General features: G+C 70.0%; 55 protein-coding genes, 4 pseudogenes and 1 riboswitch (1 of these 60 cut by a window edge). Of the genes and pseudogenes, 33 read left to right on the forward strand and 26 right to left on the reverse strand.

What is annotated here, in order from left to right:
• Positions 1 to 1,030: pseudogene (locus V1258_RS12645) on the reverse strand (IS3 family transposase); the annotation flags it as partial.
• A gap of 490 nt (positions 1,031 to 1,520) precedes the next feature.
• Here V1258_RS12645 and V1258_RS12650 point away from each other — a divergent pair.
• From V1258_RS12650 to V1258_RS12660, 3 genes are all read left to right on the forward strand, one after another.
• The gene (locus V1258_RS12650; RefSeq protein WP_329750020.1) at positions 1,521 to 2,132 is read left to right on the forward strand and encodes a hypothetical protein; all 612 of its coding nucleotides are present in this window, start codon (positions 1,521 to 1,523) and stop codon (positions 2,130 to 2,132) included.
• The gene (locus V1258_RS12655; RefSeq protein ID WP_329750021.1) at positions 2,129 to 3,586 is read left to right on the forward strand and encodes a hypothetical protein; all 1,458 of its coding nucleotides are present in this window, start codon (positions 2,129 to 2,131) and stop codon (positions 3,584 to 3,586) included. The genes V1258_RS12650 and V1258_RS12655 overlap by 4 nt, the downstream gene beginning before the upstream one ends.
• A 518-nt stretch (positions 3,587 to 4,104) precedes the next feature.
• The gene (locus V1258_RS12660; protein WP_329750022.1) at positions 4,105 to 7,170 is read left to right on the forward strand and encodes an N-6 DNA methylase; all 3,066 of its coding nucleotides are present in this window, start codon (positions 4,105 to 4,107) and stop codon (positions 7,168 to 7,170) included.
• Positions 7,171 to 7,349: 179 nt separating this feature from the next.
• Here V1258_RS12660 and V1258_RS12665 read toward each other — a convergent pair whose 3' ends face one another.
• The 4 genes from V1258_RS12665 to thiC form a co-directional block, all read right to left on the reverse strand.
• Positions 7,350 to 7,565, reverse strand: a complete 216-nt coding sequence (locus tag V1258_RS12665) for a helix-turn-helix domain-containing protein (RefSeq protein ID WP_329750023.1) — start codon at positions 7,563 to 7,565, stop codon at positions 7,350 to 7,352.
• Positions 7,566 to 7,597: 32 nt separating this feature from the next.
• Positions 7,598 to 8,431: a tyrosine-type recombinase/integrase gene (locus V1258_RS12670; RefSeq protein WP_329750024.1), complete on the reverse strand. Its 834-nt coding sequence runs from the start codon at positions 8,429 to 8,431 to the stop codon at positions 7,598 to 7,600.
• Positions 8,432 to 8,940: 509 nt separating this feature from the next.
• On the reverse strand, positions 8,941 to 9,681 hold the full coding sequence (locus V1258_RS12675) for a DUF429 domain-containing protein (RefSeq protein WP_329750025.1): 741 nt from the start codon (positions 9,679 to 9,681) through the stop codon (positions 8,941 to 8,943).
• Positions 9,599 to 11,338, reverse strand: coding sequence for a phosphomethylpyrimidine synthase ThiC (gene thiC, locus V1258_RS12680; RefSeq protein WP_329750026.1), 1,740 nt, complete (start codon positions 11,336 to 11,338; stop codon positions 9,599 to 9,601). The genes V1258_RS12675 and thiC overlap by 83 nt, the downstream gene beginning before the upstream one ends.
• Positions 11,338 to 11,448: riboswitch (TPP riboswitch) on the reverse strand. (Overlaps the previous gene by 1 nt.)
• 112 nt (positions 11,449 to 11,560) lie before the next feature.
• On the opposite strand from thiC, the gene V1258_RS12685 reads away from it, so the two are divergent.
• Together V1258_RS12685 and V1258_RS12690 are read left to right on the forward strand one after the other, a co-directional pair.
• Positions 11,561 to 11,743, forward strand: a complete 183-nt coding sequence (locus V1258_RS12685) for a hypothetical protein (protein ID WP_329750027.1) — start codon at positions 11,561 to 11,563, stop codon at positions 11,741 to 11,743.
• A 27-nt stretch (positions 11,744 to 11,770) separates the two neighbouring features.
• A complete protein-coding gene (locus V1258_RS12690; RefSeq protein WP_329750028.1) occupies positions 11,771 to 12,229 on the forward strand; it encodes a hypothetical protein in 459 nt (152 codons plus the stop codon).
• Here V1258_RS12690 and V1258_RS12695 read toward each other — a convergent pair.
• From V1258_RS12695 to V1258_RS12740, 10 genes are all read right to left on the reverse strand, one after another.
• A complete protein-coding gene (locus tag V1258_RS12695; protein WP_329750029.1) occupies positions 12,209 to 13,138 on the reverse strand; it encodes a carbohydrate kinase family protein in 930 nt (309 codons plus the stop codon). The genes V1258_RS12690 and V1258_RS12695 overlap by 21 nt on opposite strands.
• Positions 13,135 to 14,544 (reverse strand): glycoside hydrolase family 32 protein, encoded by a 1,410-nt coding sequence (locus tag V1258_RS12700; RefSeq protein ID WP_329750030.1) that lies wholly within the window; start codon positions 14,542 to 14,544, stop codon positions 13,135 to 13,137. Before V1258_RS12700 ends, V1258_RS12695 begins: the two co-directional genes overlap by 4 nt.
• Before the next feature lie 56 nt (positions 14,545 to 14,600).
• Entirely contained in the window at positions 14,601 to 16,187 is a 1,587-nt protein-coding gene (locus V1258_RS12705) for a sugar ABC transporter substrate-binding protein (protein ID WP_329750031.1), read from the reverse strand.
• 77 nt (positions 16,188 to 16,264) lie between these two features.
• Positions 16,265 to 17,200, reverse strand: coding sequence for a carbohydrate ABC transporter permease (locus V1258_RS12710; protein WP_329750032.1), 936 nt, complete (start codon positions 17,198 to 17,200; stop codon positions 16,265 to 16,267).
• Between the two features lie 5 nt (positions 17,201 to 17,205).
• Entirely contained in the window at positions 17,206 to 18,015 is an 810-nt protein-coding gene (locus V1258_RS12715) for an ABC transporter permease (protein WP_329750033.1), read from the reverse strand.
• Between the two features lie 203 nt (positions 18,016 to 18,218).
• Positions 18,219 to 19,232, reverse strand: a complete 1,014-nt coding sequence (locus V1258_RS12720; protein WP_329750034.1) for a LacI family DNA-binding transcriptional regulator — start codon at positions 19,230 to 19,232, stop codon at positions 18,219 to 18,221.
• Positions 19,233 to 19,555: 323 nt separating this feature from the next.
• Positions 19,556 to 19,720, reverse strand: coding sequence for a hypothetical protein (locus tag V1258_RS12725; RefSeq protein ID WP_164740364.1), 165 nt, complete (start codon positions 19,718 to 19,720; stop codon positions 19,556 to 19,558).
• Between the two features lie 137 nt (positions 19,721 to 19,857).
• Entirely contained in the window at positions 19,858 to 20,448 is a 591-nt protein-coding gene (locus V1258_RS12730) for a rhodanese-like domain-containing protein (protein ID WP_329750035.1), read from the reverse strand.
• A complete protein-coding gene (locus V1258_RS12735; protein ID WP_329750036.1) occupies positions 20,445 to 21,887 on the reverse strand; it encodes an MBL fold metallo-hydrolase in 1,443 nt (480 codons plus the stop codon). The genes V1258_RS12730 and V1258_RS12735 overlap by 4 nt, the downstream gene beginning before the upstream one ends.
• 54 nt (positions 21,888 to 21,941) lie before the next feature.
• On the reverse strand, positions 21,942 to 22,820 hold the full coding sequence (locus tag V1258_RS12740) for a sulfite exporter TauE/SafE family protein (RefSeq protein ID WP_329750037.1): 879 nt from the start codon (positions 22,818 to 22,820) through the stop codon (positions 21,942 to 21,944).
• Positions 22,821 to 22,959: 139 nt separating this feature from the next.
• Here V1258_RS12740 and V1258_RS12745 point away from each other — a divergent pair, with 139 nt between their 5' ends.
• A complete protein-coding gene (locus tag V1258_RS12745) occupies positions 22,960 to 23,217 on the forward strand; it encodes a metal-sensitive transcriptional regulator (RefSeq protein WP_329750038.1) in 258 nt (85 codons plus the stop codon).
• A 56-nt stretch (positions 23,218 to 23,273) separates the two neighbouring features.
• Here the strand turns inward: V1258_RS12745 and V1258_RS12750 are convergent, their stop codons facing one another.
• Positions 23,274 to 23,552 (reverse strand): hypothetical protein, encoded by a 279-nt coding sequence (locus V1258_RS12750; RefSeq protein WP_329750039.1) that lies wholly within the window; start codon positions 23,550 to 23,552, stop codon positions 23,274 to 23,276.
• A 104-nt stretch (positions 23,553 to 23,656) separates the two neighbouring features.
• Between V1258_RS12750 and V1258_RS12755 the strand changes: the two genes are divergently transcribed.
• A complete protein-coding gene (locus V1258_RS12755; RefSeq protein WP_329750040.1) occupies positions 23,657 to 24,304 on the forward strand; it encodes a hypothetical protein in 648 nt (215 codons plus the stop codon).
• Between the two features lie 50 nt (positions 24,305 to 24,354).
• Here the strand turns inward: V1258_RS12755 and V1258_RS12760 are convergent, their stop codons facing one another.
• Both V1258_RS12760 and V1258_RS12765 read right to left on the reverse strand, forming a co-directional pair.
• Positions 24,355 to 24,480, reverse strand: a complete 126-nt coding sequence (locus tag V1258_RS12760; protein WP_329750041.1) for a hypothetical protein — start codon at positions 24,478 to 24,480, stop codon at positions 24,355 to 24,357.
• 160 nt (positions 24,481 to 24,640) lie between these two features.
• Positions 24,641 to 24,991 carry a hypothetical protein gene (locus V1258_RS12765; RefSeq protein WP_329750042.1) on the reverse strand — a complete coding sequence of 117 codons (351 nt, stop codon included), beginning with the start codon at positions 24,989 to 24,991 and terminating at the stop codon, positions 24,641 to 24,643.
• A gap of 80 nt (positions 24,992 to 25,071) precedes the next feature.
• Between V1258_RS12765 and V1258_RS12770 the strand changes: the two genes are divergently transcribed.
• The gene (locus tag V1258_RS12770; RefSeq protein ID WP_329750043.1) at positions 25,072 to 25,734 is read left to right on the forward strand and encodes a CPBP family intramembrane glutamic endopeptidase; all 663 of its coding nucleotides are present in this window, start codon (positions 25,072 to 25,074) and stop codon (positions 25,732 to 25,734) included.
• Between the two features lie 329 nt (positions 25,735 to 26,063).
• Here the strand turns inward: V1258_RS12770 and V1258_RS12775 are convergent, their stop codons facing one another.
• A complete protein-coding gene (locus V1258_RS12775; protein ID WP_329750044.1) occupies positions 26,064 to 28,634 on the reverse strand; it encodes an AAA family ATPase in 2,571 nt (856 codons plus the stop codon).
• Positions 28,559 to 29,401: a 3'-5' exonuclease gene (locus V1258_RS12780; protein WP_329750045.1), complete on the reverse strand. Its 843-nt coding sequence runs from the start codon at positions 29,399 to 29,401 to the stop codon at positions 28,559 to 28,561. Before V1258_RS12780 ends, V1258_RS12775 begins: the two co-directional genes overlap by 76 nt.
• 155 nt (positions 29,402 to 29,556) lie before the next feature.
• Here V1258_RS12780 and V1258_RS12785 point away from each other — a divergent pair, with 155 nt between their 5' ends.
• The 5 genes from V1258_RS12785 (at position 29,557) to V1258_RS12805 (ending at position 34,160) form a co-directional block, all read left to right on the forward strand.
• Positions 29,557 to 29,934 carry a PH domain-containing protein gene (locus V1258_RS12785; protein ID WP_329750046.1) on the forward strand — a complete coding sequence of 126 codons (378 nt, stop codon included), beginning with the start codon at positions 29,557 to 29,559 and terminating at the stop codon, positions 29,932 to 29,934.
• A 262-nt stretch (positions 29,935 to 30,196) separates the two neighbouring features.
• Positions 30,197 to 31,273 carry a helix-turn-helix domain-containing protein gene (locus tag V1258_RS12790; protein ID WP_329750047.1) on the forward strand — a complete coding sequence of 359 codons (1,077 nt, stop codon included), beginning with the start codon at positions 30,197 to 30,199 and terminating at the stop codon, positions 31,271 to 31,273.
• A gap of 95 nt (positions 31,274 to 31,368) precedes the next feature.
• On the forward strand, positions 31,369 to 31,659 hold the full coding sequence (locus V1258_RS12795; protein ID WP_329750048.1) for a hypothetical protein: 291 nt from the start codon (positions 31,369 to 31,371) through the stop codon (positions 31,657 to 31,659).
• Positions 31,660 to 31,760: 101 nt separating this feature from the next.
• Positions 31,761 to 32,213 (forward strand): hypothetical protein, encoded by a 453-nt coding sequence (locus V1258_RS12800; RefSeq protein WP_329750049.1) that lies wholly within the window; start codon positions 31,761 to 31,763, stop codon positions 32,211 to 32,213.
• Between the two features lie 273 nt (positions 32,214 to 32,486).
• Positions 32,487 to 34,160 carry an ABC-ATPase domain-containing protein gene (locus V1258_RS12805; protein ID WP_329750050.1) on the forward strand — a complete coding sequence of 558 codons (1,674 nt, stop codon included), beginning with the start codon at positions 32,487 to 32,489 and terminating at the stop codon, positions 34,158 to 34,160.
• Between the two features lie 3 nt (positions 34,161 to 34,163).
• On the opposite strand, the gene V1258_RS12810 is transcribed toward V1258_RS12805, so the two are convergent.
• Complete coding sequence (locus V1258_RS12810) at positions 34,164 to 35,576, reverse strand: FAD-binding oxidoreductase (RefSeq protein ID WP_329750051.1); 1,413 nt, start codon at positions 35,574 to 35,576, stop codon at positions 34,164 to 34,166.
• A gap of 299 nt (positions 35,577 to 35,875) precedes the next feature.
• On the opposite strand from V1258_RS12810, the gene V1258_RS12815 reads away from it, so the two are divergent.
• The 3 genes from V1258_RS12815 to V1258_RS12825 all read left to right on the forward strand — a co-directional run bounded on the left by V1258_RS12815 (position 35,876) and on the right by V1258_RS12825 (position 38,170).
• Positions 35,876 to 36,526, forward strand: a complete 651-nt coding sequence (locus tag V1258_RS12815) for a VOC family protein (protein WP_329750052.1) — start codon at positions 35,876 to 35,878, stop codon at positions 36,524 to 36,526.
• A gap of 98 nt (positions 36,527 to 36,624) precedes the next feature.
• Entirely contained in the window at positions 36,625 to 37,230 is a 606-nt protein-coding gene (locus V1258_RS12820) for a Dps family protein (protein WP_442878627.1), read from the forward strand.
• Positions 37,231 to 37,285: 55 nt separating this feature from the next.
• Positions 37,286 to 38,170, forward strand: coding sequence for a hypothetical protein (locus V1258_RS12825; RefSeq protein ID WP_329750053.1), 885 nt, complete (start codon positions 37,286 to 37,288; stop codon positions 38,168 to 38,170).
• 129 nt (positions 38,171 to 38,299) lie between these two features.
• On the opposite strand, the gene V1258_RS12830 is transcribed toward V1258_RS12825, so the two are convergent.
• A complete protein-coding gene (locus tag V1258_RS12830; RefSeq protein WP_126985003.1) occupies positions 38,300 to 38,500 on the reverse strand; it encodes a CsbD family protein in 201 nt (66 codons plus the stop codon).
• Between the two features lie 332 nt (positions 38,501 to 38,832).
• Between V1258_RS12830 and V1258_RS12835 the strand changes: the two genes are divergently transcribed.
• The 3 genes from V1258_RS12835 (at position 38,833) to V1258_RS12845 (ending at position 41,095) form a co-directional block, all read left to right on the forward strand.
• A complete protein-coding gene (locus tag V1258_RS12835) occupies positions 38,833 to 39,900 on the forward strand; it encodes a 3-deoxy-7-phosphoheptulonate synthase (protein ID WP_329750054.1) in 1,068 nt (355 codons plus the stop codon).
• Positions 39,901 to 40,134: 234 nt separating this feature from the next.
• A complete protein-coding gene (locus V1258_RS12840; RefSeq protein ID WP_442878628.1) occupies positions 40,135 to 40,683 on the forward strand; it encodes a DUF5701 family protein in 549 nt (182 codons plus the stop codon).
• Positions 40,684 to 40,738: 55 nt separating this feature from the next.
• Entirely contained in the window at positions 40,739 to 41,095 is a 357-nt protein-coding gene (locus V1258_RS12845; protein WP_329750055.1) for a GNAT family N-acetyltransferase, read from the forward strand.
• Between the two features lie 3 nt (positions 41,096 to 41,098).
• Here V1258_RS12845 and V1258_RS12850 read toward each other — a convergent pair whose 3' ends face one another.
• On the reverse strand, positions 41,099 to 41,314 hold the full coding sequence (locus V1258_RS12850; protein ID WP_329750056.1) for a CsbD family protein: 216 nt from the start codon (positions 41,312 to 41,314) through the stop codon (positions 41,099 to 41,101).
• The gene (locus V1258_RS12855) at positions 41,311 to 41,823 is read right to left on the reverse strand and encodes a GyrI-like domain-containing protein (RefSeq protein WP_329750057.1); all 513 of its coding nucleotides are present in this window, start codon (positions 41,821 to 41,823) and stop codon (positions 41,311 to 41,313) included. Before V1258_RS12855 ends, V1258_RS12850 begins: the two co-directional genes overlap by 4 nt.
• A gap of 100 nt (positions 41,824 to 41,923) precedes the next feature.
• Between V1258_RS12855 and V1258_RS12860 the strand changes: the two genes are divergently transcribed.
• Together V1258_RS12860 and V1258_RS12865 are read left to right on the forward strand one after the other, a co-directional pair.
• Positions 41,924 to 42,970, forward strand: a complete 1,047-nt coding sequence (locus V1258_RS12860; RefSeq protein ID WP_329750058.1) for a LacI family DNA-binding transcriptional regulator — start codon at positions 41,924 to 41,926, stop codon at positions 42,968 to 42,970.
• Positions 42,967 to 44,253, forward strand: coding sequence for an alpha/beta fold hydrolase (locus tag V1258_RS12865; RefSeq protein ID WP_329750059.1), 1,287 nt, complete (start codon positions 42,967 to 42,969; stop codon positions 44,251 to 44,253). Before V1258_RS12860 ends, V1258_RS12865 begins: the two co-directional genes overlap by 4 nt.
• A gap of 3 nt (positions 44,254 to 44,256) precedes the next feature.
• Here the strand turns inward: V1258_RS12865 and V1258_RS12870 are convergent, their stop codons facing one another.
• A complete protein-coding gene (locus V1258_RS12870; protein ID WP_329750060.1) occupies positions 44,257 to 45,159 on the reverse strand; it encodes a ribokinase in 903 nt (300 codons plus the stop codon).
• Between the two features lie 121 nt (positions 45,160 to 45,280).
• On the opposite strand from V1258_RS12870, the pseudogene V1258_RS12875 reads away from it, so the two are divergent.
• Positions 45,281 to 45,568 (forward strand): annotated as a pseudogene (locus V1258_RS12875) (RbsD/FucU domain-containing protein); the annotation flags it as partial.
• Here V1258_RS12875 and V1258_RS12880 read toward each other — a convergent pair.
• Positions 45,491 to 46,738, reverse strand: a complete 1,248-nt coding sequence (locus tag V1258_RS12880; RefSeq protein WP_329750061.1) for an MFS transporter — start codon at positions 46,736 to 46,738, stop codon at positions 45,491 to 45,493. The pseudogene V1258_RS12875 and the gene V1258_RS12880 sit on opposite strands and share 78 nt — an antisense overlap.
• Before the next feature lie 94 nt (positions 46,739 to 46,832).
• Here V1258_RS12880 and V1258_RS12885 point away from each other — a divergent pair, with 94 nt between their 5' ends.
• The 11 genes and pseudogenes from V1258_RS12885 to V1258_RS12930 all read left to right on the forward strand — a co-directional run.
• Positions 46,833 to 47,408: an XRE family transcriptional regulator gene (locus tag V1258_RS12885; RefSeq protein ID WP_329750062.1), complete on the forward strand. Its 576-nt coding sequence runs from the start codon at positions 46,833 to 46,835 to the stop codon at positions 47,406 to 47,408.
• Positions 47,405 to 47,545: a hypothetical protein gene (locus V1258_RS12890; protein ID WP_329750063.1), complete on the forward strand. Its 141-nt coding sequence runs from the start codon at positions 47,405 to 47,407 to the stop codon at positions 47,543 to 47,545. Before V1258_RS12885 ends, V1258_RS12890 begins: the two co-directional genes overlap by 4 nt.
• Entirely contained in the window at positions 47,542 to 48,474 is a 933-nt protein-coding gene (locus V1258_RS12895; RefSeq protein ID WP_329750064.1) for an aminoglycoside phosphotransferase family protein, read from the forward strand. Before V1258_RS12890 ends, V1258_RS12895 begins: the two co-directional genes overlap by 4 nt.
• 312 nt (positions 48,475 to 48,786) lie before the next feature.
• Positions 48,787 to 49,608: pseudogene (locus V1258_RS12900) on the forward strand (glycoside hydrolase family 172 protein).
• Positions 49,609 to 49,617: 9 nt separating this feature from the next.
• A complete protein-coding gene (locus tag V1258_RS12905; protein WP_329750065.1) occupies positions 49,618 to 50,556 on the forward strand; it encodes a hypothetical protein in 939 nt (312 codons plus the stop codon).
• Positions 50,549 to 51,535, forward strand: a complete 987-nt coding sequence (locus tag V1258_RS12910) for a hypothetical protein (RefSeq protein WP_329750066.1) — start codon at positions 50,549 to 50,551, stop codon at positions 51,533 to 51,535. Before V1258_RS12905 ends, V1258_RS12910 begins: the two co-directional genes overlap by 8 nt.
• Before the next feature lie 34 nt (positions 51,536 to 51,569).
• Entirely contained in the window at positions 51,570 to 52,457 is an 888-nt protein-coding gene (locus V1258_RS12915) for an aldo/keto reductase (protein ID WP_329750067.1), read from the forward strand.
• A gap of 136 nt (positions 52,458 to 52,593) precedes the next feature.
• Entirely contained in the window at positions 52,594 to 53,109 is a 516-nt protein-coding gene (locus V1258_RS12920; RefSeq protein WP_329750068.1) for an FBP domain-containing protein, read from the forward strand.
• Positions 53,110 to 53,137: 28 nt separating this feature from the next.
• Positions 53,138 to 54,032 (forward strand): IS5 family transposase gene (locus V1258_RS12925; RefSeq protein WP_329750069.1). Its coding sequence is split into 2 segments (ribosomal slippage): positions 53,138 to 53,488 and positions 53,490 to 54,032, totalling 894 coding nucleotides; the frame shifts between segments, so codons are not numbered across the junction.
• A 267-nt stretch (positions 54,033 to 54,299) separates the two neighbouring features.
• Positions 54,300 to 54,494: pseudogene (locus tag V1258_RS15260) on the forward strand (MerR family transcriptional regulator); the annotation flags it as partial.
• A 207-nt stretch (positions 54,495 to 54,701) separates the two neighbouring features.
• Positions 54,702 to 55,048, forward strand: partial view of a hypothetical protein gene (locus tag V1258_RS12930; protein WP_329750070.1) — the 5' portion only. The gene runs 52 nt beyond the window's last position; 347 of the gene's 399 nt are visible here — the first part of the coding sequence; it begins with the start codon at positions 54,702 to 54,704; its stop codon lies beyond the right edge, outside the window.

Raw genomic sequence — 55,048 nt, forward strand, 5'->3', positions numbered from 1 at the left:
TTCCAGTCGCCGATGACGACCTGGGCGTGCAGCAGTGAGTAGAAGCTGTTGATGTTCAAGCACTCGTCGCGCAGGCGGGAGTTGAACGACTCGACGTAGCCGTTGAGCCACGGCGAGCCGGGCGGGATGTACGACAAGCCGGTGCGGGTGCCGGCCCAGTCGGCGATCGCCTGGCTGATGAACTCGGGCCCGTTGTCGCTTCTGAGGACCGCGGGCGGGCCGTGCAGCTTGACGAGGTCGTCGAGATGGTCGGTGAGACGGTCGGCGGTGATGGAGCGTTCCACGAGGCCGCCGAGGCAGACCCGGGTGTGCTCGTCCACGATCGACGCGATCTTGATCGGACGCCCGGCCTCGTCGACGTCGAACTGGAAGTCGATGGCCCACACCACGTTCGGGGCGCACGCCTTGGGGGCGTCCGCGGTCGAGGAGCCGATGCGCTTACGGCGACGTTGCTGGGGCACGCGTAGGCCTTCCTCGCGCCATAGCCGCTGGATCTTCTTGTGGTTGACCTGCCAGCCCTCGCCGCGGGCGTCGTGGTACGCGCGCCGGTAGCCCCAGCGGGGGTGCTTCTTCGCGTAACCGCGCAGCCATTCACGCAAGGCGGCGTCGGGGTCGGCGACGGTATCGGCCTTGAGGGTGCGCCGGTAGGCGGACCTGGATAGCCCGGTCAGCCGGCACGCCATCCGCTCGCTCACCCGCATCTTCGCGATGAGGTGAGCGACGGCGGCGCGCCTCCTGCCCGGGCCTAGAAGTTTCCCTCTGCCAGCTCCTTCAGCGCCGCCTTCTCCAGCTCTGCTTCAGCGAGCAGACGCTTGAGGGTGGCGTTCTGCTTCTCGAGCTCCTTGAGGCGCTTGGCGTCGTCGGCCTTGAGCCCGCCGTACTGGTTGCGCCACCGGTAGTACGTCTGTTCCGACACGCCCAGCTCGCGGCACACCGCCGCGACGTCCGCGCCATCGGCCAGCATCCGGTCGGCCTGTCCGAGCTTGCGCACGACCTGCTCAGGCGTGTGCCGCTTCCTCGTGTTCGTCATGATGAGACCAGCCTTCCTGCCCGCAGCAGCGAGCATCAAGACGACTCACACAACGACTGGACCTACATCACGGGGTCAGCCCACTTCCCTGCGGCGCTTCACAGCGCCACAGATCATGTGACACCTACCCGCGCATCAGTCCCGTCTTAATACCGTGAGTCAGAGGACTTCTGGCACAGAACATTATGGCGCACCGTTATGACACAGACCGACCTGCGGCGATCGTCGCTCGCGGCCGGACGCCGACTGTGTGCCACTACCGACCGTTTGAGGCACAGGCGCCAGCGCGGCCCGAGTAGGGCGCTTCTGTCCTCGATGGAGTGCTCCACGCATTGAGGCCAGTACGTCGAGTGGAGCACGTGGGCCGGATCGGTCAGTAGGTGCCCCAGCTGGCGCTTCCCACGTGCATACTCCAGCCAAAACCCTTGGCGCAGCACGACATGCCCCTCGCTCCCAGCTGCTACTTCGAGCATCCAGTAGTGTTCCGGCCATGAGCATTGCTGCTAAGCAGGGGGAGTCTTTGCATGATCTCGGCCGGGAGGGTGCCCGACGTGCCAAGCAGTGGCTTGAGTCAACCTCTAGGGTCGACGCATGCTGGGTTAACCCCGACAAGGGAGCCGTGGAGAAATTGACCTTCGAGTGGCCTCAGGATGGACAGTCGTTCTCCTTTGACCTCGGCGGCAAGCTTAGGTACGGAGCATTCGACGGAAAGCTCTTCTACGCGGAGGTAAAGAAGTACTCCAAGGCTCTTGACCTCGGCACTCATTACAAGGACTTCCTCGCCAAGTGCTATGTCGCCTACCTAGGGGCTCCCCGGTTCGCCGACAACTTTATGTGGGTTTCGTGGGCTCCGCACGCGGCAACAAGCTGGGACGAGCTGACAACCGCCGCGAAAGTCCGAGAATCCGTTGTAGCTAACGCCCACCGAATCTTCCCACCCGCCGCGAAGGTCGACGCACTCGTCGACGACGACACCTGTGCTGCGGTGGCCGAACGACTCTGGATCCTAATCCTCAGCGATAAGCAAGAGGACCTCGTCCCGGCCGTCGAGCACCTCGGTCTTATTCACCAGCACGAGATGCTGAAGGCGGCTGGCCGATGACCACGCTCCAGCAGCACGTGCTCGATGCACTCCTAGATCGGGATCCTCGACAGTCGGAGCACCGGGTAAAAGAAGCGGTCGCAGGCGCCCTGTCGACATTTGACCCAAGTGCGACATTGAAGATCACCACTTACTTTAACCACACATACGCGCCGGACATGATGTTGTCCTGGGGCGAAGTGGAACGACCAGTATTTCTTCGCTTCACCGACAATATCCCCGAGCTCGGCCAGGATATTGCCATGCTCGACAGGCTCGACCCGTTAGTATTCGGGCTCTCGACCCCCAACCTCTCCAATGTCGACGAGAATCGGCTTGACGAGAAAAGCCGTTCGGCCGATGTCCTGCTGACGACTCCCGCTGCAGTCGAGGAACTTACAGAACGCAGAGTTCCCGCTGCGACCGACCGAATGCTACGCAACTCCCTCGCGCACGCTGGCCGCGGTGCGTTGGTAGCCACCTCGGACGCGCGCGCCCTGGCCGACACCTTTACCCGTGGATTCACATCAGCTGCGAGCGGCCAAGTTGCCGAGACGCGCGAGACCCTGAGCACAATCGAACACTACTTTGCCGCCGGCCAGGCACGCCGACTTAATCGCGTCGTCCAGGCGGTGTGGGAGGGTGGCGGATCGCGCCTCGACCAATACCCCGGGGATGCGGAGCTCTCGACCGATGTGGGCAGCCTGCCCCTGCTGTACCTCGTGCAGCTTATGGACACTGAGGATAAGAGCTTCTGGCGAGGAGTGGGGCGCAACCTGACCATCGAGCAACTCTTTGACCTCGCTCGCGCCGACCTCGCCATGACGGACAACTTCCAGCACCTCGTCAATGCCAACCTGGACGTACTTAGGGCACGCGCATGCCAAGTTCTTGACATGCGCCTTCTTGATGCCGACGAACCGCCAGAGTTTAGATGGGGCGTCGACCTCCCCGTCTCCGAGATCCCGCCCGCGCTGATGCTTCGGGGTCCAGGCTTCCATGCCTTCGCTACTCGGAACCGCAAGGAGATAGGACCTCGTTTGAAGAAGGCTGAGCGCGGAGTTTCGGTCCACGATTACATTGAGCGTTCGCAGAGCGCCTCCGTGGCTGCGGTTAATGTCAGCGTGGGCGGTAAGCGCATCGCGCTGAGCGACGACAGTGGCACCACGGACTCCGAGTTCCTCGAGACGGCAACCACAGGCTTGCCGAGTGCGGTTGTGGACAGGGCGACGGTATCCACGCCCACCGGCCGCATCACGGTCGATTTTCCATATGGCACCGGCATTGGTGTCACGAGGAGCGACACGCTCCTAGCACACATCCTGCAGACTACGACCACACTGGTTGTTCCCATGGAGCCCGATGCAAAGGAAAGGCTTGACGCGTTCCTAGCCGTTGCGCCACAGGAGGGAACGCTGGATGAGGACGAGTTCGGCCAGTTCCCGATCGGCGAACTGGACGACGACGAGGACTAATAGTTGCATCAGCCCTGACCGCTCCGATTGATGAACCTATCGCGGCAAGGCACATCCGGCGGGGACGCGGTCGTCTCACACTGAGAATCCCCAAGGCGTGACGCGCTCGATCGACTTTGGGCTACCTGGTAGATCTCGAGACATGCGGGCACTTCTGGAGCGAGCGTCTGCTGGAGCGACTAGGCAAGTACGAGAGCAGCGAGACGTGCAGCCAGTGATGGCGCGGAGAGCGTCAATCTGGGATGTTGGCTCGTGGTCCGCGGTCGAGCTGGCGACGAAGGGCTGGGTCCACTGGTCGAACATCTCCCGGTTCCACAAGGCACTCGGCCTCCGCACTCCAACAGCGGTCGGAGCGGCCTGCATCCACACCACGGCGGCCGCGCCCGCGACCTTGCAACCACGGAACGAAACCCTGGGGCGCTTCAGGAAGAGGTGGAGCATTCCTACTGGTTCCGCTCGACACCCGCATCTTGTGGGTGAGAATGAGAAGTATGACGAGAGTTGCTGCCCTTGACATGATGACCCGCCTGTCCAAGCCGTCGCATGTAGGGCGCACGGAGGCAGACATTCAGTCTGACGTGAAGATGCTGCTAGCCGGGACGAGCTTCGACTTGGACGAGCCCCGTTTGGAAGAGCAGCTTGCCGATGGCACCAAGCGCCGAATCGATGTCGCTGTCGGTGCCACGGTCATCGAGGTCAAGAAGCGTCTGGATACCGAGGTCGCTGCGCAGCCGTATATCGAGCAGCTCGCGGGCTACGTCCGCACCCGCATGGAACAGGAGCAGTCCCGTTACAACGGCATACTTACCGACGGTAAGGCGTGGTGGCTGTATGAGGTAGATCCCTCTACCGATGTGTTCACCCGTCGCTCCGTGTTCACCTTGAACCGCGCGGAGCAGGGCGAGAACCTCATCGAGTGGCTCCAAGCCGTCCTCGCTACGCAGAAGAACCGAAAGCCCACCCAGCGTGCGATCGAGGTGACCATCGGGGCCACTTCGCCCGCTTACGAGCAGGACGCAGCGTACCTCCGCTCCCTGTACGTCTCACTGAGTGATGATCCCACCATCGGGCTCAAGCGAGAACTGTGGGGCCGCCTGCTGCGCTCCGCGCTCGGCACTGGATTCGCTGACGATGACCGGTTGTTCATCGACCACACGCTGCTGGTGCTCGAGGCGATGGCCATCGGCCACGCCGTTATGGGTATCCCCCTCGAATTGGCCGCCAGCGACGTCCCTAGGTTCCTCGATGGCACCGAGTTCGGCAACGCCGGCATCCACGGTGTGATGGAAGCTGGCTTCTTCGACTGGGTGCTCGCAGCCGGTGGCGAGGGAGAGAGGTTCATTTCCCGCCTCATCCGCCGAATCGACGCGTTCGACTGGAGCTCGGTAGAGCACGACGTGTTGAAGCTCTTGTATGAGTCGATCATCAATGCTGCCGCTCGCAAAGGTCTGGGGGAGTACTACACCCCCGACTGGCTCGCTGAAGGCATCGTCGCCAAGGCCGTCACCGATCCGCTGACCCAGAAGGTCTTGGATCCCAGCTGCGGCTCAGGAACCTTCATCTTTCACGCCGTGCGGCGGGTGACCGCTGCTGGTGACGCCGCTGGGTGGGACAACCGTCAGATCGTCGAGCACGTGCAGGGCCACGTGTTCGGTCTGGACATCCACCCCGTATCAATTGTCCTGGCCCGCGTCACCTTTCTCCTTGCTCTTGGAGAGCGCCTCTCTAGCGATCGCGGGGACATCTGGGTGCCAGTGCACTTAGGGGACTCGATCCAGTGGTTCCAGCCCGCCGGCAGCGAGAGCGACGTCATTCGCATAGACACCCGAGGCAACGATCTAACAGTCTCCGAGCACGCCAGTTCTGGCACACTGTTCGACCTTGCACACGTGCTCGCATTTCCCCTATCGAGCATCGATGACGCAGGTACCTTCGACCGCCTCGTCACTGAGCTCACCGATCTCGCCCGCACTCACGTCGACTCCACCGCGAAGAAGCCATCCCCCGATCGCGTTCTGCGCAAGTACGGCATTCCTGACGGCGATGACGCGGAGACGTTGCGTGAGACCTTCCGCCTGCTGGCCGATCTCAACGCGGAAGGGCGAGACAGTATTTGGGGATTCTTCGTCCGCAATCAGGTGCGCCCCCTCTGGCTGTCAATGAAGGCTCGTCGTGCCGACGTCCTCGTCGGCAATCCGCCGTGGGTTTCCTACCGGTACATGACTGCGTCCATGCAGGCGCAGTTTCGCCGATTCAGTGAGGATCGCAATCTCTGGCACGGCAGGAAAATCGCCACCCAGCAGGACCTTGTGGCCTTGTTCATCGTGCGCGCTGCCGAGAAGTACCTCAACGATGGTGGCACCTTCGCGTTCGTCACACCCCTCGCCGTACTCTCACGTCAGCAGTACGAGGGATTTCGCGCGGGCAATTGGGGGCCGAGATTGCGCGGCTCCCTCACGGAGTTGTGGGACCTGGACAAGGTGCGCCCCAAGAATGCCTTGTTCCCCGTGCCTGCCGCTGTCATATTCGGGCACCGCAACTCTCGAGAGCTCGGCATCGACCGGCCCGATGTTCCCCACGGGACCACGGGCACCAAGCAAATCCTCAGCGGCCTGCGGGACGTCAGCGGCTGGGAAGCCACTAGGGAGAATCTCACCCTCACCCCAGCTCCTAATCAAGAGATCGGCCCTGTGGACGAAGCCGGCTCTCCCTACCGAGGGAGCGTCGTAAATGGCGCCACTATCTATCCCCGCAGCCTATTCTTTGTCACCGAGGAAGCGACCCAGAATCGGCTCGGCATGTCGGCCGGACGCGTTAGTTACCGCTCCATGCGGTCCGCTCAGGAGAAGGTGCCGTGGAAGGACCTCCCTGACCTAACTGGCGTAATCGACCGGCGGTTCATTTTTGATGTACACCTTGGATCCACTATCACTCCCTTCCGTACTCTTAACCCGTGGCGCGCAATTCTTCCGGTCGAACGCGACGCTGTGATTTCGGAGGAGAAGATTCCTCACAGCGACCGAGCATTAACGCAATGGTGGGATGCCGCCAATGCCGCGTGGACGCAGAATAGAGCAGCCGCTACGAAACTGACCCTCTGGGAACAGCTCAATTACCAGAACAAGCTCGGGAGGCAGCTCGGCGCCCCTTCGCAGCGGGTCGTGTACAGCAAGTCGGGAACCAAGCTCGCCGCCGCCCGTATCACGGATCCTCACGCAGTCATTGATCACAAGCTCTACTGGATACCCGCGCGCAACGAGGGCGAAGCCCGGTACCTCACAGCTGTGTTAAACGCGCCCGTCACCACCGAGACAGTCGAGGTGTACCAGTCCCGAGGTTTGCTGGGAGCACGCGACTTCGACACCTATGTATGGCGCCTGCCGATTCCCACTTTTGACGCGAGCAACGGCCTCCACTCCGAGCTATCAGTCCTGGCTCGCCGGGCCGAAGACTTAGCGGCGCAATTGGACCTCATGGATATGGGCTTCCAGAAAGCTCGCAAGGTTGTCCGTGCCGCCCTGATTGAGGCCGGCATTCAGGCTGAGCTAAATGCAGCAGTGAAAGAGCTCTTCGCGGAAGACTGATATCCCACACTGCGATAAGGCTGTGCGGTATATAGCACGGGCGGCGAATGTGCCAATCCCATCGGCAGCTGTCCAGGCATGCCTCACGTGTTTCACGGCAATAGTGGCAGTCAAGGCTAACCTGGTGCTAATTCTTCTACCAGGCTCAAAGTATGTGGCGGGTAGAACTAGCTAAGCGATCATGAGCTTTGACGCTGCTGATGGTACGCGCGCTGGATAAAAGCTTCGAGTTCCGAGCATTCAATGCGCCAGAGTCCTCGCCCTCCGACGCGAATCGCCCGAAGCTCGCCGGTGCGAACTAGTGAGTACGCTTGGGCGCTACTTATCGCGAGTACTTCACGCACCTCCTCAAGTGTGATGAAACGACGCTCCAAGACCTTCGGCTGATTCGCCATCGTGTGGACTCCGTTCTCCCGGTGGGCCCTGGTTAGGCAACTAGGCTGATGCCATCGACGACGGATCGCGCCTGTGCGGTATCGAGGCCAACGTAGATGGCGGTGGTCTCCGGCTTGGAATGGCCCATGAGCGTCTGCACCAACAGTAAGTCGTGCGAGTTTCTGTACGACTCAGTGGCGAAGCGGTGGCGCAAAGTGTGAGCGCTCCAGTTTCCTGGAAGAGCCTCGTTGACGAGCTCCCCTACTCGCACCGGCTGCAGGTGCGTGTCGGCGTACCGGCCTTTGGATGGGAAGAGCCAGGGGATCTCGGGAGAGACTTGGTCGAACTGGCGCGACAAGGCTGCCGCAGCAGCTGACGTGAGGGGGACTGTTCGCTCACGTCGGCCCTTTCCATGCACGATGAGGGACGTGCCGGCCCGCTCGTCGATGACGTCGGGACGGGCCACGACCGCGATCTCCGCGCGCCGTAGGCCTGCCTCGGCGGCCAGCGTGATCATGGCTCGAACTCTGGTGTCGGACGCGAACAGGGCCTTACGGATGATCGGGTCCGGGCACGGCCTGGGAAGGGGCTTGGGCGACCGGGCCGGCGGGAATAGGGCGAGAGGGTCGGCGATGATTCTTCCAGTGCGGTGGAGCCAGGTCGTCCAGATGCGCAGGGAGGTGCGCGCACTTCGACGTGTCGCGGCCTTCCAACGCGGATTCGCTAGGTAGGCAACCAGCCATTCCAGATCGAGCGGGTCTGTCTCGGCGGGCACTCCGTTGAGGTAGCGCCGGACGTGATACTCGCGGAGTCCCACAGTCGTCTCGGACCGCTCTGAGGCGCGAAGCCAAGCGGTCCAGAGAGGCAGCTGTGCGATGACGTCCATGCTGCCCACAGTGCCCAACCGTCCAAGCTCGTATCCAGGGGTTAGGCCACTATGGGGATAACTGGGGTGTGGGGAGGAGAGGAGCTGCGGGGGTGGCGCTATGGCGTCGGCTCCGTTGAGGAGCTCATCCAAGAGTCACCCAACCATGGTGCGTCGGCCTCGGCTTTTGCCGAAGTCGACCTCGATCACCGCGCCAGCTTCCCGTCCCTCGAGACTCTTAATCAGCGGTTCTGACGCCCGGCGTATTCTGCGGGCAGAAATGCGCGGCGTGCCGCATTCGTTTCTGTCGCTTGGTCGGACCGAGACACTGTTTCGTTTTCCATGCTTGTCGTTCGAGGATTCTGTGGAAGATTGACTCGAAGGAGCACACGGTGGCCGCGCCCACGTCCGAGACGATCACGACGGGGCCACCGCGCTACACTACTATCGGGGACTCAACTTCGTGCGAAACGGGATTGCCGTGGGCGGGCGACAAAGCTCAGTCGTCTGCCATCGGCGGCGCGGGATTCTCAATCCTGCGCGGGCAACCAGATCCATCCCTCGTCCGCCGCGGCTGCGGTGAGCTCGGTAGGCGGAGAGACCGCCCGGCCGTGCAACACCTCGCGCGCGACGACCGCGGCGATCACCGCGTCCAGCGCGTCGTCGCTTGTTGCGCACAGGCCCTGGTGCCCTGCCCAATCGAGCCACGGCCAGCGTGCGTCGAGCGCTTCGACGAGCTCGCCGCGCTCCTGTGATCCCTTCGCCTTCTTGTAGCGCACGGCTCCGAAACCCCATGCGGCCAGAGCGGCGCCCGGGTAGACCTCGCAGGCGACGCCGGTGCCGTCGAGCGGGGTGGGGGCGCCCTGCTCCCGCAGTCGCGCCGCGATAGCCGCCCAGCGGATGGCCGGGTAGGCGATCTTGTCCGCCGCGATGCTGAGCGGCGTCTTGCCGACGAGGCGGCGCACCTCGAGATCCGTCCTCCGGTAGAGAACGTCGCGGCGCCAGACCGGTCCGGTGTCCTCCGGGACGGCGAGGTCACCGGAGTGATGCCCGCCGACCGTGGGGAAAGCCGGCCGGCCCCGGGCCGATGACCGGCCGGCGGCCGGGTGCGACGGCGACTGTGCATGCCCCCGCCCCCGGCCGTCGAGCCCCGCGCGCGCCGCGGCGCGCTCCGCGGGCGGACGGGGATCAGAACTGCGGCGTCGGCAGGTACACGGTGCTGCCGTGCTCGCGGAACTCCCGCGACTTCTCGGCCATGCCCTCCTGGGCAATCCGCTCCTGGGAGGCGGCGTCGCCGTAGGTGTCGCGGATGTCCTGCGAGATCCTCATCGAGCAGAACTTCGGCCCGCACATGGAGCAGAAGTGCGCGGTCTTCGCGGGCTCGGCCGGCAGGGTCTCGTCGTGGTACTCCTCGGCCAGCTGCGGATCCAGCGAGAGCCCGAACTGGTCCCGCCAGCGGAACTCGAAGCGGGCCTTCGACAGGGCGTCGTCTCGCTCGCGGGCTCCGGGATGTCCCTTCGCGACATCGGCCGCGTGAGCGGCGATCTTGTACGTGATCACCCCGGTCTTCACGTCATCGCGATCCGGGAGCCCCAGGTGCTCCTTCGGCGTGACATAGCAGAGCATCGCGGTGCCGTAGCGGGCGATCTCCGTCGCGCCGATGGCGGAGGTGATGTGGTCGTAGGCCGGCGCCACGTCGGTGACCAGCGGGCCGAGCGTGTAGAACGGCGCGCCGTCGCACAGTTCCTGCTGGCGCTCCACGTTCTCGCGCACCAGGTGCAGCGGCACGTGCCCCGGGCCCTCGACCATCACCTGCACGTCGTACTCCCACGCCCGATGGGTCAGCTCGGCGAGGGTGTCGAGCTCGGCGAACTGCGCGGCGTCGTTCGCATCGGCGAGGCAGCCGGGCCGCAGCCCGTCGCCGAGGGAGAAGGAGACGTCGTAGCGGGCGAAGATCTCGCACAGCTCGTCGAAGTGCTCGTAGAGGAAGTTCTCCCGGTGCCGGGCCAGGCACCAGCCGGCCAGGATCGAGCCGCCGCGCGAGACGATCCCCGTGACCCGGTTCGCCGTCAGCGGCACGTAGCGCAGCAGCACCCCGGCATGGATCGTCATGTAGTCCACGCCCTGCTCGCACTGCTCGATCACGGTGTCCCGGAAGATCTCCCAGGTCAGCGCGTTCGCGTCCCCGTTCACCTTCTCGAGCGCCTGGTAGATCGGGACGGTCCCGATGGGCACCGGGGAGTTGCGCAGGATCCACTCGCGGGTGGTGTGGATGTCGTCCCCGGTGGAGAGGTCCATGACGGTGTCGGCGCCCCAGCGAGTGGCCCACTCGAGCTTGGAGACCTCCTCGGCGATCGAGGAGGTCACCGCCGAATTACCGATGTTCGCGTTGACCTTCACCAGGAAGCTGCGTCCGATGATCATCGGCTCCGCCTCGGGATGGTTCACGTTCGCGGGGATGATCGCGCGGCCCGCCGCGACCTCGCTGCGCACCAGCTCCACGTCGCAGCCCTCCCGCAGCGCGACATAGCGCATCTCCGGGGTGATCTCGCCGCGACGGGCGTAGTGCATCTGGGTGACGCGCCGGCCCGGGAGGGAGCGCAGAGGGGGCCGGGTCTCGCCGCGCCACTCGGCGCTGGCCTCGCCGCGGCGCACCGCCTCGCGCCCGTCGTCGGACAGATCGCGGGCCCGGCCCGCGTACTCCTCGACGTCGCCGCGGCCCCGGATCCACTCCTCGCGCAGCGGCGGCAGGCCCTCCTCCGGGACGCAGCCGGGGCCGGCGGTGCGGTACACCTCCAGCGGCGGGTTGGCCGTCCCGTCGGGGGAGGGGTCCTGGGCGATGCGGGTGACGGGCACCCGCAGGCCGTGCGCGGGGTCCTCGAGATGGCCGAGGCTGTGGGTGGGGTAGTTCTCAGGGCGTGCAGACATGCAGTCGCTCTCCTTCTTCCTTCGCCGGCATGACCCGGGGCAGGTTCGGTCGGTGCTCGAACCGCGACAGTTCGATCTCAGCCCGTTGCGACGGGCACCCGAGGGATCGGCGAAGACCGTAGCAGACGCATGCGGTCGCGTCCGAGGCGTCCGCGACGGCCGCCGGACCGCCACGCAGGGGTTCCTCGTCGACGAATACCGTGAGGTGATCCCCCGCACCGCGTGCTCGAGCTGGATCAGAACCTGTGCGTGCCCCGCAGCGGGCGGGGGACGCGCCTCGGGCAGGCCCAGCGGCGGGAGGTGTGGGCGATCGTCGAGGCGACCTGGGAGTTTAACGGTGCAGACGCAGTGATCGCGCTTCGGCTGCGGGCCGCCGCGGGGTGGGTCCCGGAGGTCGGCGTCTAGGGCGGGCGGATCCCGCAGCTTCGTGACGTGGTCTTCTTACCGCTTACCGCGATCGGTGACGGTGGCATACCGGAGGAGAGGAGCACGGCCGAGGCGCTGAGCGGCGGCGTCGAGTCGATGCTCGCGTACGACGAACTGCTGGCTCGCAGCGCGCTCGCGGGGGTGCAGTTCCCCCGAGAGTACGAGGGAGTGCTCTCGACCGCGGCGACCGAGGTGTCCGAGGGTGCACTGGCCCGCGGCGAGCTGGCTCGCTGGGAGGACCTCGACCTCTACGAGATCGTCGCTCGGCCGGAGTTGGCGACCTGGCGCACGCCTCGACGCAGCTACGTCTGGTCCTTCGCCGAGCCCTTCGACGAGGACTTCAGTCGGGCGCCCTGCTCGCCGGACGGCCGGCTCCGTTGGTGTGTCGCCGAGGTCGGCCTGCGCGTCAGGCGCGGTCACCGCCTCACCCGTCACGTCGTCCGTCTAGGGCAGGATCTGCGCTGAGCTCCCGACCAGTTCCTCGAGGAACGGCGGCTCCGCCCCGCGTCGTCCCACAGTGATCGCGGCGCTGCGCAGAGCGGTTGCGGCCCATGACTCTGCGGCCTGCTGAGGGACGGCGCCGTCGCGGATTTCCTGATCCGCGTCGGCGGTGAGGATCGCAAAGAGCAGGCCCGACATGAACGCATCGCCCGCCCCGATGGTGTCGGCGACGGTGACCGGCAGCGCCGGGATCTCGGCGGTCCAGTGCGGGGTGCTGAGCGTGCAGCCCTGGGCGCCACGGGTTACGACGAACAGCGCCACCCCCGACGCGTGCATCCGGTCCGCGACATCGACGAGGGGCTCGGCGGGATACAGCCACTCGAGGTCCTCATCGCTCATCTTCACGACGTGCGCCCGGTCGGCGAAGCGCTCCACCCGGCTGCGGATGCCGGCCACAGGCAGGCCGAGCGACGGCCGGACGTTCGGGTCGAAGCTGAGGAGCGTGCCCGGGTGTGCAGCGGAGAGTGCTGCCTCTACTGCGGCGGCGCCCGGCTCGATCGCCGTCGCCAGCGAACCGGTGTGGACGAGGCGCACCGGGTCGAGCCGGATCTCCCCGGGGTCCCATTCGATGTCGAAGCGGTAGGTCGCCGCGCCATCCGGACCGATCTGCGCCTCGGCGGTCGACGTCCTCTCCGGGGGCTCAGTGCCGGCCTCGCGCAGCCTCACGCCCGACTGCTCGAGGTGCTCGCGCAGAGCGTCGCCGTTCACGTCGGTGCCCAGGCGGGTAAGCAGCTCGGCGGGGACTCCGAGCCGCGCGAGACCCACGGCGACGTTCGCGGGACTGCCCCCGGGCCGAGACCGCACCGTGCCGTCCTCTTCGTGGACGATGTCGGTCAGAGCCTCCCCGATGACCAGAGCGGTGGGCTCGCTCATGCCGCGGGTTCGGTGAGGACGGTGACCGTGCGAGCACCTGGGAAGATCTGCTGGGAGATCAGGGCGCGGCCACCGTCGAGCTCGAGGTCCACGCACGAGCGGTCGACGACGAGATCGAAGGCGACCGTGGCCCCGGCCCGTGCCGAAGCGTAGGGCTGGGAGTGCGTGTGCTCGGGGGCGAACGGCTCCTCATGCGCGCTGCTGCGATCCAAGGAGACGTGCCCCTCGGAGTCGATGGCGAGCACCAGATCGCGATCACGCCCGCCGTCGCCGAAACGCAGCACCAGCCGGTGCGCGGAGGCGGTGGGCAGCTCTCCGCGCAGCCGGAACGGCTCCTCCGCATCAAGATCCGCCAGCACCGCGGAGGCTGCCGGCACCTCGAGATCGAGCGTCCGGATCTCCTCGGGGATGACCAGGTGCTGGATCACCTGGAGCGTGCCGTCGGCCGCCCGCTCGAGGTGGAGCGTACGGGGGAGCGTCATCGACGAGCGCCACGGACTGGTCGGGGTCTGCTCCGCGTAGGCCCAGTTGTTCATCCAGCCCAGGAGCACCGGATCCCCCTCGACACCGGAGAAGGAGACCGCGGCATAGCAGTCCGGGCCGAGGTCCAGCGGCTGCGGCGTCGTCTCGGCCGTGAAGCGGCGACCGTCGAAGCGCCCGATCAGACTGTAGGTGCCGGAGCCGCCGGCCGGGCCGCCGGGATTGGTGCTGAGCACGAGGACCCATGAGTCCTCCCCGCCGTCAGGGCTCGGCACGCGCAGCAGATCGGGGCACTCCCAGATGCCGCCATCGAGACCTGGGTGGGTGAACACGGAGATGGGCTCCCAGGCCAGCAGATCATCAGAGGCATGGAAATGGACGCTGTGGTCGAGGGCCTCGACCGCGACCATGATCCAGCGGCCGCTCTCCCGGTGGAAGAACACCTTCGGGTCGCGGAAGTTCTCCGAATCACGAGTGAGAACGGGATTGTCCGCATAGAAGGTCCAGGTCGCGCCGTCGTCCTGGGAGTAGGCGATCGACTGGGCCTGTATGCCCGGCGTCGTGGGATGGGTCTGCGTGAAGGCGCTGGTGTAGAACGCGACGAGCGGGCCCTCTCCCCCGGGGGTGCCGAGGCCGGAGGTGTTCTCGTGATCGTGGACGATGCTTCCGGAGAAGATCATCTCCGTCTCGGAGAAGGGCAGTGCGACGGGCAGGTTGGTCCAGGTCGCCAGGTCGCGCGAGATCGCGTGACCCCAGGACATGTTGCCCCACGTGCTCCCGAGAGGATTGTTCTGGAAGAACGCGTGCCACATGCCCTTGTGCCGGATGAGGCCGTTGGGGTCGTTCATCCAGGTGTCCTCCGCGGTGAGATGGAACCTCGGGCGGTGGATGTCGGTGAGCGCAACGGGCGATGAAGTCGAGTTCATGATCTCTCTCGGGAGGCGGGTAGGGCAGGAGTCGTGGCTCCGAGGCGTCGGGGGCGTCAGGAGTTCGCGGTGAAGCGGTCGTAGGCGGCCTGGTAGACCTCGATCACCTCGGGCAGGCCGATCGTCTCCAGCTGGTTGACGTAGGCGTCCCACTCCTCCTCGATGCCGCCCCGCACGATCCAGGTGGCGATCTTCTCGGTGACCAGGGTGCTGATGTCGGTCTCGATGGTGCTGATCCGATTCAGCTCATCGACCGAGAGCATCACCGGCGGGTACTTCTCGTTGGCGCGGTGGGGCTCGTAGAACTCGGCGATCTGGGCCTGGCGCTCGGCGGCGCGCGGCTCGGCCAGCACGACCGTCTCGAAATCCTGCGCCGTGATGATCTTCGGGCCGCCCGGGGCGACCTTCACGCGGCGCTCCTGCTCGGTCTCGCCCTCGCCGACGGGGATCTGCTCGAGCAGACCGTCCTCGTTGATCTGCTGCGAGACCCCGATCGGTCCCCAGTTGGCCTGTGCGCTCATCACCGGATCGAAGAGCATGTCCGCCCAGCGCAGAGTGGCCGCAGCGTACTGGTTGGTGCGAGTGATCGCGAAGGCGCCGCGGTTGATCTCCTGGTTGTTGGCGACGCAGGCACGCTGGACACCATCCGGGCCCGGGAAGATCGGCACGATCGCGTAGTTTCCCGCACGCTCGGGCCCGACCACCTCAGGGACCTCCCAGAAGTAGAACGACCCCAGGGACTGCGGCTCCGCCTTGCCCTTGGCGACGAACTTGACGTAGTCCTGAGAGAAGGCCTCCTGGTCGATGAGGCCCTCGCCGTACCAGGTGTGCAGCTCCGCGATCGCGTCGCGGAAGCCGTCAGTGTTCGCCGTGAAGAGGACCTTCCCGTCCTGCACGATGCGATGGTCGGGGTTGTCGGCCTGGCCGCCGATCGCCGCGATCAGGTCGGCGATGCCCCCGACGTCGAGGAAGGACAGCGGGAGGACCCCGCTGGGCCCGTTCTCCTTGAAGGTCAGCAGCGCCTGGTGGTACTCCTCGACCGTGGTGGGCATCTCGAGATCGTGCTCCGCGAGCCAGTCCGTGTTGATGAACAGCATGCTTGGGAACTCGACCAGCCCCATCTCCTCCACGGAGGGCAGGGTGTAGATGTGGCCGTCCGACGCCGTGATCGCGGCCTTGATGTCCGGACGCTCCGCGAGGATCCCCGCCAGGGTGGGGGCGTGCTCCTCGATCATGTCCTCCAGAGCGATCAGGGTGCCATTGGCCCCGTACTTGGCGACCTCGGCATCGGAGAGCCCGGTGTTGAAGAGGGCGTCGGGGAGCTCACCGCTGGCCAGCAGCAGGTTCTTCTTCTCGCCCCAGACCTCGTCGGGCTCGTTGTTCCAGGCGATCTCGATCCCGGAGTCAGCGCTCCAGGTCTGGACCAGCTCCATCGACTCGTAGTCCGGTGCGAGCGGAGACTTCGCGCCGCCGAAGGTGAGGGTCAGCTCCTCCGTCACGATCGGCAGGCCCGAGTCGGTCAGTCCGACCTCGGAGGAGAGGTCATCGGTGGTGCGCTCCGAGGGGCGGGAACAGCCAGCGACGCCCAGCATCGTGACTCCGAGGGCGGTGGCTGAGAGGGTGAATCGACGACGAGAAAGCATGACGGAACTCCTTTGTAACGGTGTGCATTGTGGGTGGGACGGAGCGGGAGAAGCGGAGCGAGGCAGGCGGCGACGTGTCAGCTCTTCAGGGCACCGAGCGTCGCGCCCTTGATGAAGTGGCGCTGGAGGAAGGGGAAGGCGATGAGCAGCGGGATCGTGGAGACGACGATCATCGAGTACTTGAGCAGCTCGCCCATCCTCTGCGCAGCGGCGGTGCTGTCCATCGAAGCCATGTCCATCCCGGAGGAGGAGGCCTGGGACTGGATGAGGACATTGCGCAGGATGAGCTGCAGCGGATACTTCGATTCGTCGTTCAGATAGATCATCGCGTCGAAGAACGCGTTCCAGTTCGCCACCAGATGGATCATCACCATCAGGACGATGAGCGGCTTCGACAGCGGTATCGCGATCCCGAAGAAGAAGCGGAAATCGGACGCGCCATCGAGCTGCGCGGCTTCCCGCAGCTCCGGGGAGAGGTTCTGCTCGAGGAACGTGCGCGCGATGATCAGGTTCCACACGCCCACGGCTCCGGGCAGCACCACCGCCCACAGGGTGTTGAGCATGCCCAGTTCCTTGACCACGAGGTACCGGGCGATCATGCCGCCGTCGAAGAACATCGTGATCACGAACAGGATCATGAACAGGTTGCGCCCGGGCATGTCCCTCCTGCTCAGCGCGTAGGCGCCGGTGAGGATCATCGCCACGCTGAGCGTGGTGCCCACCACGGTGTAGAGGACGGAGTTCGCGAATCCGCGCACGATCGTGGACGTGCCGAAGATCGTCAGGTACCCGTCGAAGGTGACGCCCCGGGGGAAGAGGATGACCTTGCCCTGCTGGACCAGGTTCGGGTCGGAGATCGAGGCGATCACGATGAAGTAGAGCGGGTAGATGATCGCGATGATCGACAGACCGATCAGACCGTAGGTGACCAGTACGAACAGAGGATCGGCCAGCCGTCGGTGGAAGGGCTCTCGGCGCAGCGAGTTCTTGGCGGGGGACAGAATGCTCGACATGTTCATCACCACAGGCTCGACTGGTTGGCCTTCTTCGCGACCCAGTTGAAGGTCAGGAGGAGAAGGAGATTGAGGACGGAGTTGAACAGCCCGATCGCTGCGGAATAGCTGAACTGGGCGTTCTGCAGGCCGGTCTTGTAGACGTAGGTGTTGATGACCTCGGAGGTGGGGAGATTGAGGTCCGTCTGCATGAGGTAGACCTTCTCGAAGCCGAGGTTGAAGATGTTCCCCACTGCGAGGATGAACAGAATCGTGATCACCGGGAGAATGCCCGGAATATCGATGTGCCGGATCCGCTGGAAGCGGTTCGCGCCGTCCATACGGGCGGCCTCGTGCAGTGAGGGGTCAATCGCCGTCAGCGCTGCGAGGTAGATGATCATCGAGAAGCCGGCGTTCTGCCAGATGTCCGAGCCGATGTACAGGGGTCGGAACCACTCCGGGCTGCCCATGAAGTAGATCGGATCTCCGCCCAGGAGCGAGATCGCGTGGTTGACCATGCCAGAGCTGGGCGAGAACAGCAGGTGGATCATGCCCACGACGACCACGACCGAGATGAACGAGGGCGCGTAGAGCACGGTCTGCGTGAAACGCTTGAACCGTTCGCTGGGCAGCTGGTTCACGATCAGCGCGAGGATGATGGGGACGGGGAACGCCACCAGCAGCCCGACGGTGTTGATCGTCAGGGTGTTCGCGACGAGCCGTTCGAACTGGAACGAGTTCACGAAGGCGACGAAGTGGTCCAGCCCCACCCACGGGCTCCAGAAGAACCCGTCGACCGGGTTGTAATCGCGGAACGCGATCTGGGCGCCGTACATCGGCCAGTACTTGAAGACGAAGAGGTAGATCAGCGACGGCGTCAGTAATACGTATAACTGCCAGGCGTGAAAAACGCGGACCGGGAGTCGCCGTTTCGCGCGCGGGGGAGGCGTTTTGTTTGGTGACGCGGCGACTTCGGCACCGTGGTCAGCGGTGACCGGGTGCGCGTTGTCGGCCACATCGACAGCGGGTGAAGGAGACATCATCGTCCTTTCAGAGGGGCAACGGACTGGCGATGGATGACGGGACAGTGGATCAGGTGGACCTCCGCCGGAGCGTCTGCATCGAGCACGAGAGCGGCCGCACGATCGCCCATCTCGGCGAAGGGCAGGCGAACGGTGGTCAGCGGCGGATGGAAGAAGTCGCGCAGCAGATCCTGATCGTCGAAGCCCACGATCGACACGTCCTCGGGGATCCGCAGACCGAGCTCGGCAAGGGCCTGGTACGCGCCGAGAGCGCTGCGGTCGTTGCCGCAGAAGATGGCTGTCGGGGGCTCATCGAGGCTCATCAGGTGCCGGGAGGCCTCGAACCCGGAGCGCTGCACTCCTTCGCCCCGGTAGACGAGGTCCGGGTCCGGATCGATGCCCGCCTCGCGCAGAGCTCGCTCGTACCCCTCGCGCCGCCCGCGCGCCGCAGGCAGGACATCATGGATGTTGATCATCGCGATCCGGGTGTGCCCGGCATCGAGCAGGACCTTCGTCGCCTCGTACCCACCGGTGACCTCGTCCGGCGTGACGCTCGGGACCCTGTTGTCCCGCTCTCGGGCGTTCAGGCATACCGCCCGCGTGCTGAGTGCTGCTGCCGGGATCTCCACCTCGCGGTGATACATGGCGGTGTAGATGACTCCGCGCACGCGGTGCGAGAGCATCGTCCCGATCGCTGCACTCTCGAGGGCGTCGTCGCCACCGGTGTCGATGGTCATGAGCATGTGGTCGTCCTGCCAGGCGCGGTCCTGGGCGCCCTTGATGAGCATTCCCGAGAAGGGCGCGGTGGCGACCTCGTCGCCCACCAGCCCGATGATCTCGGCCACGCCTGTCTTCAGGCTCTTCGCCTGGAGGTTGGGGTGGTAATCGAGGTCCGTCGCGGCGTCCCGCACGCGCTGCGCCGTAGTCTCCGAGGCGCGCCCTGCGTACGACCCGCTGAGGACGATGGACACCACGGCCTGGGAGACGCCGGCGGCTGCGGCGACGTCATTCATGGTCGGGCGTTGCGCCATCTCTCGCACCTCCGGATCTCGTCGATCGTCGCCTCGGACCGGTCACGTCCACGCTGGCGTTATTCGTATGACGCAGATCGTGGATCACGCAGCCCCTCCTGTCAAGCGCTGTGCGGATCTCGGTCTCCCACGCGCCGCAGGACGAGTGGTACGACTACGAGCACAACACCGTCGGCTTCGCGGGCGACGGCGAGTCCGACTGCCCGATCCTCGACCCCTTCGTCGCCGATGACGAGGTGCAGATGTGGGTCACGATCGGCGGGAGCGTCACCTACGTCACGCAGATCGGTGGCAGCACCACGGTGCCCCAGGGGCCGGCGGCCTCAGCGCCCCAGCAGGCGGGCGAAGAAGCCCTTCTCCGGGGCCACCTCGGCGTGGCCGGGGCAGCGGTCAGCGGGGCGGACGTCCTTCATGACCTGGTCGACGTGCTGGCCGCAACCGGCCCAGGTGGTCTTGCCGCAGGTGTTGCAGGTGGTGGCTCGGCACATGGAGTGCTCCTTCGATGAGAGATGAGAGAAGAGAGGGGTGTGAGCGGGGTGCGGGGCACGGTCCGGCGCGCCCCGCGGGGGTGGGGGGTAGGCCGCCCGGCAGAGGAGCTGCGGGCTCCGACGCAGGGCGGGTGGCCTCAGCGAGCCGCGACGCCGCCGGGCACCAGGGCGGTCTCGACGGTGGGGGAGTCGGCCGTGCGGTTCCACGGCATCCTGGCGAGCAGCGCGGCCATGGCGCAGGTGTCGCTGAGCGCCGAGTAGGTGAGCCCGGCGCCGATCGCGCCGGCGAACAGTCCTAGCCGGGGGTGGATCAGCTGCCCGGCCACGGTGCCCGCAAGCACCAGGGTGCCAGCGGTCATCCGCACCTGGCGGTCCATAGCCCAGCGCCCGCCGCTGCGGTTCACGCCGCCTACGGCGTCCTGGTAGGCGGCGATGCCGCCGTCGAGCACGTCGATGCCCTCCAGGCCGGACTGCAGCAGCGCTTTGCAGGCCTTCCCGGCACGGGCACCGGAGCGGCACACCAGCACCACGTGCTCGCCCATGCGGCCAGCGAGCGTGTCGGTGTGGGCGGTGAGCAGGTCCAGTGGCACGTTGTACGAGCCGGGGATGTGCACGGCCTCGAACTCGCCCGGGGTGCGCACGTCGATCACCATCAGCTCGGGGTCCGTGCTGAGCCGGTGGGCGAGCTCGGCAGGGGTGACGGTGCGGGTGGTGGCGGTGGCGGTCATCGGGCGTCCTCTCCGGTGGTCTGCAGGGCGTGCTGGGCGGCGGCCCACTGGGACCAGCCGTTGTAGCTGCCCTCCAGCTCGACCACGTCGTAGCCGGCGCGGCGCAGCGCGGCCGCGGCCACGGAGTTGCGCAGACCGGACTGGCAGAAGGTGATCAGGCGGCCGGCGTCCTTCGCGGGCAGGTCGCCGGGGTGGAACAGCACCTTGCCGGCGGAGAGCTGGTCGGCGTCGTCCACCGTGCCGGCGGCGTGCTCGGTGCGGGTGCGCACGTCCAGAAGGTTCGCGGTCGGCTCCTGCTCGCGCAGCGCGGCGAGGTCCGCCGGGGCCACGGTGGCAGGGGCGGTCAGCTCCAGCCCGTCCAGGGTGGGGGTGTAGCCGGTGAGCGCGTCCACGCCCACCCGCACGAAGTGGTCGCCGTAGGCGGCGGCGGTGGAGGCGTCGGGCGCGAGCACCACCAGCTGGGCGTCGTCGGCCTCGGGGTCGAAGGCCCAGCCGATGTGGGTGGCGGCCTTGTCGAGGGACGGGATGGACAGCGCACCGGGCACGGTGCCGGTGTGCACCTCCGCCACGGGACGGGTGTCCACCAGGGCGAGGGAGCCGTCGGCGAGGCCGCCGGATAGCGCCTGGGGGGAGACCTCGCGCGGGGCGGGGCGCTTGCCCAGCAGGGCGGGGCCGTCGGTGTTCTGCCGCTTCATGCGGGCGAAGTAGGCGTGGGCGTCGGGCTGGCCGTCCAGCAGCTCGTCGATGAAGCCCTGCTCGTCGTCGTTCTCCAGGAACGGGCCCCACCAGGCGAACTTCCGCTCGTAGCCCACCGTGGTGGAGGGCAGCGCGCCCAGCGCCTTGCCGCAGGCGGAGCCTGCGCCGTGGCCGGGGTACACCTGCACGTGATCGGGGAGGGTGAGGAAGGCGCTCTTCAGGGAGGCGAACAGCTGCTTCGCCCCGGCGAAGCGCGTGTCCTGCATGCCCACGGCCTCGTCGAGGAGGTCCGGGCGGCCCAGATCCCCGGAGAATACGAAGTCGCCGGTCAGGAAGTAGCCGGGCTCGTCCGCGAAGGCGCCGTCGGTGACGAGGTAGCTGAGGTGCTCGGGGGTGTGGCCCGGGGTGTGGCGGGCGGTGACGGTGATGTTGCCCAGCTGGATCGTCGCGCCGTCGTGCAGGCGCTCCGCCTCGAAGCCGTACTGCCAGTCCTCGCCGCCCTCGCCGGAGACGTACGCCGTGGCGCCGGTGGCGGCGGCGAGCTCGCGGGTGCCGGAGAGGAAGTCGGCGTGGATGTGGGTCTCGGTCACGGCCGTGATCGTCATGCCGTGGTGGGCGGCGAGGTCGAGGTAGACCTGGATGTCGCGCCGCGGATCGACCACCAGCGCTTCCTTCTGTGCTTGACAGCCGAGGAAGTACCCGGCCTGGGACAGGTCCTCGTCATAGATCCGTTCGAGAAGCATCGTTCCTCCAGTAGGTGTGCGGGATGGCCAGCGGATGGGATACCCCCGAGGGTATCAGGTACCCCGGGGGGTATGCGAGGCGGGCCGGGCGGTGCGCAGCGGACAGGACGACACCAGCACCCAGCATCCGGCGGCGAGCAGGGCGAGAAGCGCCACGACTCCGCCGACGACGGCGCCCGGGAGCTCCTGCACGAGGACGAGGGCCCCCATGGTGAGGACGAACACCCCGAAGCCCGTGCGCAGTGCCCGTTCGGGGAGATGGCCTGCCGCTCGCGCGCCGAGCAGGGAGCCGAGCGCGGCCGCCAGCGTCACCCCGCCCACCAGGGCCCAGTCCAGCGAGACGGAGGTGAGATAACCGGCGAGGCCTGCGAATGACTTCATTGCGATGACCACCAGCGACGTGCCCACGGCGACCGGCATCGGCAGTCCGGCCAGCAGCACCAGCGCGGGCACCACCAGGAAGCCGCCGCCCGCGCCGACGAGCCCGGTCACCAGGCCCACCGCGAGCCCCTCGAGCACGATCCTGCTCGCGGACGGCTCCCGGGCCGGTCCCTCCTCCGCGGGCGCGCCCCGTCGGCCCCGGAGCATCGCGACCGACGTCGCGATCATCATCAGTGCGAACGCGACCATCAGCACTGTGCTCGGGATGTGTCCGCCGAGGAGCCCGCCCAGGAAGGCCCCGGTCATCCCGGCGGCCCCGAAGGTCACGCCGGTGCGCCACTGCACCCGGCCGGCGCGGGCGTAGCTGACGGCGCCGACGGCCGAGGTCACGCCGACCACGACGAGCGAGGCGGCGATCGCCTCCTTGGCCGGAAGCCCCGCCACGTAGGCGAGGATCGGCACCGTCAGGATCGAGCCCCCGCCGCCGAGCAGACCCAGGGAGACTCCGATGAGTACGGCCAGCAGCAGGGTGAGCGCGAGGGTGGGTGTCACGAGGGGCCTTTCGAGAGGTGGGTCGGAGGCTCGCGGCGCGTCCGCCTCCGTCGCCAAGTCTTCCACATACCCCAGGGGGTATGCAAGACACCCCGGGGGGTATAATCTGGGGTGTGTGGACCGACCCGAGGAGAGCGCCATGGACCTGAACCCCGATGACATGACCCCTGTGGTCAACCGCCTCAAGCGCGCCCAGGGGCAGCTCGCGGCCGTCACCCGGATGATCGAGGAGGGCAAGGACTGCAAGGCCGTCGTCACGCAGCTTTCCGCCGTCTCCAAGGCGCTGGACCGCGCCGGCTTCGCGATCATCGCCAGCGGCATGGAGCAGTGCATGACCAGCCCGGAGGCGGACCTGGACCGCAAGGAGCTCGAGAAGCTGTTCCTCACGCTCGCGTGAGAGGCGGGGCGTGCCAGTGACCACGGACGTCGTCGTCTTGCCCCGGAGGGTAGCGGTCAGTCGACCGGCAGTGCCTCGTACTCCGCGTCGGTCACCGGCTCGAGCCACTCGGTGCGCACGCCCTCGCCGGGCGTGATGAGGGCGAGGTGCGAGAACCACGAGCCGGCCTTCGCGACGTGCCAGTTGTTGCGGCAGCCCGGTTCGAAGGTCACCCTGCTGACGGTGACGGCGCCGCGCGTGAGCGGGGCCAGGAAGGACCGCCCGGTGAGGTGCTGGGCGAAGGCGTCGTTCGGCTCCCCGACGGGGAAGGGCTGGGTGAAGGTCTGATCCGTCATGGGGTCAGCCAACTTCCGTCGGCCGTCCGCGAACCGGGCCCCGGCAGGGCACCCCGGACTCGCTCCGCCCTACTGACCCCACCATCGAGACGAGGGGAGCGGTCTTGACCATCACGTGGCACGGGGTGCTCGACCCCGACGTCCTGAACGACGCTCTTGTCGACCACTCCGCCCGCCTCGCGGACGCCGCGAAGGCGGGCCGCTGGGACACGGTCCTGGACCTCGTCGAGGACAGCACCTGGGGCGACGCGAATCAGTGGCGGATCGACGGCCGCTCCTGGTTCGCCCCGCTGCACCAGGTGGCATGGCTCGGCGCCCCGGCGGACGTCGCGGAACGGCTGCTCCGCGCCAGCGCGTGGCGGTCGCTGCGCACAGCCGACGGTGATCGGCCGATCGACCTCGCTCGTCGGCGCGGACACCACCACCTGCTCGAGACGCTCGGCGTGCGCGACCTCAGCACGAGCGACCAGCGTCGTCATGCGGCCTGGGACGCGCACCTCGAGGACCTGATCGCGGAGCGCACCCGGAGGCTCGACCCGGTCCGCTTCCGACCGGTGCCCACCGAGCTGCTGGTCGTGGAGCAGATGGAGACCCTGTGGGTCCCGTACCCCGGGATGTACGGCGGATTCAGCCTGTCCGTCCATCGCGGCCGGCTCGTCGTGGAGAGCTGGAGCCGCGTGGCGGGCGGCTCGGGTCAGGCCCACGTCATCACCGAGAGCGGGTGCGTGCTGGTCGAGGAGGGCTTCGTCTGATCCGTCGGCCGCGGAGATGACGACACCGCGACGTCGGGGTTCCTGTCCCGCTACCTGTCCGCGCTCATGCACCGCCCGTACATCCGCCAGATCTCGTCCTCGAGCTCGCGGACGAGGGCTCGGGCCCGGGCGTCCGCGGCGATCCGCAGGTACTGCTCGTCCTCGACGATCCTCACCAGGGTGTAGAGGTCGGCTCCGGCGTCGAACGAGGACTTCGTCTGTTTGCGGAGCTCTGTGAGCCAGGTCCGATAGACCTCCGCCGGAGGTCCTCGTCATGCGCCGGAGAGTAACCGTCGTGATGACGGGCCGGAGCCGGATGCCGGGAGCAGCCCTCCCTCACTCCTCCTCGTCCTCGTCGCTCTCCACGTTCCACCAGGCGCCGCAGTCCTCGCACGTCCGGTCGCTGAAGACCAGGAGGCATCCCTGCCACTGCACCCACGGCGGATCCTCCTCGTCGAGGCGCGGGTCCGGGCCTCCGAGCGGATGGTGGATCACCTGGCCCGATCCGCACACGGGAAAGGTGACCGTCGGGGCGGGGATGACGGAGAGCCACGATCCCACCGCCGTGACCAGGGCCTGGGGCATCACCGGGACCGGGAACCCGGGCCGATCCTGGTCCGTGAGCTCGAGGACCTTCTGGACGAGCTGCGGATAGGCGATGACCTCGCTCCCGCCGATGTCGTACACGCCGTGGGTGCTGTGTGCCGGCGCTCTCGAGCAAGACCGGACTCGCCCTGTCGCGGCGAGCGGCCTCGTACGCTACGCGCATGAGCCCCGATCGTCCCGCCTCCCGTCCCGGCGCGTGGTGGGTGGTCGGCCTCGCCGTCGTGGTGGCTGCGCCGCTCCTGGCCGCGTCGCTGCGCGCCGAGGGCGAGGGGCCGGGGACCGTCGCCGGCTGGGCACTGGGAATCGCGCTGACCTGGACCGTCGGCGGACTGCTGATCATGCGGCTGGCACCTTCGGATCTCGCCGGCCGGGCCCCGGGGCGCGCACCGAAGGTCGCGGTGGCCGCCGCAGGCGTCGGCCTGGCCGCGGCCTCGCTGGCAGGCGGTCTGGTCCTGGCCGGTATCCCGACCACTGCCCCGTGGGTGGCAGGTCCCGTCGCCGCAGCGACCGACGGGCGGTGGGGTGTGCTCGCGGTCGCGCTGGTGGCGGGCGCCGCTGAAGAGGTGTTCTTCCGCGGCGCGCTGCCTCGGCTGCTCACCGGCCCGGCCCGCTGGGTGGTCCCCACCGCGGTGTACGTCCTCGTCACGCTGTGCACCGGCAGCCCTGCTCTCGCGGTGATGGCCCTCCTGCTGGGACCGGTGGCGATGTGGGCCCGCGAGACCTCCGGCTCACTCGCCGGGGCGCTCTTCGTCCACGCCCTCTGGACGCTCACCATGGTGGGACTGTTCCCCGCCGTCATCGTCCGTGTCGGCGTCGTGGGCTGAGGCGTCCAGCTGCTCGAGCCGAGCGAGTCGATCCGCGGCCTGACGGCGGCGCTCGTCCTCGGGGCGCTCCCACCATGCGGGGCCCCGCTCTCCGAGACCTTCCTTCGCGAGCTGGACGCGGTCTCGAGCTGAGCGGACGCTCGCCGGGTCGTCGTCGCGGCCGGCGCGCCCGACCTGGGAGCGGGCTCTGCCCAGATGGCTCTTCAGCGCCCGGACCACGTCGGCCTCCAGCGCCGGGTCCGTGCGTCGCCATCTCCGTCCCCGGATGACCAGAAAACGGTCGTCGCCGTCCGTATCGTCCACGCCAGGCCTCGCCTCGTCGCTGCGGTTCATCCCACCCACTCCAGGAACTCCTCCGCCGTCAGCACGGGCTTCTCCCACCTCGCGGCGTTCTTCGCCTTGGTCGACTGAGAGCCGGCTTCGGCGACGACGAGCACGTCGGTCCGGGTCTTGGTGAGGGTCGGGACGGGGACGAGGCCGCGCGCCTCGGCCATGGCGTGCAGCTCCGCCTTCTCGAGGAATCCGTGCCGGGGTGAGTGGACGGTGCCGGAGAAGCAGACCTTCGCGCCCGGCACGAGCACGTCGGCCGCGCTGATCGGGCCTGTCGCCTCGAAGCCCGCGGGCAGGACCCGCACCCCGAAGTGCTCTTCCACTGCGTGCAGCCGCTCGATCACCTCCGCGTCCGGCGCGGGCACGCGCGCGAAGGTGCGCTCGAGCAGGCGTGCGAGCACGGCGGCGGAGTCGTCCTCGGCGCCGAGGCTCCCGCCGACGAGGAAGCCCGTCGGCGCGCTCGTCCCCTCCGCGCCCGTGGTGCGAGCGAGCAGATAGCCGTGCCCGGTGACGGCCTGGCGGAACGTGTCCCCGGTCCCGACCAGCTCCTCCCCGGCAGACCGCATTCGCGTGACCGCATCGCGCACGGCCCGGGCGCGCTCGAGCGCCGTCGGCGCCGATGCGCGGCGGCGCTCGTCGGCCGTGAGCAGCCGGGACGGCACGTCGAGCCCGAGCGGCACCTGTTCGACGATCCCGTTGCGCTTGAGCTCGAAGTCGACCTGCGCGAGTTGGGTGTCCACGCCGACGCCGACGGGCACCCGGCCCGCGAGCAGCGCGCCGAGCGCCGGCCACGCCTCCGCCAGCAGCGGGGCGAGCAGGACGTCGCGCGTGGTCAGGCAGAACTCGTCCCGCGCGGAGAACAGGTCGCTGGTGGGGTTGATGACCGTGGAGACCTCGTCCCCGTCGTCGGTGACCACCGCGATCTCCACCGGCCGCGGCCGCCATCGGTCCCCGGTCGTGCCCACCGTGAGGACCGACAGATACGCCTCGCCGAGCGACGACGCGCTCCCCGCCCCGCTGGACAGATACCGCCGCACCCGCTGATCGGTCTTCAGGTCCCGCGGCAGCACCTCGCGCTTCAGCACCAGGCCCTCGAGGCTCGTGCACCGCGACAGCGCGACGTACAGCTGCCCGTTCGCGAAGGTGCCGCCGGTGAGGTCCACGACCACGCGCTCCAGGGTCTGGCCCTGCGACTTGTGGATCGTGATCGCCCAGGCCAGCTTCATCGGCAGCTGCGTGAACGTGCCGACCACCCGGTGCACGAGCGACCCGCCCTCGACGCCCGGACGCGTGATCTCCCAGGTGTGCTCGCGCACCTGCTCCGTGCGGCCGTCGCGCAGCAGCACGGTGATCACCGGCCCGTCGGCATCCGAGGCGATCTCCGTGATGCGCCCCAGCGTGCCGTTCACCCAGCGATCCAGAGGATCGTTCGTGAGCAGCATGATCTGCGCGCCGACAGCGATCCGCAGCGCCTCGTCGGTCGGCTTCTCGAAGCCGTCGGTGTCCCCGGTGACGTGCGCCCGGAAGGTGCGCTCCGGGCTCGGGAGGCGCTCGAGCATCTGCCGGTTCCGGGCACCGACGATCCGGTTGGTCGTCGCGAGGGTCAGCCAGAACTCGTCGAGGTCCGGCTCGAAGTCCGGGTCCGTCCGACGGTTCAGCTCGGCCCGCGCCTCCTCGAGGAGGTTGCCCTCCCGCACCGCGTTCAGCAGGTCCACGAGATGGTCATCGCCCTGCTGGCGGAAGACCGTCGACAGCTCGACGACCGGGAACGTCTCCTCGTCGAAGGAGCGGGCGGAGAAGAAGAACGGCGTGCCGTAGCGCTCCTCGATCCAGCCCGCCTCGTGATCGGTCACCACCGGCGGCAGCTGGTACAGGTCGCCGACGAGCACCAGCTGCACCCCGCCGAAGGGCGTGCCGGGCCGCGGCCCGAACCGCTCGAGCGCCGCAGCGAGCGCATCGAAGAGGTCCGCCCGCACCATCGACGCCTCGTCGATGATCAGCGTGTCCAGCTCCTTCAGCGCGCTCGCGAACCGCGACGGGTAGTAGGAGCCGCCACGCACGTGCTCCTCGCTCACCCCGAGCGGGAAGGAGAACAGGCGGTGGATCGTGTACCCGTCCACGTTCAGCGCCGCGATGCCGGTGGGAGCGACCGTGATCGTGGAGCGGTCGGTCTGCTCGAGATAGTGCCTGATCAGCGTCGACTTGCCGGTGCCGGCCTTGCCCGTGAGGAACAGGTGGTGCCCGGCATGGAGGTGCTCGAGCGCGGCGGCGAACTCGTCGGTGATGACGAGCGGGGCCGTGGTGCCGCCGACGGCCCGCGGGCGATTAGGGCCAGGTTCTGAACCGCTTCCGGCCCGAATCCGGCTCAGAACCTGGCCCGGCTGCGGAGTGGGCGTGGGCGACGGTGCGGCAACAGGTGCCGGTGCTGGCGGCTCCTCCGCTTCGGTCGCCGCCAGCCCCTTCGCCGCACAGTACTGCGCGACCAGCTCGGCCTTCAGCCGCCCCCGGTCGCCGACGGGAATGCCCTGCTCCCGCGCCCACACCCGGATCGCGGTGGGGGAGAGGTCCACCCCGTCGCGCGGCTGCTCCGGCGACGGGACCTCCGGGGCCGCGTCCGGCTCGGGCGCCGACGGTGCGGGCGTCCCTTGTTCGGGCCCCGTCTCCGGCGACGGCACCGACGGGCCCGCCGTCGGCGCGACGCCCGGCCCGTCGGCCATGCTCCGCAGCGCTCGCGAGGCGGTGAGCGGGGCGTCGTAGCCCGTCTGCCGGTCCATCGCGAGATACCGCTCGAGCAGCCCCGCGCCGCATAGGCGTCGCCGAGCGCGGAGTGCGCCTGCTGATGCGGCACCCCGAGAGCCGCGCAGCACTCCGCGAGCGTGCGCCGCGACAGCTGCGGGAGGTAGACGGTGCTGCCCTGCAGCGTGCAGTAGCTGCCGATCCGCGGCATCGGCAGACCGGCCCGCTCGAGCTCCGCCCGCAGGAAGCCGAGGTCGAACTCGGCGTTGTGCGCGACGACCACGAGGCCCTGCAGTGCGCTGCCGATCGTGAGGGCGAGGTCCGCGAAACGGGGCGCGTGGGCGACGTCGGCATCGGTGATGCCGTGGATGTGCGTGGCGCGCACCAGGCCGTCCGGGTGGAGGCGCGTCACCCACTGGTCGATCGGGCGGCCCTGCTCGTCCGCGCGCAGGATCGCGAGCTCGAGGATCCGGTCCCGCGCGGGGTCCAGGCCCGTGGTCTCGACGTCGATCACCGCGAAGCGCGGCGGCCCGGGGGCCGGGGCGGGGGAGTCGCTGACGACGTCCGAGGTGCGGCCGCGAAGGCGATCGAGCAGTCCCACGACGGTCCTCTCCGGGCAGGGGCGGTGATCAGCCGATCATCGCAGGAGCGGGGGACATCGGAGGCATGGTCCGCGTCGTCCGTGGGCGCCTGCCCCTATCGTTCCTCTCATCACCGCGGCGCACGCGCGCCGCCCGAGAGCTGGAGGACTCTGAGTTGGACGCATCCGTTTCTGCCATCACGTCGTGGACCTTCGTCGAGGAGTGCCCGATCCCGGAGGACGTCACGGCGCTGCTCGTGCCCGAAGAGCGCGCGATCGCGGCGTACAAGACGTTCCGCGACTCCGCCGTGTTCACGACGAAGCGGCTGATCGTGCGCGACGCCCAGGGGCTCCGCGGCAAGAAGGTCGAGATCTACTCGCTGCCCTACTCCTCGATCAACATGTGGTCCTCGGAGAACGCCGGCACACTCGACGTCAACGCCGAGATCGAGCTGTGGACGCGGGCGGGACAGATCAAGATCTCCGTCGGCCGGCACATCGACGTGCGCCGGCTCGACCTCCTCATCGCGAACGCGGTGCTGCGCTCGCACTGACCCGCGGCGGGACGGTCGGTGGGTCGAGGCCCGGCTCGCCGCCCGTCGAAGGGAACGCCGTCGCTGGCGCGAGAGCTGCTGGGAGTGGTCGAGGTCGAGCGCACCAGGGGTTCCGGGGAGACGTACACCGTCATCGAGCACTCGGCGCAGGTGCAGGAGCTTCTTCTGGCGCTGTACCGGGACGGGAACCTCTGACCCCCCCCCGCGTGACCACGTCCACTTAGCGATTGGGATAATCCCAATCGGGGCGTACGGTAGAGGCATGACGACGATCGGCGGCCGTGTCGGTGCGGCGATGCACGGCGCAGGGATGCAGCAGAAGGAGCTCGCCCAGCGCGTCGGGATGACTCCCGACGCGCTCTCCCGTGCGCTCCGCGACCAGCGAGGCTTCGCTGCTGTCGAGCTCGCCGCCATCGCAGAGGTGCTGGATGCGGACGTGCACGAGCTGATCACCGGGGCGCCGGATCCTCATCGCCTTGTGCTCGCCGCGCGCCATTCCTTCGACCACGACACGGGGGCGCGCAGCGTCGCCGGCCTCGACGAGGACCACTCCCCGCTCGCCGACGTGCGGCTCGCCTACGCGCAAATCTCGCCGGTGCGAGCGCCTCTCGAGCTCCCGTCGGACGTCGAGGGGATCCGGCGCCTTCTCCATCCCGATTTCGTGCGGCCGTTCGTCGATCGTCTGGCGGAGATCGAGGTCGATGTGGTCCGGATCGACGGCCCCAGCACCGCCTATTCGTTCCTCGTCGAGGAGCGGCCGGTCATTCTGCTGCCTGAGAGCGGCAACTGGTTCCACGAGAACTGGTCGCTCGCCCATGAGCTGGGACATCTCGCGCTCAGGCACGAGGGCGTCGTCCCGGGCACCGCGCTCGCCGATGTGAAGGAGCGTGAGGCGAACGCCTTCGCCGCCGAGCTGCTGCTGCCTGCCGTCACACTGCAGCAGATCGACTGGGCAGAAATCCGTCCTGCAGAGGTCGCCGAGCTCGTCTGGACCTGGGGCATCTCCACCGGTGCTCTGTCACGGAGGCTGAAGAAGCTGGAGCTCACCCCGTCGGCCGAGGTTGCCGAGGTCCTGACGTGGAGCACGCAGAAGCTGCTGCGCCGACATTGGACCAGGGCGAAGGTCGGCGATCCCATCACCCGGCGCATGCGGGACGCGGGGGAGCGACGCTTCCCGACCTGGCTCCAGGAGGCGCACCTCGAGCAGATCGCGGAGGGTGCTGTCGGCAAGGGGACGCTCGCGTGGATGCTCGGCGTCCCCGTGACGTCCCTCGAGGTGGACGAACCGGCGGCCGCCGAGGAGCTCTCCGACGACGCGCTCGCCGAGCTGATCGGCTGATCACCGGTGACCGACGCGCCCCTGCTGTTCTTCCACGACACGTCGGTCCTCGTGAACTTCCATCGCCCAGGGCGATCCGACAGCTCCGCCGCCAGATGGCATCGCCGGGAGACCACCCCCAACAGCATCTGGGCGAGGCCGAGTCGATCACGCTCATCCAGAAACGGAGGCTCCGCGCGGTATTCGTGACGGACGACCGCGCGGCCATGTCCTGGGCGAAGCCGATCGAGTGCGTCGGAACATGGCGTCTGCTCCGTCTGGCTCGCAGGAGGGGCCTCGTCACGATGGAAGAGGCGAAGGCGCTCTGGCAGGAGTTCGTCGGCGCGGGCGGGACGCCACCGTCGACGATCCGTACGCTGAGTCAGTTCGTCGCCACGTACGAGTGACCACGAGCGATGCGCGGCGTTTGTACAGCCCGTCGCCGGCCTCCCGGATCCCGTCGGGCCCACGCCGTATCGTGACGCTGTACTCGACGAGGGGAGCAGCGATGGCGGCGAAGAAGAGCGCACAGGTGGAGACCAAGGGCGGCGGGCTGAAGATGGCGATCTCCTTCCTCGGCATGGCCACGCCGTTCGTGATCCGGCTGGTTCAGATGCTGAGGGACAACCCCGAGGTCTGGGACTACGTGAAGGAGCAGCTCGAGAAGCTGATGCGCCACGACAAGGCCACGCCCGAGGCGATGCTTGCGACGCTCGATGCCCTCCGCGAGCAGGTCACGCTGCTGACCGAGTCGGCCGATGACGAGCAGGAGGCCGCGAAGGCGGCCGCTTGGTCCGCGAAGCTCGACTCCGCCTCGCGCGCTGCGCAGCTCCTGGCCGCTCCGGGCTCGACCGCCAAGCAGCGCAAGACCCTGAAGAAGCAGATCGACTCGCTGCGCCAGGACATCTTCGCCGCCTACGTCACCGAACTCGACGAGGACGCCAAGTCCGCGAAGAAGTGACGGCCCCCGGGCCGGAGACGCAGCCGTCTCGAGAGGCAGCAGCGTCCCGGTCTCCTCGTGCACCAAATTCCCGCACAGGAACGGGAAGTTCAGGGTGCGCTGATAGTCCGTGAGCTGCTCGAACTCGCTGCGGAGGAACAGGTCGCCGCCGTCGAGGACGAGCACGTTCTCCTCCTCGGCCCGGACCTGGTCGGTGAGCGTCGAGTACGTCGCGACGTTGTTCTCGTGACGACGGCCGTCGGCGGGGCATGCGCACCCCTAGCATGGCCGGCGATGACCTCCGACTCCGCCCGCCTCTCCCAGCTCCTCGCCTCGCTCGACGGCCGCGGCTACGGCTCCTACAAGCAGCTGCGCGGCAGTTACGACTTGGGATCGTGCCGTCTCATGATCGACCATGTGCAGGCCGACCCCTTCGCGCCGCCGTCGCTGATGCGCCTGGTCGTGGACCGGGCCGCGGCGGGCTTCCCGGAGGACCTGCTGGCCGACCGGCGCGGACGCGTCGCGACCTCCGACTTCCTGGCGCGGGCGCTCACCGAGGCCGCCTCGCACAGCGGGGAGCGGGTCGACGTCGGCGCCCCGGGCCAGGAGGTGCTCGAGCGCACCACCATCGCCTTCACCGAGGACGGGATCGAGGCGCGCCTCGCGGCCGAGCTGCCCGCCTCCGGCCGCCGCATCCAGGGCCGACGCGCTGCGCGCCTGCTCACCGAGGACCTGCCCCGGATCGCCGAGGCCGTCCTGTTCCACGCCCGCCACGACGCCGAGGCGCTGCGCGCCCATGTCGCCCTCCACCGCGACCAGGAAGCGCTGCGCGACCGGCTCGCCGGGCGGGGGCTCGTCGCCCTCGTCGGCGACGGTGCGATCCTGCCCCGCCGCTCCGGAGACTCCGACCTGCCGCTCACCGAGGGCGCGATCCCCTTCGAGAGCCCGGCCTCGCTGCGCGTCGAGATCGATCTGCCCAGCGGCCGACGGGTCACCGGGATGGGCATCCCCGAGGGGGTGACCGTCATCGTCGGCGGCGGCTTCCACGGCAAGTCCACGCTGCTGCGCGCCCTCGAGCGCGGCATCCACCCGCACCGCGGCGGCGACGGCCGCGAGTGGGTGATCACCCGGGCCGATGCCGCGGCGATCCGCGCCGAGGACGGCCGTGCCGTGACCGGCGTCGACATCTCCCCGTTCATCAGCGGGCTGCCCTCAGGTATCGACACCCGCTCCTTCACCACCGCGAACGCCTCGGGCTCCACCTCGCAGGCGGCCTCCCTCGTCGAGGCGATCGATGCCGGCGCCTCGGCGCTGCTGATCGACGAGGACACCTCCGCCACGAACTTCATGCTCCGCGATGCGCGGATGCGCGCGCTGATCCCCGCCGGCCGCGAGCCGATCACCCCGTTCGTGGATCGCGTCCGCCCCCTGCTCACCGAGCGCGGGGTCTCCACCCTGCTGGTCGCGGGCGGCTCCGGCGCCTTCTTCGACGTCGCCGACCACGTGATCGCGATGGACTCCTACGTCCCCCGCGACGTCACCGCCGAGGCCCGCGCCCTCGCCGAGGAGGCACCGCGCGCGACCGGTCCGGTGTTCACCGCGCCGCGGCCCCGGATCCCGAACCCGGGCTCCCTCCGCCCGGCGGGCGCCCGCAAGCCCGCCTCCGCCCGCGGCCGCACGACGATCCGGCTCGGCCGCGAGCACCTCGACCTCTCCGCCGTCTCCCAGCTGCTCGACCCTGCGCAGACCCAGGCCGTCGCCCACGCCCTGGACCGCCTCGCGGACCTGCTCGCCCAAGACAGCCCGCTCCCGCTCGAGGACGCGGTCCAGCTGCTCGTCGACCGGATCGAGAACAGCGGCCTCGAGACCCTCTCGCCCCACCGCGGCCATCCCGGCCATCTCGCCCGGCCGCGCGCGCTCGAGATCCACGCCGCAGTGAACCGGTGGCGGGGGCTGCGGATCTCCTGACCGCTACGGCGCCACGTTGAGGGTGCGGCGGAACATGTTCCCCGGGTCGTAGACCTGCTTGATGCGCTGCAGGCGCCGGTAGGTCTCCGCCCCGTACGCCTCGCGGGTCACCTCGGGCACGGGCCGGGTCCGCTCGATGGAGCGGAAGTTGACGTACTCGCCGCGCTCCCGCAGCCGGGCGAGCTCGGCTGCGGCCCGCTCGGCGAAGGCGCGGAAGCGGGCGTCCTCCCCGGGGTCCTGCCAGGCGAGATGGATCGAGACCATGAGCCGCCCGCCGCGGTGCGGGAAGGCGGTCGCGCCCTCCGGCACGCGGGCGAACGCCCCGCCGAGCAGGTGCAGTTCCAGGCTCGCGCCAGGCCCGGGCAGCGCCTCGGCGACTGCGGCGAGAGCGTCGAGCACCTCCTCGTCCAGGCGGCGGAAGCTCGCGTTGCGCCAGATCCCGCGCGCCCCGGTCGGCACCGCCTCGCTGCGCGCGCCCTGCCAGGCCTCCCAGCTGACCGGCCCGCTGATCTCGCGGTCCGGAGGCAGCGCGCGGCGCAGCGCGCCGATCAGCGCCTCGCCGCGGGCGTGGTCCTCGTCGATCCAGACGCTGTGGATCGCCAGCCACGGAGCGTCCTCGAACCCGTCCCCGGGTGGCGGCGAGGCGATCGAGACCACCGCGGCGAGCTCGTCGGGCAGGTCGCGGCTCCAGCGCTCGAAGGCGCCGAGCGCGCGCCGCCACTGCGCTCGCCGGTAGTACAGGCTCACTCCGAGCACCGTCTCCGGCATCGGCACGGCCCGGTAGGTGAACGCGGTGACCACGCCGAAGTTCCCGCCCCCGCCGCGCAGGGCCCAGAACAGGTCCCGATGCTCCTCCTCGCTCGCGCGCACCCGTCGGCCGTCGGCGAGGAGCACGTCGGCGGCCTCGAGCCGGTCCAGGCTGAGCCCGGCCTTTCGCGACAGCCAGCCCACCCCGCCGCCGAGGGTCATCCCGGCGATGCCGGGGGAGGGGACGGTGCCCAGCGGCACGGCGAGCCGGTGCGGCGCAGTCGCGGCGTCGACGTCCCCGACCCGCGCCCCGGGCGCGGCCGTGACCAGGTGCGTCGCGGGGTCGACGGTGACCTCCCGCAGCGCGCCGAGATCCAGCACGATCCCGTCGTCGACGGTGCCGAGCCCCGCGACGGAGTGCCCGCCGCCGCGCACCGCGAGCGGCAGCCCCGTCTCCCGCACCGCCTCCAGCACGGGCAGCACGTCGTCCACCGTCGCGGCGCGCACCACCAGGTAGGGGAAGCGGTCCTCGCGCCCGTTCCACACGGCCCGCGCCGCGTCATAGTCCGGATGGCCGGGCTCCACGACCTCGCCCGCGACCCGGTCGCGCAGCCGGTCCAGGGCCGCGCGTGCCTCCGGGATCGGATCCTCGCCCGTCTTCCATGTCATGGCCTGGCGACCTCCTGGAATGGTGGGCGAACGGAGCGCCCATGACCAAGGAAGGGTGCCGGGACGCATTGCCCGGGCGCCCTCCGCGGACTGTGCCTGACCAGCGGGCGGGCGGCCCGTCGGCAGACGGGTGGAGCTGATCTCGACGGTACTGCGCGGCGAGGGGGAGGGCAACGGGCCCCGCTCGTGGTGCCCGGACACGTCGACGCCTATGACCGCGCCGACGCGGCCGATGCTCCTCCCGTCCGCACGAGGTGGCAGGCTGGGCACACCCGCCCCACCCCGGGCGAAGGAGCATCATGTCCGTCCCCCACCTGCTCGACCACATCGTCATCGCCGGCCCCGACCTCGCCGAGACCGTCGAGTGGTTCCGCGAGCTCACCGGCGTCACCCCCGCACCCGGCGGCAGCCACCCCACCGGCACCGCGAACGCCCTGGTCGCCCTCACCGTCGGCGGCGAGCGACGCCCGCACTACCTCGAGCTGATCGGCCCCGACCCGGAGCGCGCGGGGGAGGAGCTGCCGAAGACCTTCAGCATCAACCGGCTGAAGCGCCCCACCCTGATCACCTACGCCGTGCACCCCGAGGGCATCGACCAGGTCGCCGAGCGCTCCCGCGCCTCCGGCGTCGATCCCGGCCCCGTCGAGGACCTCTCCCGCACCGCGGCCGACGGCGAGCTCCTGCAGTGGCGGCTCACGCAGGCCCGCGCCCCGCGCAACTACGGCGTGCCCTTCCTCATCGACTGGGGCACCACCGAGCAGCCCGGCCTCACCGACCTGCCCACGATCGAGCTGGTCTCCTTCGAGCGCGTCGAGGTGAAGCCGGAGCCGCTGCAGAAGGCGCTGGCCGCGCTCGACCTCGGCGACGGCGTCGCTCCGGTCCACGAGGGTCCCGGCTCCCGCTTCGTGCTGCAGCTGCGCACCGAGGACTGGCGCGAGATCGAGATCTGAGACGGTCGACGGCCGCCCCGGCATCGTCCCGCCGCGGGTGCGTGCCGCACGTGGTCAGGTGATGGCGTGTGGCGTACCGCTACGCCCATATAGGCGTACTGGTACGCCATACGCCAGTACTCGACCATGGCTCGCGGACCGGGGGCGAGGACCGGGGGCGAGGAACGGGCCTCGAGGCCCAGGGTGCGAGGCGCCGGGCTCGCAGCCGCGGCCACGAGCCGAGGCGCGCGGCACCGGAAGCACAGGCACGCGGCTCGGAAGCATGGGGCCGGGCCTGCACGGCACTCCTGGTCGACCTCACGGCCCTGCACCTGGTGGGCAAGCAGGCGCACTGGAACATCGTGGGCCCGAACTTCCGCGATCTGCATCTGAACCTCGACGAGGTGGTCGCCATCGCCCGGGCGAGCGCCGACGACGTCGCCGAGCGCATGCGTGCCCTCCACGCCGCGCCCGATGCCCGTCCGGCGGTGGTCGCCGAGCAGAGCACGCTGCCCGAGTTCCCCCAGGGCGAGGTGCTCACGCACGATGCGATCGACCTCGTGACCGCGTCCATCGAGGGGACCGTGGGCACGATGCGCTCGGTCCACGACGAGGTGGACGAGGCGGACCCCACCTCCGCGGACATCCTGCACGGGATCATCGAGAAGCTCGAGCAGCAGGTCTGGTTCATCAGCGCGGAGACCCGCACCCCGAAGGAGCGCTGACCCCTCGCGTTCCCGGCGGTCGCCTCCGGCACGGCGCGCCGTCATCATGGACGTCATGAGGGAGACGTACAGCTCGCGAGACGACCACCCCGACCCCGTCGACCTGTCGGTCGTCTTCTCCGCCGCCCCGGCACCGGAGGCCGAGGATTCCGCGCCCGCCGGCGCCGCCGCGCGCACCGGCTGGCCCTGGTTCCTCCCCCAGGACGGGCTGCGACACGAGGACCTGGTCCATGCGGTGGACCAGGACCCGCGGGACGCGGCCGAATCCCTCGCGCGGATCCCCCTGGTGCGCAGGGCCGCGACGCTGCTCGAGCTCATCGGCCCCGGCCGTCCGCTCACCTCGACGGGCGAGCTCGACCCGGCCGATGTGCGCGCGCTCGCCGTGGCCATGGACCTCGACCTCGACGAGCAGGAGCCGGTCTCGATGCGCGAGATCGGGGCGATCGTCGGCCCCTGGAACTCCCTGATCGCCGGGAAGTGGCTCAGAGTGAGCGGCGGCGAGGTCGTGCCGGGAGAGGGGATGGTGCCCGCGGCGGCGCGGTCCGAGGATCCGGTGGCCTTCGTCCGCTTCGCCCGCGCCGTGATCGTGCTGCTGGTCCTTGAGAGCCTTCGACAGGGCGGTGAGGAGGGTGGGCTGTTCGGCGGCTCGGACACCTTCACCGCCCTGCTGCACACGGTCGCGCCCGGCGGGCTCCTGCTCCCGGCGACGATCCGCATCGCCCTCGATCAGGGCCTGGTGCCGGCCGATCCCGCCGGCGACCCGGACATGGACGAGATCAACCGGTACTGGCAGGTGGAGCGCGACCTCGGCACGCTCGCCGCCTACGGGCTGCTGCAGCGGGAGCCGCTCCCGGACGGGCAGGCGGTCCGGTATCTCGGCACCGTCGAGGTGCTGGTCGAGGCGTACGGCGCGCTGGAGATGCTCGAGGATCCTGCCTGAGCGTCGCCGTGGCCGTGAGCCCCGTGGCTCCGCGCGGCGGTGACGCCGGAACGCGCGACGAGGGCGGCCCCACCCGATGGAGCCGCCCTCATCGACGGAGACGTGCCTCGGGCCTCGGCCCGGCGGCGATCAGTCCTTCTTGTCCAGGCCGTTCAGCGCGCCCTTGACGGTGTCGCGGGCGTCCTGGAGCTTGTCCTTCGCGTCGGCCTTGCCCTGCTGGGCCTGGCCCTCGGCCTGGGTCTCCTTGTCGCCGGTCAGCTTGCCGAGGCCCTCCTTGGCTTGGCCGCCCAGCTTGTCCTTGCTGTTCTCGAACTTCTCGTCGGTGCTCATTGCGGACCACCTCGGTCGAGTGGACGCACGGCTCCCGTGCGATGCCCCGAGCCTACGCGCCGACCCTGCACGCCGTCCGACCCTCCGGTCGAACGGCTTGGCCTCACTTCTCCGCCTCGACTCCCGGGATGGCGCGGGCGCCGGAGACGTGTAGGGTCCCTCCCATGCAGAAGCGTTGGCAGTTCTATGCGATGTCGGCTCCGGAGGGGCCGGTCGCCGCGTAGCGCCAACCCTCTCCAGAGCCGACAAGGGCAGAGCATCCGCTCTGCCCTTCGCCATTCCCGGCGGGCTCTGAGCATCGGGTCCGCCTCTCCCCCCAGAGGACAGGACCCATGACCGCTCTCGCCACCCCCACCGCCGTCGACCGACACGTCGAGCGGATCACCCCATTGCCCGCCCCGGAGCAGCTGCTCGCGGAGCTCCCTGCCGATCCCGCGGGCGTGGTCGCCCACCGCGACCGGATCCGGGACGTGCTCCGCGGCGACGACGACCGGCTGCTCGTGATCGTCGGCCCCTGCTCGATCCACGACCCGGAGGCGGGCCTCGAGTACGCCCGCCGCCTCGCCGCGCTGCGGCCCGTCCTCGAGGACGACCTGCTCCTCGTGATGCGCACCTACTTCGAGAAGCCGCGCACCACCGTCGGCTGGAAGGGCTTGATCAACGACCCGCACCTCGACGGCTCGCACGACCTCGAGACCGGGCTGCGCACGGCCCGCGCCTTCCTGCGGGAGGTGGACGCCCTTGGCCTGCCCTGCGCGACCGAGTTCCTCGAGCCGATCAGCCCGCAGTACATCGCCGATCTCGTCTCTTGGGGCGCGATCGGGGCGCGCACCACGGAGTCCCAGATCCACCGTCAGCTCGCCTCGGGGCTGTCGATGCCGATCGGCTTCAAGAACGGCACCGACGGCGGCATCCAGGTCGCGCTCGACGCGATCCGGGCCGCGTCCGCCCCGCAGACCTTCCTCGGCATCGGGGCCGACGGACGGGCGAGCCTCGTGGCGACCTCCGGCAACCCGGACACCTCGCTGATCCTGCGCGGCGGGGCCGGCGGCGCGAACTGGGGCCCGGGCCCGGTGCGGGAGGCGGGGGAGGCGCTCACGGCCCACGGCCTGCCCGCCCGGCTGATCATCGACGCCTCGCACGGCAACAGCGGCAAGGACCATGTGCGCCAGGCGGAGGTGGCGACGATGCTCGCCGACCAGGTCGCGCACGACGGCGCCGCGATCGCCGGGGTGATGCTCGAGAGCAACCTCCTCGAGGGCGCGCAGTCCCTCGACGTCGCCGCGGGTCCGGCGGGCCTGGTCCGCGGCCGCTCGGTGACCGACGCCTGCATGGGCTGGGAGCGGACGGAGCAGGTGCTCCGCGATCTCGCGCGGGGGACGCGGCGACGTCGGGGATGACGACCGGTCAGCCGGCGCGCCGGAGGGTGCGGCGGATCGTCTCGCGCACCCGGCCGCGGACCTCGCATCCCGCGGGAATACGGCCGGCCGCGGAGCCGTTGAGGACTACCCCGCGCCACCCCACCCGGAGGAGCTCCCATCGCCGCACACACCGCCCTGCCCACCCTCGCTGCCCAGGCCGAGCGCCTGATCGCCCTGGACCTCCACACCCTCGCCGGCCTCCCCGCCGAGGCCCTGACCGATGCCGCCGTCCGCGCCGGCGCCGACCGCACCGACGCGCTGCTCGCCCTCGATCCCGCGCTCGCGCGGCCGTCGGCCCTCGCCCCGATGATGCGCCGTGGCGAGAGGCCCGGCTTCGTCGTCGAGGACATGACGGACGTCGACGCCTTCGCCCCGACCGGCGTCGAGCTGCCCGACGGCCCGCTGCACCTCGTCGAGGCCCCGGACCGCGGTGACGAGTTCGAGAACGCCTCCCCGGCCGAGGCGCTCGAGGCGATCACCGCCGTCGGGCGAAGCCCGATGCTGCTCACCGAGGGCCTGCTCTGGGTGCTGCAGGTGCCGGAGGTCCTCGAGCGGAACCACTGCTTCATGACGATCGGCTCCCGGATCCGGAAGGCGAGCGGTCAGCTCGACTCCCGCACCCCGGCGCTGTGGATCAGCAACGGCACCGGCCGCGACGGGACGGAGCGGAGGGACGCGCCGAAGCTCGGCTGGTGCTGGTGGAACAACCGCCACACGTGGCTCGGCATCGCCTCCGCCGGGCGCCGCCCGAGGATCGATTGACGCCCGCCCCGGCTCTGCCTACCGTGCAGGCAACCCCTCTGGAGGAGGACCCCGCATGAGCGAAGACGTGATCGTCCGCGACAAACCCGAGCACCACCGCTTCGACCTCCTCGTCGACGGCGTCCAGGCGGGGTTCTCCCTCTACACGGAGTTCGCCGAGGACCCAGAGAACCCTGCGGCCCAGCGGATCTTCCACCACACGGTGGTCGACGAGGCGTTCGGCGGGCGGGGTCTGGCGGGCGTCCTCACCCGCGAGGCGCTCACCGCGAGCGTCGCGGCGGGGCACCGGATCGTCCCCGTGTGCCCGTTCGTCGTCCGCTGGCTGCGCGATCACCACGAGGTGGACGAGTCCGTGGACCGTGTGCGCCCGGCGCACCTCGAGGCGGTGCGCCGGGCGGACGCGGCGGAGTGATCGTCAGCGGGCGGAGTCGTCCGGGGTCCCGCGGAGTCCGTCGACGGCGCCCTTGACGGTGTCCTTGGCGTCCTGGACCTTGTCGGCGAGGTCCGCCTTGCCCTGCTGGACCTTGCCCTCGGTCTCGACCTCCTTGTCGCCGGTCAGCTTGCCGACGCCCTCCTTGAGGCCGCCGCTCAGCTTGTCCTTGCTGTTCTCGAACGTGTCCTCGGTGCTCATGATGCCTCCTGGGTTCGATCGGGCCGGGGCGATCGCCCGGCTCCGTCCACCTTAGGCCTCGCGACCGGCTGCTGGAGCTCGGTCAGCCAGTCCCGCTGGTCCGTTCCCTCGGAGCGAACGTAGACCTCGCGGGAGGGCCAGACGGGCTCGCGGCCGCGCGCCGCGACGGCCTCGTGGAGGGCGCCCCAGCTCGCGCCGATGCCCTCCATCGTGCCGACGTGCACGAGGCAGAGGGACTCCTCCGCGGCGGGCAGGTCCACCGTCTCGAGCCCGTCGGGGACCTCGCCGTCGACGGTGAAGCCGACGGTGACCTGCAGTCCCGTCGCATCCATCGCGTAGGCGGCGATCGGCAGCTGCGGGGTGAGGCCCGCGACCTCGAGCGCATGCTCGACGCGGGCGAAGAGCGGGCCGACGACCTCGCCCACGGCGGCCTGCTCGCGGACCGCGACGCGGAGCGCGGCGAGGCGCACGACGGGCAGGGGACGGACCGTGATCTCGGGAGCGCTCATGCGCCCGATCCTCCTCCGCGGAGCGGCCCCGCGCCAGACCCCGTGCCCGGGTAAGGTGAGGCTCTGTCGAACGGAGGCCACGGACCTGAGAGGTGCATCGATGTCGTCTGACCAGCGTGCACCTCGCCGGGGCCCCGTGACCCTCGCGGAGGTCGCGCGCACCGCGGGCGTCTCCCCGGCCACCGCCTCCTTCGTCCTGTCCGGTCGCGGCTCGGCCCGCTCGTCCGGCTCCCGGGAGACGAAGGCGAAGGTGCGGGCCGCCGCCGAGGAGCTCGGCTACGTCCCCAACCGCAATGCGCAGGCGATGCGCACCGGCCGCGGCGGCGGGATCGTCCTCGCCCTCGGTGACCTCGCCGATCCCTGGGGCGTGCAGCTGACCAACCAGGTCGCCGCCGACGCCCTCGAGCACGACTTCTCGACCCTGGTCCTCGCCGACGAGCGCTGGTTCGAGTACCTCTCCTCCGCCTCGGCCGATGCGGCGTTCGTGACCTCGATCGACCGGTTCCCCGGGGCACCCGACCGGGTGCGCCGTCTCGCCGCCTCGGTGCAGAGCGGCATCGTCGCCTTCTCCGGGATCATGGAGCCCGAGGGCTTCGACGTCATCTCCTCGACCCCGTACCGGGCGATGCGCGAGGCGTTCCTGCGGCTCCGGGCCCGCCACGACCGGGTCCACCTCCTGGTGCAGCGGATCGGTGCGGCGCCCGAGGCGGTGCTCAGCCATCCGCGCGCCGCGGCCTTCCTCGACGCCGCCCGGGAGGCGGGGGACGACCCCTCGACCCTCGCCCGGATCATCGAACCCGGCGGTCTCGCCGCGTACACCAGCGGGCAGGAGTGGTTGACCGGCCCCGACCGTCCCGAGGCGGTGGTCTGCTTCACCGGATACCAGGCGCTGTCGCTGCAGATGGCGGCGATGCAGGCCGGACTGCGGCTGCCCGAGGACCTCGAGATCATCGCCATCGGCGACGTCCCCCTCGAGTCGCAGTACTTCGGCTCGATCAGCTACTACGGCGTGGACCGGGTGTTCCACCGCTACTCCGAGGTGCTCGTCGGCAGCGCCCTCCGCCGCGGCGATCATCCCGGCACGCTGCACACCTTCGAGTGGGAGTTCTTCCCCGGCTCGACCACCCTCGACGAGGAGCCCCGATGAGCGAGAGCACCTGGTCGCAGCCCGGACTGGTGCTGCGCGACCTCACCCTCCCCGTCCCGCTGGACCACGCCGATCCGGCCGGCCCGCGGCTCGAGCTCTTCGCCCGGATCGTCGCCGCGCCCGGCGGGGAGGACCGACCCCTGCTGGTGTACCTGCAGGGCGGACCGGGCTCGGAGGCGCCGCGCCCCGTCGGCCCCGGCACCCCGCCCTGGCTCCCGCGCGCCCTGCGCGAGCACCGCGTGGTGATGCTCGACCAGCGCGGCACCGGGCGCTCGACGCCCGTCGGCCCCGACGCCCCGCTGCCCGAGGGCGCGATCCCCGGTGCCCGCACCCTGCGCGAGGCGACTCCCGACCAGCAGGCGCGGTACCTGACCCTCTTCCGGGCCGACGCGATCGCTCGCGACGCCGAGCTGCTGCGCGAGCACCTCGGGGTCGAGCGCTGGTCGCTGCTGGGCCAGTCCTTCGGCGGCTTCACGACGCTCCGCTATCTCTCCGCGCACGCCGGCTCCGTGGAGAAGGCCCTGTTCACCGGCGGGCTGCCGACGGTGGGGCCGGGGATGGACGCGATCTACGCCACCACCTGGGCGGGGATGATCCCGCGCAGCGAGCGGTTCTGGGCGCGCTTCCCCGGGGACCGCGACCGCTTCCGCGCCCTCGCCGACCGCGCCGCGGCCGGCACGCTCCGCCTCCCGGACGGACAGCGGGTGGGCGTGGAGCGGCTGCGCCGTCTCGGCCATCTGCTCGGCGCCTCCCAGGGGCAGGAGCGGCTGCACCTCCTCCTCGAGCTGGACCCGGACTCGCCGGCCTTCGCGCACGACCTCGCCGCGGCCCTGCCCTTCGGCGGCCGCAACCCGCTGTACGCGGTGATCCACGAGTCCTGCTGGGCGGACGGCGTCGCGACCCGCTGGGCGGCCGATCGCACGATGCCCCGCGAGGTCGCCGACGATCCGACGCTGCTCGGCGGGGAGCACATCCACCGTAACCTCTTCGCCGAGGATCCCGAGCTCGCGCCCTGGGCGGAGGCGGCGGATCTCCTCGCCGCGCACGAGTGGCCCCGCCTGTACGACGCGGACGCGCTGCGGGCCGCGGACGTGCCGGGCGCCGCCGCCGTCTACTACGACGACGCGTACGTGCCCCGCGAGCAGTCCCTCGCCACGGCCGCCCTGCTGCCGCGCCTGCGGACCTGGGTCACGAGCGAGTACGAGCACAACGGCCTGCGCGCGAGCGGCGAGGGCGTCCTCGACCACCTGCTGGATCTCGCGGCGGGCCAGCGGGAGGCCTGAGCCTCAGGCGAGGACCTCGTCGGCCGCCGGGATACTGGGGGAGGCGCCGCGCCGCGTCACCGCGAGGGAGCCCGCGACCGCGGCGATGTGTGCCGCCGCGGCCAGCTCGTCCCCGGCCGCGAGCCGCGCCGCGAGGTAGCCCGCGAGGGCGTCCCCGGCCGCGGTCGTGTCGACCACTTCGACCTCTCGCGCGGGGATCTCGGTCGTCCCCGCAGCGGTGACCAGCAGGCTGCCCGCCGCGCCGCACGTGATCAGCGCCGCCCGCGTCCCCCGCGCGAGGAACCAGTGAGCGGCGGCCTCCGGATCGGCCGCGCCGGTGATCTGCTCGGCCTCGGTCTCATTGGGGGTGACGACGTCGAGCAGCGGCCACAGCTCCGCGGGCAGCGGCTGCGCCGGGGCCGGGGCAGGATCGAGGATCGTCAAGACGCCCCGCCGATGCGCGGCCGCGAGCGCGTGCAGCGCCACCTCGGTGGGGATCTCCAGCTGGGTGAGCAGCACCCGGGCGGTGCCCTCCGCGAGCGCGGCGTCGACCTGCTCCGCGGTGAGGCAGCTGTTGGCGAGCGGCACCACCACGATGTCGTTCTCCCCGTCGGCGTCGACGCGGATGTGCGCGATCCCGGTCCGCCCCGGCACCGTGCGCAGATGCGCGAGGTCGACCCCGGCCTCCGCGAGACCGTCCCGCACCACGGTGGCGAAGTCGTCCTCGCCGACGCAGCCGACGAAGCGCGTCGGCGCCCCGGCGCGGCTCGCGGCGATCGCCTGGTTCGCGCCCTTCCCGCCGAGCACGAGGGAGAAGGATTCCCCGAGGAGGGTCTCACCGGGGGCGGGCCGCCGGGTCGAGGCGGCGGTGAGGTCCACCGACGCCGAGCCGACCACGACCACGCCGGCGGGGGATGCAGTGCTCATCCGGCCACGGTACCGGCACAATGGCGGGACCCCGGAGGACGCACCACCTGGAAGGCCCCACCCCATGCTCATCGGCATCGACCCCCTGCTCACCGGCGACCTGCTGCGGATCCTGGACCACATGGGCCACGGCGACGTGCTGCTGATCGCCGATGCGCACTACCCGGCCCGCTCCATGGGCGCCCCGGTGCTCGAGGTCGCCACCAGCACCCCCGAGCTGGTGCGAGCCGTGCGCACGGTGCTGCCGATCGACATGTACGAGGGCCCGTCGGCCTTGCTGATGACCCCGGAGCCGGGGCTCGGCGAGGGGGTGCAGGCGGAGCTGCGCGCCTCAGCCGCGGTGCGCGAGGACCGGATCGGCTCCCTCGACCGCTTCGCCTTCTACGAGGCCGGACGCTCCGCCGTCGCCGTGCTCCGCACCCTCGAGACCCGGAAGTACGGCTGCCTGCTGCTGCGCAAGGGCGTCGTGGGCGACGACGAGAGCTGAGGCGAGCAGCACCACCGCCATCAGGGCGGTCACGGCGAGCATGGTGACCTGCAGGGAGGTCAGCGAGATGAGCGCGCTCGCCGTGATCACCCCGAGAGCGCTCGCCGTGCGCAGCAGGGCGAACACCTCCGCGCGGTGCGCGGGCTCGACGAGCCGGTCCAGGGCGAGCGAGTAGTGGGTCGCGAGAGGGGCGAGGACCGCGCCGACCAGCAGGGCGCCGAGCAGGGTCGCGGCGACCGAGCCGCCGAAGCCGACGACCGCGACGCCGGCCCCGGTGACCGCGAGCCACTGAAGGACGGTGCGCGGCCGCGCCTCCCGGTTGTGCACGCTCACCCAGATCCCGCCGAGCACCGAGGTGGTGCACAGCGCGACCGGGAAGACCACGCCCCAGGCCGCGGGCATCCCGAAGCCGACGGCGAGGGAGACGGCCCCGATCTCGATCGCGGCGATCGCGGCCCCGCTCGCGGCGGCGCAGGCGAGCCAGAGGGCGATCCGCGGCGTCCAGCGCAGACCACCGCGGCGCTCCGCGGCCGGGGCCGCGACGGTACCCCGGCCGCGCGGCAGCAGGAGCAGCGGCCCCGCGCCGAGCAGGGCCATGGCCCAGGCCGCGAGCTGCGGCGAGGAGGAGCCGAGGGCGGCGGCGAGCACCGGGGCGGAGACGAAGACGACCTCGTTGAGGGTCGCCGCGACGCCGAGCGCGCGCGGCAGCCGGTCCGCGGCGACGAGGTCGTTGAGGGCGGCGCGAAGGTACCCGTAGGCGGCGCCGTTGACCAGCCCCGCGAGCGCGGCCGCGGCGATGACCAGCGCGAAGGGCGCGTGCAGTCCCGCGAGCAGGGCGATCGCCACGAGGGCGAGGGTGCGCACCGCGATGAGCGTGCGGAGCACGGCGATCGGCGGCAGGCCGCGGCCGAGACGGGTGATCGGCACGGCGCCGAGCACCTGGGCGGCCGTCATCGCGAGCACCAGCGCCGCACCGCTCGCGGGATCGCCGGTCAGGGGCAGCGCGATGAGCGAGAAGGCGATCGGGGCGGCGGCCTGGGGGAGGGCGAAGCTGCCGTAGGAGGCGTACCAGCGGGGGAGAGGAGCGAACACGTGAGCAACATAGTGCTCACTCTCGTCGATGCGCAATATAGTTCCCATCACCTCGGGTGGGATACTGGCGCGCACGATCTGCAGGAGGTGAGCGATGAGCGGTGGCATGCGACCCGCGGTCGCCGCGAGCCTCGGCGCCCGGATCCGCGCCGCGCGGCAGGAGCTCGACCTCTCCGTCGCCGCGCTCGCCGAGAACAGCGACGTCTCCCGGCGCATGCTCACCCAGATCGAGCTCGGCCAGGCGAACCCCTCGATCGCGACCCTCGACCGGATCGCGGCGGGTCTCGGCACCACCTTCGCGGCGCTCATGGGCGTCGGCGCCGACGCCCCGCCCGACGGGGTCGAGGTGTGGTCCACCGAGAACGGCAGCTGGGCGGTGCTGCTCGACGCGATCGACACCGCGGACCTCTCCGTGGAGACCTGGAAGTGGAAGCTCGTGGGCGAGGACGTCCACCCCGGCGGCTCGGGCGTCCCCTCGGCGGGATCGATGGTGCACGTCATCGAGGGCTCGCTCGAGGTCACAGGTGCGTCCGGCACACAGGTCCTCCCCGCCGGCGCCTCCGCCCGCCTGCTCACCGACTCGGGCCGCACCTACCGCGCCGGCGACGCCCAGGTCGCCGTGTTCCTCTCCGTCTCCCTGCAGCCCCGCATAGGACCGCTGCCGTCATGACGCACATCGCCCGCACCGACCCCGCGCCGTCCGCAAGCCTCCTCGAGGAGACCGAGGAGCTGGACCCCTACTGGATCGAGGAGCCCTTCGCCGAGCGTGCCTCCGGCCTCACCGCGTGGCGGGAGCTCATGCGATGACCCACCGCCTGACCTGGGCGGACCTGCCGTCGGCCGTCAGCTCGCGGATCGAGGGACTGCTCGGCGGGCCCGTCGTCACGACTCGCTCCTGCGCCGGGGGCTTCTCCCCGAGCACCGCCGAGGTGGTCACCACCGCCGACGGCGCGAGCCTCTTCGTCAAGGCGGTGCGTGACGCGGACAACCCCGGCTCGGTCGCGCTGAACCGTCGGGAGGCCGCGGCCCTCGCCCGCATCCCGCCCTCGGCCCCGGTGCCGCCGTTGGTCGCGGCCTTCGACCACGAGGACTGGTTCGTGCTGGTCACCGCTGCCGCCCCCGGGCGGATGCCGGACGAGCCCTGGCGACCGGAGCAGCTGCGCGCCGTGCTCACCGCCCTGGACCAACTGCAGGCCACCACCACACCCTGCCCGGTGCCCGGGCTCCCGACCGCGCTCGAGTGCCTCGGCCCGGACCTGCGCGGCTTCGACCGCATCGCCGCGGACCCGCCCGCGGACCTGGACCCCTGGTACGCCGCTCGACTCCCCGCGCTCCGGGAGGCCTCCGAGCGGGGCATCGACGCGCTCGCCGGGGACACCCTCTGCCACGCCGACGTGCGCAGCGACAACATGATCGTCGACGCGGACGGCGCCGTCGCCTTCGTGGACTGGGCGTACGCCTCCGTCGGCAGCCGCACGGCGGACGCGCTCCAGCTGCTCGCCTCGGTCGATGACCCGAGCGGCGCGCTCGGCGTGGACGGCGCGGTCGACGCCCTGATGGCCGCGCACGACCTCGACGCCTCGGTCGCCACCGACGTGCTCACCGGGATCCTCGGCTTCTTCGTCGACGCCGCCCGCCTCGAGTCGACCCTGCCCGGGCTCACCGCCTACCGGACGGCGCGCCGCGACAGCCTGGCTTCGCTCGTGCGACGCCGCTGGGAGCGGGAGGGGCGCTGACCGCTCGTTCACGATACGGTGCGAGTGACCGTCGTCACCTCTCCCCGGAGTCCCTCCGTGTCCCTCGCCGCCCTCCGCTCCACCCGCACCCGCTCGATCAGCCCCGAGAACGTCGACGGCCGCCCCGGCGGCGGCGCCCGAGCCACCGAGGGCACCGGTGCCCGTGAGGCGCGTGACCTGGGCCGCGGCTGGAAGGTCTCGCCGAGCGTCGACGTCCCGGCGGGGGAGACCTTCACCCTCGCCGCGATCGAGGAGCCGGGCGTGATCACCCATCTCTGGATCACCACGCACACCGACAACTGGCGCCGCCTCGTGCTGCGCGCGTCCTGGGACGGCGCCGAGGAGCCCGCGATCGAGGTGCCCTACGGGGACTTCTTCGCGTCCGGCTGGGGAGAGTTCGCGCAGGTCGACTCGCAGATGATCGCCGCGAACCCGCAAGGCGGCTTCAACTCGTACTGGCCGATGCCCTTCCGCGAGGGGGCGCGGCTGACCCTCGAGAACACCTCCGAGCACGACGCCCGGGTCTACTACCAGGTGACCTAGGAGATCGGCGTCGACCACTCCGGGGACGCCTACCTCCATGCGCAATGGCGCCGCTCGGTCCCGCTCCCCGAGGCAACGCCGCACGTGCTGGTCGAGGGGATCGAGGGGCAGGGCCACTTCGTCGGCACTTATCTCGCGTGGGGCGCGCACTCGAACGGCTGGTGGGGCGAAGGAGAGATGAAGTTCTATCTCGACGACGACACCGAGTTCCCGACGATCTGCGGGACCGGCACCGAGGACTACTTCGGCGGCGCGTGGAACTTCGACGTCCCCGGCCGGGGCTACACGGAGTTCTCCACCCCTTACCTGGGCATGCCGCAGGTGATCCGCCCCGACGGGCTGTACGTCGCGCAGCAGCGCTTCGGCCTGTACCGCTGGCACGTCGCCGATCCGATCCGCTTCACCACGGGTCTGCCCCGGGTGGAGGTGCAGGCCCTCGGCTGGCGATCGGGCGGCCGGTACCTGCCGCTTCGCGACGACTTCGCCTCGACGGCGCTGTTCTACCTCGACCGCCTGGTGACCGACCGCCCGCCCGCGCCTACGGCCGACGGCATGGAGGTCCACCTCGGCACCGGTGCCGGTCCCCGCTAGCCTGTGGTCATGAGGGGGCTCACACGACGCACGCTGCTCGCCGCGGCGCTGCTGACGACGACGACCGGATGTTCGCTGCTGCCCGGGCGCGGCGGGGGAGGACTGCCGGCGATGGCCGACCGCCTCGACCCGGCACCCTTCGCCGACGGCGGCGGCTTCCTGCGGGTGGTCCACGCCCGCCCGCGGGATGCCGCGGAGGTCCTCGGCGTCGATGCGGAGGTCTCCGAGCAGGAGCCAGCCGACCAGCGGTTCCGCGCCACCGTCCTCGCCCTGCCGAGCATGTTCGTGACCACCGCGCCGACCTGGGGCGTCGATCCCTTCGCCGCCCTGACCGGCGAGATGCTGGCCGGCCCGACGGACACGATCACCGTGCGGCAGGGCCTCCAGGAGGTCTCCCTCTGGGCCGGCGGCGCGGAGCACCTCGAGGAGCTCGCCGCCGGGCTCGAGGGTCTCTTCGCCCGCGACGGCGAGCTGCTGCGGTCCACCGCGGAGGACGCGCGCACCGGCCCGCTCACCCGGCTGATCGCCCCCGTCGGCGACGATCTGCTGTTCACGAGCGCCGAGTCGGCCGACGGGGTCGACACCGGCAGCGCGATCTCGGAACTCTTCACCGACCTGTCCGCCCTCGACCTCGGCGAGGCGCACCTGACGACCGCGATGCTCGGGGAGACAGAGGGCGCCGCCGAGTGGCAGTGGTCCACCCTCTTCGAGAGCCCCGAGCAGCACAGCACCCGCGGCGTGATCCGCGCGGACGGCGACGCCGACGCCCTCGCCGAGCGGGTCCACGCCGGCGCCGAGGACGCCCCGGACTGGCAGCACGTCGACGAGGTGGAGGTCGACAGCGAGTTCCTGCGCCTCACCCTGACCCCCACGGACGAGGCCCTCGACGTCACGACCTTCCACGCCTCCATGCCCGAGGTGATCGGTCCGGGGGTGCCCCTTGGCTGAGCCGCTGCTCTTCGGACGACGCACGCTGCTCGCCGCGGCGCTGCTCGGCACCTCGGGATGCTCCCTGCTCCCCACCCGGGGCGGGGGCGACGACCTCGCCGGCCTGCTCTCCCGGATCGGCCTGGACGCCCTCGGCGGGGAGGGTGAGCTCGCGAGGATCGGCTGGGGCCGACCCGCCGCCGCCCGGGAGGCGCTCGGCATCGAGCCCGGGGCGACCTGGAACGATCTCGGCGGGGTTCCCTGGACGGACATCTTCTTCCAGATCGACGCGCGCTTGATGGTGATGGGAGCCTCGGCGTCGCTCCCGACCGTGCCCTCTGAATGGCTCGGATCCCCGGACAGGCTGTACGCCCCGACCGCGATGGTGACGGTCGACCAGGGCCGAGCCGGGGCGGCGACCCTCTGGACCGGGGTCGCCGATCTGCTCGGGGACTACCAGCGGGCCTTCGGGAGCGCGGCCACGCGCGAGGGGGACACCCTCGTGCTCGAGGGCGAACGCATCGAGCGGACCGTCGTGGCGGCGATCGGCGAGGACCTCGTGGCCACCACCGCCCCGTCGGCTGACGACCTCGACGGGCGCCCGACGGCGGAGTCGCTGTACGAGGACCTCGACGACCTGCTCGCACTCCTCGAGCTCGAGAACGCCCACCTCATGACCTCGGTGATCCGCCCGGCCGACGACGGCGCCGTGGAGGCGTACGCCCGCGAGGCCGTCATCGCGACCCGGTTCGAGAGCTCCGAGGAGCACACCAGTCGCGGAGTGCTCCGCGCCGAGGGCGATGCCGAGGAGCTCGCGCAGCGCCTGCTCGACCCGCAGGAGGTGCGGGAGGGGCAGCTCGTGGCCGAGACGGCCGAGGTGGACGGGCAGCTGATCTCCGTCGGCGTCTCGTCGTCGGACCTCGACGCCTACCTGGGTACGGAGGCTCTGGAGCTGCTCCACCGCAGTTTCCTGCCCGGCATGACCCCGGAACGCCGGTGACGTGCCCCACCCGCGCGGCATAGGCTCTTCATCCATGAGCGCACCCACCCGCCGCCTCGGCTCCCTGACCGTCTCCGCCCTCGGCTATGGCGCCATGCCGGTCTCCCTCGGCCGCACCCCCGCCGTCCCCCACGAGCAGGCGATCGCCACCGTCCACGCCGCCCTCGACGCCGGCATCACCTTCCTCGACACCGCGGACATCTACGCGCCCACCTGGGTCACCATGGGCCACAACGAGAAGATCGTCGCCGAGGCCCTCGCCTCCTGGGGCGGGGACCGCTCCTCCGTCACCATCGCGACCAAGGGCGGTATCACCCGCTCCGAGGGGGAGGTGTGGGGCCGCGACGGCTCCGCCGCCTATCTCCGCTCCGCGCTCGAGAAGTCCCTCGCGAACCTGCAGGTGGACGTGATCGACCTGTACTACTGGCACCGTCCGGACCGCTCGATCCGCTTCGCCGAGGGCGTCGAGGCGCTCGCCGCCCTGCAGCAGGAGGGTCTGATCCGGGAGGTCGGCATCTCCAACGCCAACGTCGAGGAGATCGACGTGGCCCGCGAGGTGCTCGGCGAGGGTGGACTCGCCGCGGTGCAGAACCAGTTCTCGCCCACTTTCTTCCACACCAGCCTGCGCGAGCTGCAGCACTGCGGCGAGCACGGCATCTCGTTCGTGCCCTGGTCGCCGCTGGGCGGCACCGGCGGCGGCGCCCGCGGTCTGCGGGACCGCTTCCCGCAGGTGCGCCAGGTGGCCGACGCCCATGGCGTCAGCGCCCAGCAGGTCGTCCTCGCCTGGGAGCTGTCCCTCGGCGAGCACGTCATCCCGATTCCCGGGGCGGGCCGACCCGAGTCGATCCAGGACTCGGCGAAGGCGATGATGCTGGAGCTCCGCGAGGAGGACCTCACTCTCCTTGGCGAGATCATCGCCTGAGGCGTAGCGTGGCGGGGTCCACGAGCGGAGAGGAGACGTCATGCGCAGCGCGCTGACAGGAAGCGGGGCGGCCCACGCGGCCTGCTCGGCGTGATCGGCCTGCCCTGACCGATCACCCTCTTCCTAAGGACCCTCCATGCTTCCTCTCACCGAGGACCAGATCCGCAATTCCTTCGTCAACGCCTCGAAGGGCGACGCCAAGCGTGCCCAGCTGCCCGAGCTCGACGCCGTCCCCTGGGACCGGCTCGACTACCTCGGCTGGCAGGACCCGAAGCGGCCCCGCCAGCACTATGTGACGGTCGAGCTCGACGGCGCCCCAGCCACGCTGCTGCTGCGCGGTGCGGAGAACCCGCCCGCGAAGAAGCTGCTGTGCGCGTGGTGCGAGGACATCGTCGACGGCGTCCGCGCCGCGAGCTTCGTCGCCCCGCTCGGCGGGGAGTCAGGCCGCCGCGGCAACACCGTCGGCACCGTCATCTGCGCCGACTTCCGCTGCTCCCGCAACGTGCGCCGCGCCCCGAGCTCCTTCGAGCTCCGCACCGAGGACCCGGCGCTGCTCGCCTATCACCGCGAGCAGAAGATCGCGGGGCTGCGCGAGCGCTCCGCGGCCTTCGTCCGCGCCGTCGCGCAGGGCTCGGGCGTGTCTGGCAAATAGATCGGCGGTGTGCTGAGAGCCTGTGATCGTGTCGCGGTTTCAGATGCTCTCGGATGCTCAGTGGTCGTTGATCGAGGAGATGCTGCCGCGCCCGACCGGACGCAAGGGGCGGCCGTTCGCGGACGCCAGGCTGATGGTCGAGGGCATCGTCTACCGGTATCGGTGCGGCATCGCGTGGCGGGATCTTCCCGACGTGTTCGGGCCGTGGCAGACGGTGTGGACGTGGCATCACCGCCTGGCAATTGAGGGAACGTGGGACAAGGTGCTCGCCAAGCTCACCGCCGCTGCCGACGCGGCCGGGCTGGTGGACTGGTCGCTGTCGGTGGACTCCACGATCGCTCGTGCGCATCAGCACGCGACGAACACGAAGCGCCTCGCAGGGGGCTGGATCGAATTACACGAATCCGGCCGACGAGCCGCCTGATCACGCGGTCGGCCGCTCCCGCGGCGGGCTCTCGACGAAGATCCATCAGCTCGTCGACGGCCACGGCTTGCCGCTGGTCGCGCTGCTCACGGCGGGTCAGGCCCGCGACTCGCCCATGTTCCTGCCGCTGATGGCGCACCTGCGCGTCGCCCGTCCCCTCGGCCGGCCCCGCACTCGTCCGGACGCCGTCCGCGGCGACAAGGCGTACTCGTCCCGCGCGATCCGCGGACACCTGCGCTCGCGCGGCATCAAGGCCGTGATCCCCGAACCGTCCGACCAGCAAGGACACCGTAAGCGGCGCGGATCACGCGGCGGCCGCCCCGTCGGACTGGACGCCGCCGACTACCGCAACCGCAATGTCATCGAGCGCCGCTACTGCCACATCAAGCAATGGCGCGGCCTCGCCACCCGCTACGACAAGCTCGCCGTCGTCTACCGCGCCGCCGTGATCCTCAACGCCGTCATCGCCTGGACCCGACAATTGTCAGACACGCCCTAGAATGCGCAGAGCCGGATACCCGTACGCGCCACCATCGTCTTTGATGCGGCGATCCCGACCTTCTGCTTCAGCGTGTATGTGTTCGAAGGGGTCTGCCCCGAGTTTGGTTGACATTTGAACTGTGAGGATTCGTCCTCGCTGGAAGGATGTTCTTATGGCAAAGCCCTATCCCCGAGATTTCCGACTGACCACACCAAACGGAAGCGTCTGCGATACGCGGATGGCCAGGTTTGCTCCTGCCCCTGGGGCAGCTCATACGGTTACCTCATGTGGACAACAGGGGACCTTGCATCAGCGACATCACTCTCAGAAAAAGCCGTGCGACTCTACGCAGACCGCGGGCTACTCCGCACCGAGAGGGACTCGGCTGGTCGGCGCCAGTTCGACGACGATCAGCTCGACAGAGCCAGACAGATCTCGCTCCTGCGCAGCCTCGATATCTCCTTGAACGAGGTCGAGACGATCCTCAACGCGGATGACCCTGCGCGTGAGCTCGACATCATCTGGGGTGCGCGTCGAGCAGACGCTGATCAGTCTGACGCGTTGGCGCCCTATGTCCGTGAACGACTCCATGGCCGTTGCACTCTGCCTTCGGGTCTTGAGCCCCAGGAGCGTGAGGTTCCCGAGCGTCTCCTGCTCACCCTTCCCGGGCGAGCCACGCTGCCCGAGATGACCACCGTCATCCCCGAGCTCACAGCACGCGTCTTTGCTCACCTCACCGAGCAGGACCTCCCTCTCATTGGGCCGATCCACCTCGAGATCCGTTCCCGAGCGAGCGAAACATACCCCGCTGAACTCCTCCTCTGCGCGCCCATCGCCACACCTGCGCGCCCTGCTCCCAGCATGGCTGTCGTGCTCGACCCGACGCATCAAGAAACGTTCGTCTCCCTCACGCAGGAGCAGGCTGGCGACCAGCGACTCATCGTTGCGGTCCACGATTTCCTGTCGGCCACGCACGACTCACCTTTCAAGCGCGCGGGACACAACCGTGAGATCTACTTGCCGAGCTTTGGAAC

Origin of the sequence: Brachybacterium sp. J153 (assembly GCF_036311905.1) — a bacterium.
Taxonomy (GTDB): domain Bacteria; phylum Actinomycetota; class Actinomycetes; order Actinomycetales; family Dermabacteraceae; genus Brachybacterium.

Excerpts from the sequence above, each read along its gene's own strand:
- V1258_RS12750 (WP_329750039.1), bottom strand. The coding sequence starts at position 23,552 with ATGACGGATCAGACCTTCACCCAGCCCTTCCCCGTCGGGGAGCCGAAC.
- V1258_RS12835 (WP_329750054.1), top strand. The coding sequence starts at position 38,833 with ATGACCGCTCTCGCCACCCCCACCGCCGTCGACCGACACGTCGAGCGG.
- V1258_RS12665 (WP_329750023.1), bottom strand. The coding sequence starts at position 7,565 with ATGGCGAATCAGCCGAAGGTCTTGGAGCGTCGTTTCATCACACTTGAG.
- V1258_RS12855 (WP_329750057.1), bottom strand. The coding sequence starts at position 41,823 with ATGAGCGCTCCCGAGATCACGGTCCGTCCCCTGCCCGTCGTGCGCCTC.
- V1258_RS12725 (WP_164740364.1), bottom strand. The coding sequence starts at position 19,720 with ATGTGCCGAGCCACCACCTGCAACACCTGCGGCAAGACCACCTGGGCC.
- V1258_RS12810 (WP_329750051.1), bottom strand. The coding sequence starts at position 35,576 with ATGACATGGAAGACGGGCGAGGATCCGATCCCGGAGGCACGCGCGGCC.
- V1258_RS12825 (WP_329750053.1), top strand. The coding sequence starts at position 37,286 with ATGAGGGAGACGTACAGCTCGCGAGACGACCACCCCGACCCCGTCGAC.
- V1258_RS12695 (WP_329750029.1), bottom strand. The coding sequence starts at position 13,138 with ATGAGCGAGCCCACCGCTCTGGTCATCGGGGAGGCTCTGACCGACATC.
- V1258_RS12905 (WP_329750065.1), top strand. The coding sequence starts at position 49,618 with ATGAGGGGGCTCACACGACGCACGCTGCTCGCCGCGGCGCTGCTGACG.
- V1258_RS12850 (WP_329750056.1), bottom strand. The coding sequence starts at position 41,314 with ATGAGCACCGAGGACACGTTCGAGAACAGCAAGGACAAGCTGAGCGGC.
- V1258_RS12660 (WP_329750022.1), top strand. The coding sequence starts at position 4,105 with ATGACCCGCCTGTCCAAGCCGTCGCATGTAGGGCGCACGGAGGCAGAC.
- V1258_RS12830 (WP_126985003.1), bottom strand. The coding sequence starts at position 38,500 with ATGAGCACCGACGAGAAGTTCGAGAACAGCAAGGACAAGCTGGGCGGC.
- V1258_RS12890 (WP_329750063.1), top strand. The coding sequence starts at position 47,405 with ATGACGCACATCGCCCGCACCGACCCCGCGCCGTCCGCAAGCCTCCTC.
- V1258_RS12650 (WP_329750020.1), top strand. The coding sequence starts at position 1,521 with ATGAGCATTGCTGCTAAGCAGGGGGAGTCTTTGCATGATCTCGGCCGG.
- V1258_RS12915 (WP_329750067.1), top strand. The coding sequence starts at position 51,570 with ATGAGCGCACCCACCCGCCGCCTCGGCTCCCTGACCGTCTCCGCCCTC.
- V1258_RS12670 (WP_329750024.1), bottom strand. The coding sequence starts at position 8,431 with ATGGACGTCATCGCACAGCTGCCTCTCTGGACCGCTTGGCTTCGCGCC.
- V1258_RS12705 (WP_329750031.1), bottom strand. The coding sequence starts at position 16,187 with ATGCTTTCTCGTCGTCGATTCACCCTCTCAGCCACCGCCCTCGGAGTC.
- V1258_RS12715 (WP_329750033.1), bottom strand. The coding sequence starts at position 18,015 with ATGTACGGCGCCCAGATCGCGTTCCGCGATTACAACCCGGTCGACGGG.
- V1258_RS12655 (WP_329750021.1), top strand. The coding sequence starts at position 2,129 with ATGACCACGCTCCAGCAGCACGTGCTCGATGCACTCCTAGATCGGGAT.
- V1258_RS12815 (WP_329750052.1), top strand. The coding sequence starts at position 35,876 with ATGTCCGTCCCCCACCTGCTCGACCACATCGTCATCGCCGGCCCCGAC.
- V1258_RS12735 (WP_329750036.1), bottom strand. The coding sequence starts at position 21,887 with ATGCTTCTCGAACGGATCTATGACGAGGACCTGTCCCAGGCCGGGTAC.
- V1258_RS12790 (WP_329750047.1), top strand. The coding sequence starts at position 30,197 with ATGACGACGATCGGCGGCCGTGTCGGTGCGGCGATGCACGGCGCAGGG.
- V1258_RS12870 (WP_329750060.1), bottom strand. The coding sequence starts at position 45,159 with ATGAGCACTGCATCCCCCGCCGGCGTGGTCGTGGTCGGCTCGGCGTCG.
- V1258_RS12895 (WP_329750064.1), top strand. The coding sequence starts at position 47,542 with ATGACCCACCGCCTGACCTGGGCGGACCTGCCGTCGGCCGTCAGCTCG.
- V1258_RS12770 (WP_329750043.1), top strand. The coding sequence starts at position 25,072 with ATGAGCCCCGATCGTCCCGCCTCCCGTCCCGGCGCGTGGTGGGTGGTC.
- V1258_RS12745 (WP_329750038.1), top strand. The coding sequence starts at position 22,960 with ATGGACCTGAACCCCGATGACATGACCCCTGTGGTCAACCGCCTCAAG.
- V1258_RS12720 (WP_329750034.1), bottom strand. The coding sequence starts at position 19,232 with ATGGCGCAACGCCCGACCATGAATGACGTCGCCGCAGCCGCCGGCGTC.
- V1258_RS12700 (WP_329750030.1), bottom strand. The coding sequence starts at position 14,544 with ATGAACTCGACTTCATCGCCCGTTGCGCTCACCGACATCCACCGCCCG.
- V1258_RS12710 (WP_329750032.1), bottom strand. The coding sequence starts at position 17,200 with ATGTCGAGCATTCTGTCCCCCGCCAAGAACTCGCTGCGCCGAGAGCCC.
- V1258_RS12805 (WP_329750050.1), top strand. The coding sequence starts at position 32,487 with ATGACCTCCGACTCCGCCCGCCTCTCCCAGCTCCTCGCCTCGCTCGAC.
- V1258_RS12860 (WP_329750058.1), top strand. The coding sequence starts at position 41,924 with ATGTCGTCTGACCAGCGTGCACCTCGCCGGGGCCCCGTGACCCTCGCG.
- V1258_RS12730 (WP_329750035.1), bottom strand. The coding sequence starts at position 20,448 with ATGACCGCCACCGCCACCACCCGCACCGTCACCCCTGCCGAGCTCGCC.
- V1258_RS12920 (WP_329750068.1), top strand. The coding sequence starts at position 52,594 with ATGCTTCCTCTCACCGAGGACCAGATCCGCAATTCCTTCGTCAACGCC.
- V1258_RS12885 (WP_329750062.1), top strand. The coding sequence starts at position 46,833 with ATGAGCGGTGGCATGCGACCCGCGGTCGCCGCGAGCCTCGGCGCCCGG.
- V1258_RS12865 (WP_329750059.1), top strand. The coding sequence starts at position 42,967 with ATGAGCGAGAGCACCTGGTCGCAGCCCGGACTGGTGCTGCGCGACCTC.
- V1258_RS12845 (WP_329750055.1), top strand. The coding sequence starts at position 40,739 with ATGAGCGAAGACGTGATCGTCCGCGACAAACCCGAGCACCACCGCTTC.
- V1258_RS12795 (WP_329750048.1), top strand. The coding sequence starts at position 31,369 with ATGGCATCGCCGGGAGACCACCCCCAACAGCATCTGGGCGAGGCCGAG.
- V1258_RS12800 (WP_329750049.1), top strand. The coding sequence starts at position 31,761 with ATGGCGGCGAAGAAGAGCGCACAGGTGGAGACCAAGGGCGGCGGGCTG.
- thiC (WP_329750026.1), bottom strand. The coding sequence starts at position 11,338 with ATGTCTGCACGCCCTGAGAACTACCCCACCCACAGCCTCGGCCATCTC.